We start from the raw sequence: 55,923 nt of genomic DNA on the forward strand, positions 1-55,923 counted from the left end.
CCGAGTCCTCTCCCGACTCAGATAGCGTATCCAACGAACTCACTCAGCATCTCATGAACGACAGAACGAGCGAAACAGACACGCGGGGTCGTCGCCTTCGAGCGATGCTGGCCGACAATTACGCGCTCGCGCTCACCGCGCTCTTGCTGGTCGCCGCCCTCGGCGGTGCAGTCACGTACACGACCTATCTCGACGGCGAGACGCGGACCGAGACGCGACAGGTGGCGTCCTGGCAGTCGAGCGGCGAGTTCGCGCACAGTGCGACCGTGGTCGACGACACGGAGGCGTTCGCGGCCGGCACCGTCCTCCGGAACCGCTCCGTGTACTACCAGCGGCTCACGCCGCGACTGAACGGGTCGTTCGTCTACACGTACGCCGCCAGCGACGGCGGGAACCTCGCGGTCGAGACGACGGTCACGCTCGTCATGCGCTCCGTCGAGGAGACCGGCGAGGGCAACGAAACCGTCTACTGGCGCGTCGAGCGCCCGCTGGCCGAAGTCAGCGCGTCGTCGCTCGGACCCGGCGAGCGAGCGGTCGCGCCGTTCTCGGTCAACGCCACCGCGGCGGCCGCGGAGGCCGCCCGCATCGACAGCGAAGTCGGCGGAACGCCCGGGCAGACCGAGGTCGCCGTCGTCGCCGAAGTCGAGCGTTCGGGGACCCGAAACGGCCGCCCGGTCGAAGCGAGCGACGCGTCCCGGCTGTCTATCGCCTCCGGCGACGGCGTCTATCGCGTCAGCGAGTCGGGAGCGATGACCGACTCCGGCGGGCAGACGGAGGAGACGGAGGTCCCCGTCGAGTACGGCCCGCTCCGAACCGCCGGCGGGCCGCTCCTGTTGCTCCTCGGCGGCGTCGGAACGCTCGGTCTCGTGGCCGCGCGTCGCTCCGGTCGACTGACCGTCACGGACGCCGAGCGCCGGTGGCTCGCGTACCGCTCGACCCGCCGAGAGTTCGACGACTGGATAACGACCGGGCGCGTGCCCAGCGAGGCGGAGGGACCGCCGGTCGTCGCCGTCGATTCGCTCTCGGGGCTGGTCGACGTGGCCATCGACACCGACGAGCGCGTCATCGAGGACCGTCGACGCGGGGCCTGTCTCGTCCTCGGCGACGGACAGTGGTATCGCTTCGACCGACCGACCGGCCGCCCCGCTGGGAGAGCGCGATAAAGCCGAGACCGAGTCGAGCGCGGCCGCCGACAAGCGATTGCTCGCAGAGGAACAGAACGGGTCCGACGTGGCCGGCGCGGCCGACGAAGACTGAGGTATCCCGCCCGCGAGCGGTCCGACCGTGGAGTATTTCCGCGCCGGAACCGCCAGACAAGTCATGGACGCTGCGCTTGGCCCGCCAGCGAAGATGGCCGAGCTGGAGGACGACCTGACGCCGATGATGGCGCAGTACTTCGAGCTCTGTGAGCGCTACGACGAGGCGCTCGTCCTCTTTCGAGTGGGCGACTTCTACGAGGCCTTCTGCGAGGCCGCCGAGCGGGTCGCCCGCCTCTGTGAGATCACGCTGACACAACGGGAGGACTCCACCGGGGAGTACCCGATGGCGGGCATCCCCATCGACAACGCCGAGTCGTACATCGAGACGCTGCTGGACGCCGGCTACCGGGTCGCCGTCGCCGACCAGGTCGAGGACCCCGACGAGGTCAGCGGCGTGGTCGAGCGGGCGGTCACCCGCGTCGTCACGCCCGGGACGCTCACCGAGGCGGAACTGCTCGGCGGCGCGGACAACAACTACGTCGCCGCGCTGACCGAGGGAGCGGACGACTACGGGCTCGCGCTCGTCGACGTCTCGACCGGCGACTGCTACGCGACGAGCGTCGGGAGCGAGACGGCCGTCGCCGACGAGCTGAGCCGGTTCGGTCCCGCCGAGGCCATCGTCGGCCCGGACGTGGACGTAGAGCGGGACGCGACGTTCGGGCCGGCGTGTCTCGTGACCGAGTACGACGCCGCGGCCTTCGAGCGCGAGCGAGCCGAGGAGCGCATCGAGCGCTACTTCGGGCCGCCAGAGCGGCTGCTGGCCGGCGACGCCGAGCGACGGGCCTGCGGCGCGCTGTTGGCCTACGCGGAGTACACCCGCGGCAGCGCGGGCGCGGTCGGTCCCGACGGCGAGCCGGTCGACCCCGACGTGGACCCCGAGGGGACGCTCGACTACCTCAACCACCTCACTCGCTACGACCCCCGCGAGTACATGCTGCTGGACGCGGTGGCCGTCGAGAGCCTCGAGCTGTTCGAGCGGCGCTCCGTGCAGGGCCACGCGAACCTGACGCTCGTCGACACGCTGGACGAGACCGCCTGCGCGCTCGGCCGCCGGAAGTTGACCGACTGGCTCCGCCGCCCGCTGCTGGACGAGGACCGCATCGACGCGCGCCACGAGGCCGTCGCGGAACTGTCGCGCGACCCCGCGACCCGCGAGCGGTTACACGACCTGTTGGCGGACGTGTACGACCTCGAACGCCTCATCTCGCGCGTCTCTCGCGGTCGCGCGAACGCGCGGGACCTGCGCTCGCTCGCGGCGACGCTGTCGGTGGTGCCCGACGTGCGCGAGGCGCTCTCGGGGGCCGACGCCCGCTTGCTCTCGGACCTCTACGCGACGATCGACCCGCTGGCCGAGACGCGCGAGGAGATAGAGGCCGCCATTCGCCCGGACCCGCCACAGGAGATCACGGAGGGCGGCGTCGTCCGCGAGGGGTACGACGAGGAACTCGACGACCTGCGTTCGACGGAGCGCTCGGGCAAGCAGTGGATAGACGACCTGGAAGCCGACGAGCGCGAGCGGACCGGCATCGACTCGCTGAAGGTCGGCCACAACTCGGTCCACGGCTACTACATCGAGGTGACGAACGCCAACCTCGACTCGGTGCCCGAGGACTACCAGCGCCGACAGACGCTGAAGAACTCAGAGCGGTTCTACACGCCCGAACTCAAGGAGCGCGAAGAGACGATTCTCCGGGCCGAGAGCGAGGCCGACGACCTGGAGTACGACCTCTTCTGCGCGGTTCGGGACGCCGTCGCCGACGAGGCCGAGCGGGTACAGGCGCTCGCGGACCGACTCGCGCGGCTGGACGTCCTCGTCTCCTTCGCCGAGGTCGCCGCGAGCCACGGCTACTGCCGACCGACCGTCGGCGGCGACGGCATCGAGATCGAGGCGGGGCGACACCCGGTCGTCGAACGCACCGAAGCCGCGTTCGTCCCCAACGACACGCGTCTCGGCAGCGGTCCGGTCGGCGCGGACGGCGCGGACGGCACGAAGGGAGAGACCGACGCCGAACGGGACCCCTTCTTCGCCGTCGTCACCGGACCGAACATGAGCGGCAAATCGACGTACATGCGACAGGTCGCGCTCGTCTGCCTGCTGGCACAGGCCGGCAGTTTCGTCCCCGCGGCGTCGGCCGACCTCCCGATACTGGACCGGGTGTTCACCCGCGTCGGGGCCAGCGACGACATCGCCGGCGGGCGCTCGACGTTCATGATCGAGATGACCGAACTCGCCACCATCCTCTCGGAGGCGACGGCCGACTCGCTGGTCCTGTTAGACGAGGTGGGACGCGGAACCTCGACGGCGGACGGCCTCGCTATCGCCCGCGCCGTCACCGAGTACCTCCACGACGAGGTGGGCGCGTACACGCTGTTCGCGACCCACCACCACGACCTCACGGCGGCCGCCGAGGAATTGGCCGGCGTCGCCAACCGCCACTTCCGGACGAGCCGTGACGAGGGGAGCGTCGTCTTCGACCACGAACTCGCGCCCGGCGCGGCCGCGGCCTCCTACGGCGTCGAAGTGGCCGACATGGCGGGCGTCCCCGACGACGTCGTCGCCCGCTCTCGGGAACTGCTCGCCGACGAGCGGCGGGACGGAGCCGCGGTGACGGGAGACGGTCGCGACGGCGGGGACGGCGGCGACAGCGACCGTTCCGCCGCCGAGGCCGGAACGACGCCGAAGGCGAACGGCCACGATTCGACGGCCGACGCGGTCGCCCCGGCGATGGCAGGGGGCGACGAAGCGGTGGTACGCGCGCTCAGAGAGACCGACGTCGCGACCATGACTCCGCTGGAGGCGCTGAACACGCTCGCGGCTCTCAGAGACCGGGCCGAGCGAGACGCCCCGGACGATCAGTAACTGGCAAGCAGTTGAAGACTATGTTTCACTAACCTGTAAGGTACAGGTATTTTTATCCTAGAGAGATGACATCCACTATGCGAACGTCAGCCCACACCCCGTCTACGGCCCCGCTGGTCTCGACCAGTTTCCAGGACCCGGAGGCCGTCGCCCCGGCCGTCGTCCAGGCGGTCTCGAACGTCAGCGAGGACCCGATCGAGTCGCTCCCGCCCCTCAACACGGCCGTGGACCCCGACGCGCTCGCCGCGCTCGTCGAGGGCGGCACGGTCGCGCACGTCGCGTTCAGTTACCACGGCCACGACGTGGTCGTCACCGCGGCCGGCGACATCGAGGTCTACTGATTCTCGGTATCGAGGGTATCGGACGGTCCCGCGGAGTTTAGCGGGCGGTCACGGCGGCGCGAGCGAGACGAACTCCAGTCCCTTCTCGGCGAGTAACTGCCGAGCGCGGTCGGTCACCGACGGCGCGACGAGGACGCCGCGGACCTCCGTCTCGGCGTGTAAGTCCCGTCTGAGCGCGTCGACGTACCGGTTCAGTTGGCCGACGGCGTCCGGGCCGACCCGCCGGCGCTTGAGTTCGACGACGACGGTTCGCCCGGCGGCGTCCTCGCCGTAGACGTCGACCGCGCCCGCGGGCGTCTCGCGCTCGGTGGCGAGCGGCGTGAACCCCGGTTCGACGAGGTCGGGCGTCTCCAGTATCCGCTCTTTCAGGTCGGCTTCGGTCCCCGTGACGGCCAGTTCCTCGGGATCGCTCACGTCGAAGGCCGCGGCGTGGGCCACCGTCTCGAAGGCGATCTCGAGCTCCTCGTCGGGCGTGGTCCGCTCCGAAAGGATCACCAGCGACGCCCCGGCGACGGTGACGGAGTGGTCACAGCCCGGCGGTTGCCAGTTCACCGGTTGCTGTCCCTCGTCGGTGTGGACCAGCGCGGTCCCGTCGGGCTTCAGCGTCACGTGGCGGTCGCCGAGACCGAGCGAGCTGGCCGCGCGGCCCTGGTACTCGACGGTACAGGCACCGAACAGCGTCACCATCGCGCCCCGATCGATCGCGCGCTCGACGAGGTCGCGCGCGGTGTCGGGGGCGGGGTGACTCAGCGTCTCGACGGCGCTCTCGGCGGTCACGACTCGCGGTTAGCGGTCGGTCCGTAAAAAGGACGCGTCGTCGGGCGGGAACGCCACGTCGGCCCGCAGACGGAGGGCGGCGAGCAGGCCGTCCCGGACGGTCCGGGCGTCGATACCGTCGCCGACCACTTCGCAGGCCCGGCCCTTCACCTCGACCCACCACTCGCGCAGCGCCGCCGGGTCGTCAGTTCGGGCGAGCGCGACGTCCTCGGGGTCGGTGAGCGTCGGATCCAGCCAACAGACGCAGTAGCGCCGGACCGTCCCGTCACAGACGAGCAACTGGTCGAACCCCGCGTCGAGTCGCGCACGGACGGCCGCCGCCGGCCATCCCGTCCCGAGCGGCTCGGACTGGGCGATCGGGTCGGCGTCGACGCCCCAGTGCGCGTACCGACAGTCGAATCGGCCGTCCGCACGCGCGACGGCGACGAGCGTCCGCCGCCCCATCAGCGATCGTCTCCCCGCTTTTCGCACATGCACGTCGCTGGCCGCGTCTCCCTACTTCAACGCTCGCTCGACGACGCCGGGACACGTCGGAGCCGACGACCCCGCCGAAGTATGCTACTCATGCACAACCCTCAAGTATCGCGTCGCCGTATCAGTACGTATGATGGGGAGCGAATGGCTGTACGGTGCCATCGCCCTGCTCGTCGGGCTTCACGTCCTGACGATGCTGTACGCCTACCGCCGGCAGAGCGACCCCGCCGGCGCCACCCAGGCGGACGCCGAGACGCGGCCAGCGGTCGGCAGCGACGAGGAAGAGGAGGCCGACGGGACCGTCAACTGCGCTCACTGCGGCACCGTCAACCAGCGGGGCTACCAGTTCTGTCGGGAGTGCGTCGCCGACCTCTCCGGTAGCGCGCCCCGACGCCAGTCGCCCGACCACACGCAACCGTACTGATCTCGCCCTCGGAGGGGTGTGTTTAGGTGCGTGGGAAGCGACGACTTCGACATGCGTTTCGGAGTGCTCTCGACGGCGAGGATCGGGCGCGAGTCGGTGATTCCAGCCATCCAGCGGAGCGACCACGAGGTCGCCGCGATCGGCTCTCGGGACGCCGATCGCGCCCGCGCCGTCGCCGACGAACTCGGTATCGAGTCGGCCTACGGCGACTACGAGACGATGCTCGCCGAGGCCGACGTCGACGCGGTGTACAACCCGCTCCCCAACGGCCTCCACGCGGAGTGGAGCCGGCGAGCCGCGGACGCCGGGCTGCACGTCCTCTGTGAGAAGCCGCTCGCCGTCGACGCCGCCGAGGCCGCCGACCTCTTTTCGTACTTCGAGGACCGCGACCGCACGCTGATGGAGGCGTTCATGTACCAGTTCCACCCGCGGACCGAGCGGGCGCGCGAGGTCGTCAGCGAGGAGCTCGGCGATATCACCTCGGTCGACGCCACGTTCACCTTCCGCCTCGACGACCCCGAGGACATCCGCATGAACCCCGACCTCGCGGGTGGCAGCCTGATGGACGTCGGCTGTTACGCGGTCAGCGCGGTTCGCGGGTTCCTGGGCGAACCCGACCGCGCGTACGGTCACGCTATCGACTCCCGGGGGACCGGCGTCGATACGACCTTCTCCGGCGTCCTCGAATACGACGACGGCCGGGCCGGGCGGATCGCCTGCGGTTTCGATACGCCGAACGCCGAGCGCTACCGCGTCGAGACCACGGACGGCTGGCTCGAAGCGCGCAACTGCTTCGGTCCCGGTCCCGACCGGTCGGTGTCGCTCACCTACGCCGTCGACGGGCGCGAGGCGACCGAGACGTTCGACGCCGTCGATCAGTACACCCTGCAGGCCGAGGCGTTCGCCGACGCCGTCGAGGCCGGCGAGACGCCCCGCGTCGACCGCGCGGAGTCGATGGGGAACATGCGCACGATCGACGCGCTGTATCGGAGCGCCGAAGAGGGAACGCCGGTGGCCGTCGCCGATCCGAACTGACTGGGCCAAACCGTTTTTGCCCACCGATGACTTCGGGGGAACGTGACGATTCCCACCACGACACTGCCGAGCGGCGACGAACTCCCGATGGTCGGCGTCGGGACCTGGCAACTGGACGACGACACCGTCGGCGACTCCGTGCGGGCGGGGTTAGACGCCGGCTACGGCCACGTCGACACCGCCGAGGGGTACCGCAACGAGGCCGCCATCGGCGACGCGCTCGCCGACTACGAGCGCGAGGACTACTTCCTCACCTCGAAGGTCCTGCCGAAACACCTCGACTACGAGTCGGTCATCGCCGCCTGTGAGGCGTCGCTCGACCGACTGGACACGGAGTATCTGGACCTGTATCTGGTCCACTGGCCCAACCCCGCCATCTCCATTCGAGAGACGATGAACGCGATGGCCCACCTGAAAGCGGAGGGGAAGGTCCGAAACGTCGGCGTCTCGAACTTCAGCGCCTACCAGCTCAGCGCCGCTCAACACGTCAGCGACGTGCCCATCGCGGTGAACCAGATCGAGTACCACCCGTGGAACACCCAGGACGACGTGGTCGAGCACTGCCGCGAGACCGATACCGTCGTCGAGGCCGCCGCGCCGCTCGGTCGGACCGAGGTGTTCGAGGACGAGACGATCCAGGCCGTCGCCGAGGAGTACGACCGCTCGGTGCCGCAGGTCATCCTGAAGTGGGCCGTCGAGAACGACGTCGTTCCCCTCCCGAAGTCCACCTCGCCGGACCACGTTCGGGCCAACCTCGAACTGTTCGACTGGGACCTCGCCGAGGAGGACCGACAGCGCATCGACGACATCGGCCGCCACCAGCCGGTGTACGACCACCCCGCCCGGGACTGGACGAGCGACACCTACGGCATCTCGCAGTAGGTCGTCTATGGGGCCGCCCGCGCCGACCCGACTCGACGCCGCGGCGGCCGCGAGCGTCGCGCTCTGTCTCCTCGTCGCGTACTATCTCGCGCCGGACCCGACGGTGCGGTACGCCGCGTGGCTGACGGTTTTCTGCGTCTGGATGGCGTGGTTCGTCGCCTTCGGCGCGCGGTGGCTGTACTCGGAGTGACCAACTCGTCGTTCAGCCCGCCTGAATCGAATGGTTTACTCGATTCCGTGTCAGAGAGATTTTATTAACTCCCGGCCCATATGCACAGTTGATGCCTCGCATCGAAGTCTCGGAAAACCTGTACCGCCAGCTCGAAGACGAGGCCAACGGAGAGGCCATCGACGACACCATCTGGAAAATGGTCGGTACGTACCGCCGCAAGCACAACCCCGAATCAGACCGACGATAGCACCACGCTGCCGACTGTTCTTTGCCGGCTAACTCGTGAGCGATAGCGCCGTCTGCCGGGCGAGTCGCTAACCGTCCGATCGACACCGTTCCGCCGTAGACGCGTCGCTCGCCGCGCGATAGCGACCGGCCGGAGTCACCGATAGCTCCTCTTCGAGACGATCGGGGCAGTCACTCTCGTTCTCGAACGCCAGTGCCGACAGCGCCATCTCGGGTTCCGTAACCGCGAGAATCGAGGCATTTCGCGGGTGGAAACGGCCGACTAACTCATCGGAAACGGCATCTCTGAGTTCGCTACCCCCACTTGGTAAGCACCTGCGCACTAGCTCGCTCTAACCGTCGTAAACCGGCTTTTGAACGATAGCTATCGGTGCCAAATTTCGGTCATACGAGCCATAACAAAGGTGTCAACTGGAGCAGAGACGAGCGATGGCTCCGACAGGCCAGTCGACTGCTGTCTCCCGGCGTGAGCGGAGCGGGAGTCGCGTCGCTCGGACCCGCTCGTGCGGGAGGGGGGTTCGGCGTGGCCGCCGTCGGTGCCAGTTGAGAACCATGCAAACAGTCACAGCGAATCAGATAGGGAGAGGATGAGGGGAGCGAACGAAGCGACGCGACTTTTCGCGGTCGTGTTTTCGGTTCTGATGATCACGTCGGCGATGGGAATCGGTGCGATGTTCAGCGTCGGGGTAGCGCAGGGGCAGACACATACACTCCACCAGGCGAACGCGGGCGGCTCGTTCACGGCGGACGGGAACACCTGGGATGCACTATCGACTTACCAGGTCGCTGGGGAAGACGAAACGTCCAGTCACGGCCAGCCGAGCACGATCGACAGCTCGGTGCCGTCCGGCACCCCCACGCAGATCTGGGAAACGGAACGATGGGACCCTAGCGGCGGTGAAGAGATGCAGTACGAGTTCGACGTCCCGCAGGGCCAGCAAGTGGAGGTCCGACTCTACTTCTACGACGGGTACTCCGGGACCAGCAGCGTCGGGGACCGCGTCTTCGACGTCTCGATAGAGGGCCAGACCGTCCTCGATAACTTCGACATCATCGAGACGTACGGCGACGACACCGGCGCGATGGAGTCGTTCACCGTCACCAGCGACGGAACCATCGACGTTGACTTCGGGCACGTCACGGAGAACCCGCAGGTCAACGCCATCGAGATCGTCGCGACCGAACCGGAGCCCGACACGCTCGGTGGCCCGTCCGAGGTCGACTTCGGACAGGTCGTCACCGGACAGACCGAGACCGAGACGGTCACCGTCACGAACCTCGGCGGCGACGGCGACCCGAGCATCGATATCTCGGGCGTCTCCGTCAGCGGCGACGCCGCCTTCTCGGCGGGGTCGGCGTCACAGACGACGCTCGCACCCGGCGAGTCCGCCGATATTCCGGTGACGTTCTCGCCGTCGGAGGTGGCTTCGAAGAGCGCGACGCTCGAAGTCAGTCACAGCGGGTCCAACTCCCCGCTGACGGTCAACCTGGCCGGCGAGGGCGCAAGCGCGGTCGACCCCGGCTTCTCGAAGAGCAAGCTACAGGGGTTCAGCGCGGGTAACCCGACGGCTATCGACTTCGGGCCCGACGGTCGCGCCTACGTCTCGACGCAGGGCGGGACCGTCTACGCGCTCACGGTCGAGCGCACGGGCGAGAACAGCTATCAGGTCGTCAACGAGGTCCAGATAGACGCAATCAAAGACATCCCGAACCACGACGACTTCGGAAACCTCGTATCCGGCGAGACCAACCGCCAGATTACCGGTATCACCGCCGGCGGGACCGCCGAGAACCCGGTCGTCTACGTCTCCTCGTCCGACCCCGAGATCGACGTCGGGCAGGACGACGACGACACGGACACTAACTCCGGTGCCATCTCCCGGCTGACGATCTCGCCCGGTAGCGACGGCACGCTAGAGGCGAGCGAGGTCAGCCACGACGTGATGGTCCTCGGCCTCCCGCGCTCGGAGGAGAACCACGCGACCAACGGTCTCGACCTCTCCGCCGACGGCGACACGCTGTACGTCGCACAGGGCGGGCACACGAACAAGGGCGCGCCGGGCGACAACTTCGGGCACACGTCCGAGTACGCGCTCTCGGCGGCAATCTTAGAGATCGACCTCGCCCAGATAGAGAGCAACTATCAGGCGAAGAACCTGCAGAACTACGACAGCAACTACCCTGACCTGTCGTTCTTCTACGGGATTCCGACCATCCAGAACGACGACGCGACGGACGGCGACGACCTGCCGTTCGGCGGCAACGATGGGATCAATCAGGCGAAGCTCGTCGAGGGCGGACCGGTGCAGATCTACTCGCCCGGGTATCGGAACCCGTACGACCTCGTCGTCACCGAGAGCGGCCAGGTCTACGCGGCCGACCACGGCCCGAACGGCGGCTGGGGCGGCCAACCCGCCGACGCGAGCGGCAACACCGTCGCCGACGCGGCGAGCGTCACGAACCACCCGAACGAGGACGGGAGCTTCAGCACGAACGACCAGCTCGTGAAGGTCGACGAGGGCGACTACGGCGGCCACGCCGCGCCCATCCGCGCGAACCCGACCGGCGCGGACATCTACGACGCGAACGGGAACATGATATTCGACATCAACGCGTCGAACTCCCCGGTCCCGTCCAGTATGGTGAACCCGGCGGAAGCGGATTACATCCCGCCGACCAGCGGCTCGCCCGACCCGGGCGCGCCCGCCGGCAGTGCGAACACGATGGAGTTCGAGAACAGTGACCCGGTCCTCTTCGGACCGACCGGCGCAACCACTGAGTACACCGCTTCGAACTTCGGCGGCGCCATGCAGGGCGACCTCGTGCAGATAGAGCTCGGTGGGGACATCGAGCGCGTCGAACTGAGCGACGACGGCGCGACGGTCACGAACGTCGAGACCATCGCTAACACCGGCGGCCCCCTCGGGGCCACCGCACAGGACGACGACGAGGTGTTCGCCGGGACGATCTGGACCGCCAACCACGGCGGCAACGACATCACCGTCCTCGAACCCGTCGACTACGAGGACGACGGCGGCGACGGCACCCAGTGTACCGGGGCGGACGACGCCTCGCTCGACGAGGACGGCGACGGCTACGACAACGCCGACGAGATAGACGCGGGCACCGACCCGTGTTCGTCGGCCTCGACGCCCGCCGACTTCGACGACGACGGCACGTCGAACCTCAACGACCCGGACGACGACAACGACGGCCTCAACGACACCGAGGACCCGTTCGCGGTCGACGCCAGCAACGGTATGGACACGACGCTGCCGGTTCAGCACGACCTCTCCGAACTCAGCCTCTTCGGCGAGAACGGACAGGGCTGGACCGGGCTGATGATGAACGGACAGAACTACCAGGACCTCTACGACCCGACGCAGATGACGGTCGGCGGCGCGGCCGAGGTCCTGACCGTCGAGCAGGTCCCGCAGGGGGACGCCTACTCGAACACGAACACCCAGCAGTACGGCTTCCAGTTCGGCGCGGACACGCCGGACGAGCCGTTCACCGTCGAGACGACGGTGAGTAGCTTCCCGGATAACCCGGAGAACTACCAGTCCGCCGGGCTGTTCATCGGTACCGGCGACCAGTCGAACTACACGAAACTGGTCGTCGCGGCCGACGGCGGCAACGGCGGCATCGAGTTCGCCAAGGAGGTCGACGACTCCTTCACCCACCCGAGCTCGCCGAACGTCGTCAGCGACAACGCGGTCACGACGTCACAGACGACGCTCCGCATGACGGTGGACCCGACGACCGACCCCGCGCCGGACAACGGCGTCGAGGAGGTCGCGGTCACCGCCGAGTACGAAGTCGCGGGTAACACGACCGAAGTCGGAACCGCCGCGGTCCCGGCCAGTTGGTTCGACACCTCGGACGGCGTCGCACCGGCGTTCGGCGTCATCTCGACGTCCAACGGCGCGAGCAACACGTTCTCGGCGACCTGGACGGACATCTCCGTCGAGTACGTCACCCCGCCCGCGAACCAGCCGCCGACGGCCGACGCGGGCGCTGATCAGACCGTCGACGAGAACACCGAGGTCACGCTGGACGCCTCCGGCTCCGACGACCCGAACGGCGACCAGCTCGGATACACGTGGACCCAGACGGCCGGTCCCGACGTCAGTCTGAGCGTCAACGACGGCGAGCAGACGACGTTCACCGCGCCGGAAGTCGATAGCGAAACGACGCTGACCTTCGAGGTCAACGTCTCCGACGGCGAGGCCACGGACGCCGACACGGTGAACGTCACCGTCCAGGACACCGACACCGCGCCCGCCGAGGGCGAGGTCGTCTACCGCGTCAACGCCGGCGGTCAGGAGGTTGCAGCCTCCGACGGCGGTCCCGCGTGGAGCGCCGATACCGGTAGCAGTCCGTCACAGTACGTCAACGCCGACGGCGACAACGGCCTCAACACGTACAGCACGGGCGACACTGTCACGCTCGACGGCTCGGTGCCGTCGAGCACGCCCGCGTCGGTGTTCCAGACGGAGCGCTACGACGTGAACACCACCGGCTCGGCCGCCGACGACACCGAGATGCAGTGGTCGTTCGACGCGGAGCAGGGCGCGACCTACGAGGTTCGCCTCTACTTCGCCGAGATCTTCCTCGACTCCTCGAACGTCGACAGTCAGGGTCCCCGGACCTTCGACGTCGTCGTCGAGGACCAGACGGAACTGGACGACTACAACATCTATCAGCAGTACGGTCACGACGTCGGCGTGATGGAGGCCTCCGAGGTGACGCCCTCGGACGGCACCATCGACGTCGAGTTCCTGCACGAGCAGGAGAACCCGAAAATCTCGGCCATCGAAGTCGTCAAAGTCAGCGACGGCGGCGGTAGCGGCGACATGACCGTCGCAGAGGCGGTCGCAAGCTACGACGACGACGGCGACGACACGCAGATAGAGAACGAGGAGATTCAACAGGCCGTCAACTGGTGGACCACCGGTAGCGAGGTGCCGAACACCGGCGGCGAGACCATCAGCAACTCGCAGATGCAACAGCTCGTGAACCTGTGGGTGACCGGCGCGACCGTCGGCGACGGCTCCGGCGATGGTGACGGCGACACCGCCACCGGGTCGGCGCTGGTCGAAGTGACGCCCGACACCGGACTAGAGACCAGCACCTACGGCAGCGGCTCCTATCAGGTCACCAATACCGGCGAGAAGAACATCTCGTCGGTGTCGTTCGACCTCGATACGGCGACGCTCCCGGACATGGTGTTCGACCCGCAGGGGACTGCGGGTGACCCGACCGGTGAAGGGTTCAACATCGCCAGCGACGGCGGGACCGGCATCACGACCGCCGAAACCACCGACGGCGACTACAGCGCGTTCTCGGAGCCCCACAACGGCCAGAACGCCGACGACGGCTACGACGTGATGACCGTCGAGTTCGACGACTTCCAGAGCGGCGAGACGGCCACGTTCTGGGCCGACAACGACCCGACCAGCATCAAGGGCGCGACGGTCGGCTCGCAGGAGGCCGGTCCGGTCTCCGGACTGGAGCTCGCCCGTTCGACGGTGACGGTCACCTACGAGGACGGGACGACCCAGACCACCCAGCTGATGGGTGACGGGAGCGCCGGCGGCGCGACCGCCGTCGTCAACGACAGCGAAGCCCCCGCGCCGACCATCGGCGCACAGGACGTCTCGCTCGACGACAGCGCGCTCGACGACTACCACAGCGCGGCGACGGTCTCCTCGGCCGACCAGACGGTGACGGTCACCGGCGAGCCGGGAGAGACGGTCACGCTCGTGCGCGTCGAGGGCGAACTGACGCTGACGAACGTCCCGGACGCCGACGGTGACGGCGAACCGGGCTACGACATCGAAGCCTACGAGGCCAACGACGCCGAAGCCGTCGAGTACTACTCGGTCACGCTCGACGGCAACGGCGAGGCCACGGTCCCGGTCACGCTGACCAACACGACCGGCGACTCGGATACGGGTAACGCCGGCTACAACTACTTCGTGGCCGCACACGGCGAGGCCAGCGGCGACATGGGTCTCGCCTCGAACGTCGTGGTCCTGAAGTACGAGGAGAGCGCCGACGACGGCTCGGGCGGGTCCAGCGGGGCCGCCTCGGCCGACTTCGCCGTCAACGCGAACGGCGGCGTCGACGCCAGCACCTACAACGGCGGCTCCTTCGAGATCGCGAACACCGGCGACCAGCAGATAACGTCGGTCACCTACGACCTGAGTTCGGCGGCGTTCCCCGACGTGGTCTTCGACCCGCAGGGAACCGCCGGCGACTCGGGTGCGAAGGGCTTCACGCCCGACAGCGGTGAAAGCGCCGTCTCGCCGTCCGGGTCGTTCGCGGCACCGCACAACGGCCAGAACGGTGACGACGGCTACGACGAACTGACCGTCGACTTCGGCGACTTCGAGAGCGGCGAGTCCTTCGCCTTCTCGACGGACATCGACCCGACGAGCATCAAGGACGCTTCGGGAACCGGCGCGGCCGGTTCCGTCTCCGGACTGGAACTCTCGGGTGCGACGGTGACCGTCGAGTACGCCGACGGCACCACCCAGACGACGAACCTGTTCGGCGACGGTAGTGCCGGCGGCTCGCAGGCCGCCGCGAAAGCGGACGTCCCGACCGCGCCGACGACCGGCGCGGAGGGCGTCTCGCTGGATTCGGACGCGCTCGACAGCCAGCACAGCGCGGCGACGGTCTCCTCGGCCAGCCAGACCGTGACGGTCTCCGGCCCCGCCGATGCGACCGTCCAGCTGCTCCACGTCGAGGGCCAACTCGAACTCGCTAACCAGGCCGACGGCTACGATCTCGAAGCCTACGAGGCCAACACCGCCGAGAACGTCGACTACCAGACCGTCCAACTGGACGGCAACGGTCAGGCGACGGTCGACGTCACGCTCACCAACACGTCCGGTAGCGGCGTCGAGGGCGGCTTCAACTACTTCGTCGCCGCCGTCGAGGACGGCAGCGGCGATACCGGCGCGACGTCGAACGTCGTCGTCATGAAGTACGCCGAGGGGAGCGACTCGTCGGGCACGCAGGTGCTCCACCGCGTGAACGCCGGTGAGAGTACGACGATCGGTGCGACCGACGACGGTCCCGACTGGACCGGCGTCGCGGACACCAGTTCGCAGTACCTCGCTTCGGCAGCGTCGTCCAACGGCGGCACCTACTGCGGCGGTGCCAACGTCACCGCCGACGGAACTGTTCCCGCCTCGACGCCCGACGGCGTCTGGGACTGCGAGCGCTACGGCAACATGACCTGGGAGTTCGACACCGACCCCGGACAGGACGTCGAGGTTCGACTCTACCTCGCTAACTCCTTCGATGGTACGAGCGAGCCCGGTCAACGCCAATTCAACGTTTCCATCGAGGACCAGCAGGTCCTGACGCAGTACGACCCCGTGGCCGACGTCGGCCACGCTAACGGGACGATGAAGAGCTTCAACGTCACCGAGAACGGCGACGGCACGGTTACCGTCACCTTCGAACAAGGTGCTGTAGAGAATCCGGAGGTCCGAGCCATTGAGATCGTCGAAGGGGGGAGCGCGTAACGAGACGCGACTGAAGACGATGCTCGGAACTCCCCTCTCCGCGCCGGATGTCCGGCGCACAAGCGTTCGCCCTCGCCCCTCGCCGTTCGGGGGTAACTGCCAGAAACATCGAACGGCGGCGGGTGTGCGGCGACGCCCTACGCATCAGCGGCTACGCCAGCCGCGGACAGCGAGTGGGGCTTCCGAGCACGACGAGCCGCGTAGCAACGAACGACGACATCAGCGACAATACAGCAACTCATGAGCACGACGATACAGACTCGATTCAAGCGGGCGACAGCGGCGTTCCTCGCGCTCGCGGTCATCCTCTCGGTCCTCGGACCAGTGGGGACGGCCGCGGCTGCGCCGAGCGTCTCTGTCTCCCAATCGGCGGATAGCACGACAGTCAACCCCGGCGGTACCGTGACGTTTACGACCGATCTCACAGTCGAAGAGCTCAACGCTCCGCAACTGAACGTCACCACACCTGACGGATGGACGATAACGAATCAGGAGGCCGAGGGCGGGCCCGCCTACGACGGTGACGGGACCTGGCAGTGGTTCTCGGGCGGCAGCGCCGGCGCTAACGTCTCCTACACCGTCACGTACACAGTGCAGGTGCCCGGGGACGCCAGTCCCGGTGAGTACACTATCGACGCGGAGGGGTCGGCTGTGACTCCCGAAACTGATTCGACCCGCTTCGCCGACACCGACTCGACGACTATCACGGTCGAGGAAGAACAGACCAATACCCCGCCGACCGCAGACGCGGGCGGCGACCAGACGGTCGACGAGGGTGACGACGTGACCCTCGACGCCTCCGGCTCTGACGACCCGGACGGTGACTCGCTGAGCTACACGTGGACCCAGACCGCTGGACCGTCGGTGAGCGTCTCGGACACCGTCTCGCCGACGTTCACCGCGCCGAGCGTCGACAGCACGACCACGCTCACCTTCGAAGTCGAAGTCGCCGACGGTAACGGCGGCACCGACACCGACACGGTGAGCGTCACGGTCGACCCGGTCAACGAAGACCCCAGCGCATCCATCAGCGGACCGACGAGCGCTCAGGTCGGCGAAGAGCTGACCTTCGACGCCGTCGCGTCGGACGACGGCTCCATCGCCTCCTACGAGTGGGACTTCGACGACGGTGAGACGGCGAGCGGCCAGTCCGTCACCCACGCGTTCGATTCGGAAGGCGACTACACGGTCGAACTGACCGTCACCGACGACGAGGGCGCGACCACTACGGCAACCCAGACGGTTTCGGTCAGCGCCGCGCCCGCGCCGGCGAACTTCCAGATTACGAACCTGGACGCGCCCGCGTCCGCGACGCAGGGAGACACCGTCACCGTCGAGGCGACGGTCGAGAACACCGGCGACGAGGAAGCGACCCAGACCGTCGAGTTCACGTTCGACGGCTCGGTCATCGACAGTCAGGACGTGACGCTCGCGAGCGGCGCGAGCGAGGACGTCCAGTTCACGCTCGACACGACTGGCGTCGCTGCCGGTACGTACACGCACGGCGTGTCCACCGACGACGACACCGCGAGCGCGCAGATAACCGTCGAAGCCGCGTCCGAGCCCTCACCCGGAGCGGTCGACGTGAGCCTCGTGCCCGCCGACCAGACCGCCACGACCGGCGACGAAGTGACCTACGACGTGGTCGTCAGCGGCACCGACGACGTCGGAGCCTTCGAGGGTAACGTCACGGTCTCCGATACGTCGAACGCGATAATCACCGACGTCTCGACGCCCGCTACGGGCGACAACCAGAATGTCGACTTCACCGAGCAGACCGCTGAAATCGGAATGTACGGTCTGCCCCAGGACGCAGACGACCCGGTGACTGTCGCGACGATCACCCTCTCCGCGGAGAGTGTCGGCGAGACCGACATCTCGCTGTCGGACAACAAGGTCTACAATCAGCAGGGCACCGGCTACACCATCGACAGCACCAACGACGCGACGCTGTCCGTGAGCGTCGGAGCGGTCGTCGGTGACACGCCGCCCGCGAACATGGACGACGACGCAGTCCTCGAAGACATCAACGGCAGCGGCGAGTTCAACATCGTGGACGTGCAGGCGCTGTTCTCCGCCTACACCCAGGACAAAGACGTCGTCCTCGACAACGTCGAGCAGTTCGACTTCAACGGCGACGGCGAGATAAGCATCGGTGACGTGCAGGCCGCCTTCTACGAGGTTACCACGTCGCAGTAACCGACCGCGGAACCGTCACGACATCGCTTTTTTCCGACCGCTCGACGCCGGACACAGTCACTGATACAAGTGGTATCGCCCGTCTACCGATGTCACGAGTCGGTCGAGACGCGGTCGCTCGCCGGTTAAACGGTCCCTACGGAAACGACCCGAGACACTTCCGGAGCCACCCGGACCGTTCAGTCAGTCTATATCTTTAAGGGAACCTCACCGGGTCAGGAGTGGGAAGCAAGGATGACCGGAAACCGACAGCACGCCGTCGTCGCGGCCGCGCTCCTGCTAACGCTGCTCGTCAGCGTCGCCGCGCCAGTGAGCGCCGCCGGAACGACGGACGTGTTCGTGACACCGACCGAATCGGAGATCGAACAGGACGAGACGACGACCGTCGACGTCGTCGTCGGGAGCGCCGACCGCGGGGTGGGCGCAGCCGAGCTACGAGTGGCGGTCGCGGACCCGAGCGTGGCGTCGATAGATAACGTCACGATCGGCGGCGCACCGAGCCTGACGAACGTGACCTACGCCGACGACCGTTCGTGGGCCAGCGTCGAGTACGCCACGGCGAATACGACCGACAGCGGCGAGGTAGCGATCCTGACCGTCACCGTCGAGGGCCGCACCGCCGGCTCGACCGAGCTCTCGGTCCTGCCGCAGACCGACAACGACGCCGTTCTCGCCTTCGACGAGCGCGGCGACGGGTACGCCGTCTCGGAGATTCGAGACGGGACGCTGACCGTGACCGAAGCCCGTAGCGGCGGCGGGGGCGGCGGAGGCGGGAGCGGCGGAGGCGGTGGCGACTCGGGGTCGTCCGGCGGCTCGAACGGCGGAGATTCCGCCGACAGCGAGACCCCGGAACCGACCGCTGAGCCGACGCCCGAGCCGACGGCGACCGAGACGCCTCGATCGACTACCGACGGGGAGTCGACCACGAGCGAACCGACTGAGCCGACCACTGCGCCGGCGACGGACACCGAGACACCAGAGTCCGAGTCGACGGCGGAGACGCCCGTCGACACGGCGACGCCGGCCGACGTGGATAGCGGCCTGCCGATCACGGGAATCGCCGCAGGGGGCGGACTCGTCGCACTGCTCGCCGTGGCCGCCCTCGCTCGGCGGCTCTGAGGGCCGTCGCCGCTCGGTTCACGGGTACTTCCACCGGAGATAGCGAACATCGATGGCAAGAGAGCCCAGTATCGACGAGGCCGACGACGTGGAGCGTCCGTTACGGTTCGAAGACGAACTGTCGTCGGTATCGCATATCGCCACTTTCACGTCGCTTCGACCAGTCCGATGAGGAGATGGTATGAGTGGCGACTTTCTGGATTCGGTTCGGAGCTATCTGCGGTTCGACGTCCAGACGCACGTAGATTACAGGACCAGTCTGGGATTCGTCGGGCTAATACTCAAGTACCTGGCCGCCGCACCGCTGTTCCCCACGGCCGTCGCTCTATATTACGGGGAGAGTCCGGTACCGTTTCTGGTGACCAGTGGTGTGATGTTCGGACTTGGGGTCGCGCTCGGACGACTCCGGACCGGTCCCGAACTCGGCAATCGCGAGGCGTTCCTCCTGGTCGGCCTCACGTGGCTCGTCGTCCCGCTGGTCGGGATGTTACCGTATCTCATCGCGGGGAACGGGACAGTTGCCCACCCGGTGAACGCGCTGTTCGAGAGCATGAGCGGGTTCACGACCACCGGATCGACCGTGCTGAGCCAGATATCGTTCGAGCGCCACCCGCGGTCGATACTGATGTGGCGGCAGCTCACCCAGTGGATCGGCGGGATGGGAATTCTCGTTCTCATGATCGCCATCCTCCCCGAGCTCTCGGTCGGCGGCGCGCAGATAATGAGCGAGGAAGCCCCCGGGGTCTCGATCGACAAGCTCACCCCGCGTATTCAGAACACCGCCCGAACGCTCTGGAAAATTTACATCGGGTTCACGGTCGCCGCGGCCGGGGCACTCTACGCGCTGAACTTCCTCGGTCTCGCGGACATGAGCTTCTACAACGCGGTCGCCCACGCGCTCACTACGCTACCGACCGGCGGCTTCTCGCCGGAGGCTCGGAGCATCGAACCGTTCTCGCCGGCCGTCCAGTGGACCATCATCGCGTTCATGATCGTCGCCGGGACGAACTTCGCGCTCTTCTGGTACGCGTTCTCGGGGCGACCGGAGAAGCTACTCCGGAACGTGGAGTTCCGGTCGTATCTCTCCGCTATGGTCGTCGTCAGCGGCGTACTCGCGGTACTGTTGTTCACCGGTCTCGGTCTCGCGGAAGTGCCGGACGCGATTCCACCGCTGCCGGGCGACGTTGAGAGGTCGGTCCGACAGGCGGTTTTCCAAGTCGTCTCCATCGTTACGACGACCGGATACGCCAGCATGGACTTCAACACGTGGGATCAGTCGACACAGCTCATCCTACTCACGGCGATGTTTCTCGGCGGTTCCGCGGGATCCGCCGCCGGCTCTGTCAAGATAATCCGGTGGTACACGATCCGAAAGACGATGGCGCGCGAACTGTTCACGTCCGTCCACCCGGAAGCGGTCCGACCAGTCACGTTCTCCGAAGAGATGGTCGACGAGGAGACGGTGCGGAGCGTCCTCGTGTTCACGATACTGTTCCTCACCATTTTCGCGTTCTCGTCGATACTCATCTATCTGGACAGTCTCCGGATCGGTCTCGACATCTCCGCTATCGAGGCGGTGAGCGCGTCGATCGCGACGCTCGGGAACGTCGGACCGGGCGTCGGAGTCGTGGGGCCGATGAACAACTTCTTGCGGTTCTCAGCGGCTACGAAACTCTACATGATCTTCCTCATGTGGCTCGGCCGTCTCGAAATTCTATCGGTGCTGGTCCTGTTCACGCCGTCCTACTGGCGGCGGTGAGACGAGCGACTGTCTCGGGCCGTCTACCGGTCCGGAGCCGGTCCGGTGAGCGACCTAATCACAGACTTGGTATCCCCTGGGCCCGTAGACGTACCTCGTGTACGACTCCGAGGGATACAGATGCGGGTAATCATCATCGGTGCGGGCGAGGTCGGTTCGAACATAGCCGCCAGCTTCGCGTCGGAGCATCACGTAACCGTCGTCGACGTCGACCCGGAAACGGTCGAGGACCTCACGTACTCTCACGACGTCTTGGCGATAGAGGGCGACGGGACCGACTGCGACGTACTCATAGAGGCCGGTATCGAGGACGCGGACCTCCTAATCGCGAGCACTGACGACGACGAGACGAACCTCGCGACGTGTGCGACCGCTAAGACGGCCGGAGACACCTTCACCATAGCGCGCGTGAGAAACGTCAACTACCTCGATACGTGGAACCGCTCGTCGCGGGCGTTCGACGTCGACCACATGGTCTCTCCGGACGTCCTCACCGCCGAGAACATCGCCGACATCGTCGGCTTACCTTCGACGCTGACCGTCGATCCGTTCGCCGGCGGCGAAGCCGAGATGGGGGAGTTCGAACTGCCCGAGGGCGGGGAGCTCGTTTCTCAGACCGTCGAGGAGGCTGACCGCATCGATGGCGTCACCATCGCTGCCCTCGTCCGGGACGGGGACGTGACGATCCCGTCCGACCGGACTACCTTCGAGGTCGGTGACAAAGTCGTCGTCATCGGGCGTCCGGACGCCATCGAGGAGTTCTCGGAGGCGGTCACGCCGCCCGAAGCGTCGTCCGAAGTCGAGGACGTCGTGATCGTCGGCGGGAGTCGCGTCGGCTATCACACGGCGCGGCTCCTCGAAGAGCGAGGGCTCGGGCCGCGGCTGATCGAACGGGACGCCGACCGCGCGCGCGAGCTAGCGGGGAGGCTAGAGAAGACAGTCGTGATGAACCACGACGGTACGGACCTCGATTTCCTGCTGAGCGAGAGCGTAGACGAGGCCGACACAGTCGTTACGGCGCTCCCGGGCGACGAGACGAACCTGATGATGGCACAGCTCGCGAAGGGTATCGGCGTCGGACGGACGGTCACCGTCATCGAGAACGGGGAGTACGCCGATATCTTCGAGCGGGTCGGTATCGACGTCGACGTCGCAGCCAACCCCCGAAAGGCCACCGCCGAGGAGATCGTCCGGTTCACGCAGGGGAGCCAGACCCGGGGACGGATAGAGAACCTATCGCTGGTCGAGGACCAACAGGCGGAAGTCCTCGAAGTCGAGGTCGACGCGGACAGCGCCCTCGGGGGCCGCTCTGTCGGCGACGTGGCCGCCGAACTCCCCGAAGCCGTCGTATTCGGTGCGATCACCCGCGACGGCGAGTTCGTCGCGCCCCGAGGCGAGACGGTCGTCGAACCGGGCGACCACGTCGTCCTCTTCGTCGCGGCCGACGTGCTCTCCGAGGTCAGTGAGGCCATCTGAGCGCGCCACGTACGCGTACTGAACCCGGGAGCGTGCCCCAGCGAGTTCGTCGCGTCGTCGGTCGCCCGGAGCGCATACCGCGGACTGCACGAGACGAGATCGGCACCTCTCGAACGTCCGCGGCGGCGCTTCGCCCGCTACGGTTCGAAGACGATCTGCTGGAGGTCGTCCCCGAAGTCCGTCAGCGCGCTCCGTTCGCCGTCGATCAGCCCGCGGAGCGTGACGAGAACCGCGTCGTCCTCGCTCTGGAAGTCGAAGGCGAGGCGGTCGAACGCGGCGTCCTCGCCCAGGCACGAATCGAACAGCGGCGCGCCGCCGTCCGAGCGCCCCTCGAGCGAGACGTCGGTGCCTTCGGTCCCCGCTCGGTCGTCGAAGACGAGGCGCTGTGCGTGCTGGCTCTCGGCCACGAGCTGGAACACCGAGCCGGCATCGATGCCGTCGAGTCGGCACTCGACGACGACCCCCACTTCGTCGCCGGTCCCCGACTCGGGGTCGAGGGCGACCCGCTCGACAGGGGGGAGATCGTCGTTGTCGACTAACTCGCCGATACCCAGCTCCTCGATCGCGAACTCGAGCGTGACGTCGATCTTTTCGGCGGTCTCCGATGCCTCGGTGTCGCGAGCGAGAGCGTGTAGTTCACTACTCATAGGTTGAACCCGCCCCTCGAGATCACTGCTTCGAGTAGGCTACACGGGGGTACGAGTTCCCTACTTTTGAACCCGAACCGCGTTTGCAGAGCGTGCAAACCCGACGCGAGCGGAAGTATGAAACGGTTGGCACTGCCTAGGAGCCCGAAAGAGGATGGACCTGAGAACGCAGGACCTCATCGACGCGGTCTCGACCGAGGAGGCCCGAGAGATCCTCCAGCTCGCCAGCCGAGAGCCGATGTCGGTCCAGAACCTCCAGGAGGAGATCGACGTCTCCGCGGCCACTATCTACCGTCACACCGACGATCTCGTCGAGGCGAACTACCTGAAAGAGGAGACGGAGATCACCGACAACGGGGACCAGTACAGCACGTTCCGGACGAAGGTGAACGCGGTCACCTTCACCGTCGAGCGAGACCAGTTCCGCGTCGACGTGCAGGTCAGAGACGACATCGTCGACCGGTTCAGTCGCGTGTGGCGCTCGCTGGGGGAACGCCGATGACCGCGGTGGCCGGTGCAGTCCGAACGACTCTCCTGCAGACTCAGGGAACGCCGGAGCAGTTGCTGTTCGGAGTTTCGAGTTTCGTGGTGTTCCTGTTGCTGCTGATGCTAGCGGCTATCTCGTACAAGGCCTACCAGCGCGAAGACGTCACCTCGTTCCTCATCGCGTCGATCGGGTTCGTCAGCCTCGCGATCGGTTCGGTCACCGAAGCGACGTACGAGTTCGGGCTGAACGACGGCTATCAGACGATCGGCCGCGACCTCTACCTCCTCAGGACCGGCGAGGCGGTGTTCCTGGCGCTCGGTGTGCTGTTGCTCCTCCTCTCGCTGCGACGGGCGTAGCCCGTCCTCGATCGCGACCGCCTCGCGCTGCAAGGCCGTCGCTGACCGGCATCTGACAGCGGCTGTCCGGTGAGTATCGCACGTCGAAAAATAACTGGTCGAACGGGGGCTGCTTATTTCGAACTGCGCAGCCGAACTTCGTCGTCGTTGATGCTGTCGACGTGCTCGTTGCGGACCTCGTTCGAGTCGTCGTCGCCCCAGCCGAGCATGTCCTTGATCTTGTCCGTGAGACCGCCGTCGTCGTCGCGGTCGACCGTCGCCCGGTCGTCGTCGACGTTGCGGATGGAGCCGATGCGGTTGCCGTTTGCGGTGACGACGTCTTTGTCGCGGTCGTCGTCAGTGAAGTTTCGTGCCATCGCATTCGGAGTACGCGGGGCGCGGCGGGACCGTTACTGCTTGTTCCTGCGTGGTGGTTATACCCGAAGCGGAGAGACAGCCGCGCGGTTGGACTGAAACGCGCATCTCGGAACGCTTCGCCGGTTCAGAACGGACGAACTCCGCCCGAGGGATCCGCTCTGGCCCCGGCATTCGATGACGACGACGAGCTGTCGAATTCGATATCGTTCGGAACACGGTGAAACGGCGATACGGCTGCGAGACCGGCGGCGCTTTCGCGTGCGCGCCGTGGACTGAAGCCGTTCCAACCCTCTCCACCCCATTGGATGCAGATGCGACTGTCGTCAACGGAGCAGACGACTACGAGCGACCGGTAATGGGCTTGCGCGGCGATCGACGGCGGTGACGACCAGCCGTCCCGATCTCGTAGGGACGGAATTCCTCGGCGGTCGTGAACCGCGATGCGGGCGTAGCGACCGGTCGTCGGCGGCGGATTCCCGACGCGGAGGGGTCGTCTGCAGGTACAGGCAGCGGACGGATTGGGCGTCGGTCCGTCGTTTCAGTCGCAATGGGAATCCAATCAGAGAGCGAGTCCGAGACGACGGAAGTAGACGCGACGAGTAAGGTCGACGACGTCGCCGAATCGACGCCGCTGTCGATGGGCGATCCGGTAGCCACGCTCGCGGCGGGGTCGGTCCTCTACTCGTGGTACAAGTTCTACGGCGAAGGGAACAAGGAAGGCGGCATCTTCGTCGGCCTGTGGGCACCGACGCTGCTGGCGGCGGCCAGCTACCTCCAGCAGAAGGACGTCATCCAGGCGATCAAGCGCGGCGTCGCCTCGTTCTGAGGCGGCGGGTCGCGCCGGCGGATCGGAGCCCGGTTCCGAACGGGGTAGTGCATTCCGGGCGATACCTTTTGCCGCTGCTCGCGTTACGTGAACGTAGTCAGCACTGACCATGACTTCTGGTGACAACAGTGGTTCGGACGACGGGGACCGCGATAGTACCGACGCGGACGACGGTATTCACATCGAATTCGGCCTCTCGTTGAGCGACCTCGTCGACGGCCTTCTCGACGGCGACCGCGCGAGCGACGACCGAGGTAGCCTCGGGCACCGTCCCGAGCGGGCCGGAACCGAGCAGTCCTCGTCGGGTTCGGACGAGGTCGACGGACGGGACCGCGACGAGTCGACGGTCGATAGCCACGTCCGGACGTACCGCGAGGGCGACCGGGTGACGGTCGTCGCCGACCTGCCGGACACCGACTTCGACGACGTCTCGGCCGCGGTCGGCGAGCGCACGAACGACCTCGTGATTCTCGTCGACGAGGCCGTCGTCGACCGGGTGTCGCTCCCGTGGGAGGTCTTCGAGGTGGACGCCGCGACGTTCAACAACGGCGTGCTGGAGATCCGCGTTCGGGCAGTCGGCGACGCCGCCTCGTGAGGCGGACGAGCCGATCGCGCCGCCTCGAACGCTGGGACCGGTAGCGCCCGCTACAACAGGGACCGCAGCAGGCGCAGCGGGAACGTGACGATGGCGATTAGTAAGCTGATGATCCGCTGAAGTATCGCGCGAATGCTACCGAGCATGCTCCGCGTTATCGTTCGTCATCGACATAGCGTTTCGGCACGCATATGCCGGCAGCGTCGGGAAACTGGACGCCGCGGGCGACGACCCCGAAGCGCCCACTCCTCACTCTTCTTCGTCGTCCGCGGACGAGGGCTGCAGCGTCGAGAGCCGTCGCGGTTGGCGCATATCCGGTCGGTTCGCCGAGGGGATCGAGGAGAAAGTGTTCCGGCGATGGCCGGGGTCGGCCACGGTGTCTGTGGCGTCGTCCTCGGCCGTCGACGTCTCGTCTGGGGCGTCGTCCTCGGCCGTCGACGTCTCGGACGTCTCGTCCGCCTCGTCTGACTCGTCGGGTTCCGTTACCTGGTCTCGCAGCGACGACTGGGCCGCTTCTATCTCCTCGCGGAAATCGTCGAGCGAGGAGGTTAGCTCTAAATCGAGTTCCTCACCGAACTGCGCCATCAGGGCCGTCGACTCGTCGCTGTCCGCGTCCGAACTGTCGTCCGGTTCGGCCGAACTCTCCGTCACCGGTTCGCTCTCCGCCTCCGGCTCTCCGTCGGTCTCGGCTCGCTCCTCGTCTTCGGCCGCTTCGTCGGCGTGCTCGTCCGTTTCGTCTCCTGTCCCCGACTCCTCTTCGGCCTCGTCTGCGGCCGTGGTCGCCGCGTCCCCCGGCGCGGTCAGTTCCCGGAGCTCTTCGAGCGGCTCCGCCGCCGCGTCGTCCTCCGTCTCGGACAGTTCCGAGAGCAAGAAGAGCGTGCGCAACTCGGCGACCGATTCGGGGTCGCTCTCTGAGAGCGCCTTCGGTATCGTCTCCGGGCCGCTGCCTTCCGGCAGGTCTGTGCCCGTCGCTTCCAGCAGCGTTTCGGTGGTGGCGCTCTCGATCAGTTCGTCGGCCTCGGCGGCCACGTCTCGGAGCGACGACGACGGCTCCTCGCTCGACTCGTCGTCGAGTTCCTCGCGAGCCGCTCGGAGCAGTTGCTCGACCCGGTCTTCCGTCGGTCGCTCGTCCGTGTCCTCTGTCATTGTTCGCCCATCCGTTCGGTTTCTCGCCGCGGTCGCGTCCTCACTCGTCCGATTCGTCGGTCGAGTCCTCGCCGTCGCCGGAGCCCTCTTCGGCCGTGAACTCCTCGACGATGCGCTCTCGCATCGTCTCCGTGTCGAGGTTCGCCTTCACGCCGACCTTCTTCGCGATGGACTGCAGCTCGTCGTAGGACATCAGATCGAGGATCTCCCGGAGCGTCTCCTCGCGGAGGTTGTCGAGTTCCTCGGGGGAGGTGACGCCCGCCCCGTCTTCGCCGTCCGCTTCCGATTCGCCTTCCTCGGCTTCGTCGGCCGCTTCCGTCCCATCCGCCTCCGACTCGGCTTCCGCCGCCGAATCGTCGTCTGCGCTCGACTCGTCCTCGCCCGTTCCTTCCTCGTCCGTCGCTTCCTCGCCGGTCTCCTCGGGAAGCGAGCGTGCGGTCTCTCGGATCTCTGCCAGCGCCGAGTCGGCGTCGGCGTCCGTGAGCAGCTCGGAGAACACCGCGACGAGGAACTCGCGGACCTCCTCGAGGACGTCGTCGGACGAGTTCCCCTCTTGCAGCCCGGCGGCGACGAGCTCGCCGACCGAGCGACCGAGGACGGCTCCGATCTCGCCGCCGATGCGAGCGCCGACCGCGCGCCCCGGCGACGTGTCTCCCTCTCCGTCCCCGCTTAGCTCGTCCGGCACCCATTCGAGGGAGTCGGTTAGCACGGCTACCGATTCTGAGACGGCGTCGGCCGCTCTGGACGTATCACTCATGGTTACCGTCGGTTCGGTCGTTCATTCCTCGCCATCGTCCGAGTCGGTCTCGTCGTCGCTCTCTTCGGCGCTCTCCTCGTCTCCCGCGGTCTCTTCGTCTTCCGCTGTCTCCTCGCCGTCGTCCGACCCTTCGAGCAGCTGCCCGATCAACATCGCGCCGAGGTAGCCGCCGAGGAGCTCACCGAGCTTGCGGCCGGCCAGTTCGCCCAGCCTGCGACCGACCGCTTCCGTTATGTCGCCGTCCTCCTGCTCGATCCCCTCCAGTTTCGTCCCTTCGAACAGCTCCTCGTAGTCGAGGCTCGACAGTATCTCCCTCGTATCGACGGCCGACGCGAGTGCGTCGTCGCTCATGAGTCGTCGCTCCCCTCCGTCTCGTCACCGCTCGACGAGTCCGAACTGGACGACTGGGTCAGCTGCGTGACCAGCTCGCTGATGAACTGACTGACGAACTTCTCGACGGGGATGTCGTCTATCACCGACTGGGCCGACCCCTTGACGTACTCGCCCATGCCGCCGCCGTCGGAGTCTTCGTCGTCACCGCCACCGAGCAGTCCGCCGCCGAGGCCGCCCAGCAGGCTCCCGAGACCCGGTCCGTCGAGCAGTCCCGAAACTGCCGAGAGCAGGTTGCCGAGCAGGTTCCCGTCGCCCTTGCTCGCGGTCACGTCGAGTTCGACCTCGTCCAGGTCGACCTCCAGCCCGAGGAGATCGACGAAGAGTCCCTCGAGGTCGAGATAGAGGACGCCCGTGTCGCCGTCGCCCTCCTCGGCGCCCTGCTCGCCCCCCTGATCCTGCTCGCTCTCTTCGTTCTCACTCTCTTGACTCTGTTCGCTCTCCTGGTCTTCGGTCCCTTGGTTCTCGCTCTCCTCGGTGTCGTCGGCCTCCGTCTCCGCTTCGTCGGCGTCCGACTCGCCGTTCTCTTCGTCTTCGCCGCCGTCCGTCATCAGCCGTCGCGTCGTCTCGGGGTCCGTGGACACGTCCTCGATAGAGTCTGCCATGTACTCGAAAGACAGTCGTAACGCGGAAGTGACGACTGCTTGCAAGAGCAGACTCCCGTCTGTGATCGGGGTGCAGACGGCGTTCCGCCCGCCGAGAAGAACCGGTCGTGCTCGACCGGACTTGCGAGGGCTGGCCAGCCCCTTACCCGCCCTCCGCCCCGTCTCTCTCCTGATGAGCGAATCCGAGAACCAGCAGCTGGACGGAGCGCAGGTCGCCATTCTCGTCGCGGAGGGTACCGAGTCGGTCGAATTCGACGAGCCGAAGGAAGCCCTCGCAGACGCGGGAGCGGACGTCGACGTGATCGGCCCCGAGACGGGCGAGGTGCAGACCGTCGAGAACGACCTGAACGAGGCGGAGACCGTCGAGGTCGAGCGCGCGATCGACGACGTCTCGACCGACGAGTACGACGGCGTGGTCGTTCCCGGTGGCACCGTCGGCGCGGACACGCTGCGGTTCGACGACGACGTCGTCTCGTTCGTCGCGGCGCAAGTAGAGTCGGGGACGCCCGTCGGCTCGATCTGCCACGGTCCGTGGGTACTGGTCGAGGCGGACGTCGTCGACGGTCGGACGCTGACGTCCTATCCGAGCCTCCAGACCGACGTCCGCAACGCCGGCGGCGAGTGGACCGACGAGGAGGTCGTGACCGACGAGTCGCTGATCACGAGTCGGAAACCCGACGACCTCGACGCGTTCTGCAAGGCCGTCGTCGACGCGGTCGAGTCGACCGCCGCGTGATCGCGGTCCGAACTACACCGGTTTCTCACCGACGACGAAGGTCCACCACTTGACGAACTGCGTGCGCCGATAGGCCTCGTAGAGATGCTTCGAGGGGCCGGATTCGGCGATGCTCGCGACCATGAGCGGCGAGCCGAGCGTCCGTTTCTCTACGACGTCGAACGCCCGCGCCACGAGTTCGTAGACGTCCGCCTCCGAGAGGTGACCGTAGATGTCGGTGTCCTCTTCGAGGAGGCCGAGTCGGAAGGCGATGCCCTTCGTCAGTCGTCGGTACAGTCCCGGGGTCCCCTCCAGAAGGACGACTCTACCGCCGGGTTCCAGGACGCGTGCGGCCTCGCTGAGAATCTCCTGTCGGTCTTCCGGCGGGACGTGGTGGAGAAACCGCCGGCCGACGACGGTCCCGAACGACGCGTCCTCGAACGGTAGCGAGCGCGCGTCGCCGGCGACCGCCGGGTTGGGCACGCGCTGGGCGTTCGACGGCCACCCCTCCAGGCCGACGTCCGCCGCCGGGTGCATGTGCTGTCCGAACGCGAGTTCGAGCGTCCGGCCCGGCGAGAGGTTCTCCGAGATGAGCGCGTCGTGGTGCCGGTAAATACGGGCCAGCAGCGGATGGCGGCGAATCTCCCGGGGTTGCTCTACGATGGCATCGTCTTGGACGTCCCAGGTGGCCTCTGACATAGTCGATCCTCGGTGTCCCCGCTACCCGTGTACCGCATTTGTTTATAGAGGTGCTAAGCGGCCGAAATTGTGTCTTTCGCGGACATACTTCTCTTCCGGTGTTCACCGCATAGTCGACAGATAGGTACGTTGTCGGGCGGCGGAACTGTCGCCGTGATGCGGGGGCTCTCGGACGGCTCGCGCTCCCCGACCTCTCCGCTCTCCCGCCGGTGGCCTGCGCGACTATAGAAAGGCCGGTTCGACCGTGATTCGGCGCGTTACTTGTCGGAGTCGTCGTCGCTCTCGACGTCGATTCGGAGGGGTCCCTGGTCGTCGTCTTCGCTCTCACCCAGGAACTTAGAGCGCACGTCGTCGGCGAAGGACTGTACCTGATTGCGCAGCGTCTTGACCTCCTCTTCGAACTCGTCGACCTCTCGCTCGACGTAGTGGACGTGACGGGTGGGGATTCGGCGGACGATGTCCCAGTCCCCGTCCTCGTCGTCGCCCATCTTGACTATCCAGTGGTCCTGGAAGTACGCGAGATGCTCGTTCTGGACCGTCCGCTCGACGGTGCCGTCCTCAGGTGTCTCGTAGACGATCGTCGCCTCGCCGAGGTCTTCCTCTGCCATAGCGGCCACGACGAGCGGGTGCGTGTTAGGTACTGTGCCTGCTCACGCGACGCCGGAATAAACTTTCAACCGGTGTATGTTTCTTCTTTCGATGCCCCCTTTCGGGTCTCCGGTGTACGGCTCGTGATGTCCGAGACTAACCGCGTCTATCGGCTGGCGAAGCGCCCCGAGGGGACACCGGACCGCGACACCTTCGAACTGTCCGAGGAGTCGGTGCCCGACCCCGGGCCTGGCGAGGCGCTCGTGCGCACGCTGTATCTCTCCGTGGACCCATACATGCGCGACCGGATGCGCGAGGGCGAGTCCTACGCCGAACCGTGGGGCGTCGGCGACCCGCTGCAGGGCGGCGTCGTCGGCGAGGTCGTCGAATCGAACGGCGCGGGCTTCGAGTCCGGCGACGTCGTCACCGGGAACCTCCAGTGGGCCGACTACGCCACCGCACTCGGCCCGGAACTGACGCCGGTCGACCCCGACGTCGCGCCCGTCTCGACGGCGCTCGGCGTCCTCGGCATGCCGGGGCTGACCGCCTACTTCGGCACTCGAGAGGTCGCCCAGCCGTCGGCCGGCGACACGTTCGTCGTCACCGGTGCGGCCGGTGCCGTCGGCTCCGTCGCCGGGCAGCTGGCGAAGCTACAGGGCGCTCGCGTGGTCGGTTTCACCGGCTCCGAGGAAAAGGTCGAATTCATCGAAGACGAGCTGGGCTTCGACGCCGCGATCAACTACAAGGACACCGACGACTACCGCGCGGCCCTCCAAGAGGCCGCGCCCGACGGTGTCGACGCCTACTTCGACAACGTCGGCGGCGAGATCACGGACGCCGTCTTCACGCAGTTGAACGTCGACGCGCGCGTGGCCGTCTGCGGACAGATCTCGCAGTACAACGACGAGGAGACGCCGGTCGGGCCGCGAAAGCTCGGTCAACTCATCCAGTCGCGGGCCACCGTCCGGGGATTCCTGATCGGCGACTTCGAGCCGCGCTTCGAACAGGCGACCGAGCGGCTGGGCCAGTGGGTCGCGACCGGCGACGTCGAGTACCGCGAGACGGTCACCGAGGGGTTAGAGAACGCCCCGGACGCCTTCCTCGGACTGTTCGAGGGCGAGAACATCGGCAAACAGCTCGTACAGGTCGGCGAGCGCGAGGATCAGTAGTTCCGGACGGCGGCGACGATGCCGGCGGTCTGGCCGACGTTCGTCAGCGTCAGTCCGACGAGTACTAGCACCCAAGCGGGGAGCGCGATGCCCGCGAGATAGACGACCACGCCCGCGGCGCTCGCCGCGGCCCCGCCGGTATAGGCCCACGGAGTCCGGTCGACGCGTCGACCGGTGTAGGCGAGGCCGACCGCGGGGACGACCATCCAACCGACGACGGTGGCGGTCAAGAGCGCTTCGACGTCGCCGAGCAGTCCGGCGATACCCGCCAGCGTGATGGGCAGTCCGACGACCAGCACGCGTCGCCACACCAGCAGCACGCCGTCGGCCATCTCCCGCCACGAGAGGGCGGCGAACGCGGCGAGTATCGTCGCCATGACGACGTGCGCGATGAGCACCGTCCGAGCGGCCAGCAGACCGAGGTGGGCGGCAGTCGCGAACGTCCACGCCAACGGGACGAGGACGACCGGGCCGTTCTCTCTGAGTCTCCGGAGCATGTTCCACGGTCGGAAGCGACCGACAAGAACCGCTCGAATCCGGTAATCGGCCGCCGCTGTCGATCTCTCGCCGTTCTGTGGGGTTCTGGCCGTATCGGAACTGTTATCCGTGGTCCCGGCGTCTCTGGAGATGCAATGGCGAAAGGAACGGTTGATTTCTTCAACGACACTGGCGGTTACGGTTTCATCGACACTGAGGACGCGGACGAGGACGTTTTCTTCCACATGGAAGACGTCGGCGGTCCTGACCTCGAAGAGGGGCAGGAAGTCGAGTTCGACATCGAGCAGGCGGACAAGGGTCCGCGCGCGACTAACGTTACACGGCTCTAACAATGGCGAAAGGTAAAGTCGACTTCTTCAACGACACTGGCGGGTACGGTTTCATCGAAACAGAGGACGCGGACGAGGACGTGTTCTTCCACATGGAAGACGTCGGCGGTCCTGACCTCGAAGAGGGGCAGGAAGTCGAGTTCGACATCGAGCAGGCGGACAAGGGTCCGCGCGCGACGAACCTCGAACGGCTGTAAGACGGACTTTTGGTCTACAGTCTCGCAATTATTCACACCGACGAGCGACTGCTGTCGGCTGGCGCGTAATCGCCGTCAACTGGCCTCATTCAACCGACAGCGGCGTCGCTGCCCGGTAGACGAGCTCCATCGGGAGCCCCGCCGCATCCGTCGGCGGCTCGGACGGGAGCGTCCGAAGGTCGCCGTCGCCGGGGCGCGCGGTGTAGGCGAGCGCCACGGCGTCTAAGACGTCGGCGACGGTCACGTCGTGGCCGGCGGTGGCCTCGGCCACTCGCTGGACCAGCGGTGCCGCGTCGCGGTCGTAGCCGACGAGCGTGCGCATCCGCTCCGCGTAGCCGCCGGCCGTCTCGCGGGAGTGCGCGAGCGGCTCTCCGGCGAACGCGCGAAAGCAAAGCTCCGGGTGGGACTCGCGGACGACGGCGGCGGCCTCGGGGATCTCCCGGAGGAGTTCGTCGCACATCGCGATCCCTTCGCGGCGTGCGAACGCCGCCTCCGAGAGTTCCGCTCCGCTCTTCCGTTCGTGGACTCGGTTCGCCGTGGAGTAACGGTGTTTTCGCGTGGCTTCTCGAACCGGCGGGTCGAAGACCGCGACGCTTCGAGGCCCAAGCGCCGCGCGCGCGAGTTCGTCACAGCGCCGAACGGGGTCGCCCGACTCGACGAGGCCGATGGGGACGTCCACCAGTATCCGCGCGGCGGTCTCCTCGTACCTCGACCAGCACTCACCGATACTCTCGAAGATCTCGGTGCGGTCGTAGCCGTCCGGTCCGAACGCGACCGCGAGGCACGACCCGTCACCGCAGACGACGCCCACGTACAGGTCTCCGGCCATCACTCTAGTTCGGGGGCCGGAGCGCAAAAGTCTGACCCGCGCTTACTATCCGAGTCGTCGCGCCTTCCGGATATCTCTCGCACCGCCACCAACCATTTCTCCCCGTCGGCCGACGGGACGGACATGGACGGCGTCGTACTGGCGGCCGGGCAGGGGACCCGGATGCGGCCGCTCACGGAGCGGCGACCGAAGGGGCTGGTCGAGGTCGCCGGAAAGCCGCTCCTCTCCTACGCTTTCGACGCGCTGCTGTCGGTCGGCTGTGACCGACTGGTCGTCGTGGTCGGCTATCGCGGCGACGATATCGTTGCTCACTACGGCGAGTCGTATCGGGAGCGGCCGCTCGTCTACGTCGAACAGGCCGAGCGGCTCGGAACGGCCCACGCGCTCCGACAGACGCTTCCCGTCGACGGATCGCCCATCGTCGTGATGAACGGCGACAACGTCTGTCGGGCGAACCTCGACGCCGTCGTCCGGCGACACCGCGAGACCGAGGCCGCCGCGACGCTGCTGGTCGAACCCGTCGCGCGCGAGCGGGCCCGGACGACCGGCGTCGTCGAGAGGGACGCCGACGGCCGCGTCACCGGCCTCGTCGAGAAACCCGAGGAGCCGCCGTCGACGGTCGTCACGCGCGGGTTCTACGTCTTCGACGTCGCGATCGACTCGGCGGTTCGACTCGTCACGCCGTCGGGCCGCGGCGAGTACGAACTCGCCGACGCCGCCGACCTCCTCGTCCGCGCGGGCCACCGCGTCGAGGCGGTCGAACTCGACGGCTGGTGTCACAACGTGAACGAGCCCGCCGACCGCGAGCGCGTCGCCGACCGACTGCGGTAGCTATCGAGCGGAGAAAACGGAGGAGGCGGAGAAGCTGCGGCCGCGTTACCCTTCCATCCCGCTGAAGGACAGGCCGCCCTCGATGTACCGCTGTGCGAAGAGGTACACCAACATGATGGGCAGCGCGAAGGTGAGCGCGAACGCGGAGAAGCGCGCCCACGGGATGGAGTACTCGCCGACCAGCGAGTACAGGCCGACCGGGAGGGTGTAGTTCTCCGTGCCCAGGAGCGTCTGCGCGACGACGAACTCGGTCCACCCGGTGAGGAAGATGAAGATGAACACCGTCGCCAGTCCGGCGGCGGACATCGGGAGGATGACCTCCGTGACGACCCGCCACGGCGGCGCGCCGTCGACGACGGCGGCCTCCTCGTAGGAGACCGGGATGCCGTCCATGTAGGTCTTCAACAGCCACGTGTTGAACGGCACGGCCGTCGCGGCGTAGTACACCGACAGCGCGAGTTTGCTGTCGTTGATACCGAACTGGACGTAGAGGGCGTACATCCCGATGAGCAGGGCGACGCCGAGCCCGCCGCCGACCTGCGTCATCAGCACGTAGACGAACAGAATCTTCCGGCGCAGGAGGAACTCCTGGCGCGACAGCGCGTACGACGCCGGGATGATGAGCGCCATCGAGATGAGCACCGTCGGGATGGCGACGGTGATACTGTTCCAGAGGAACTTCTTGAACGCGGACGGTCTGTCGACGCCGTAAGCGGAGGCGTCGAGCAGCGTTATCTCCGGCGTGTTGAACACCAGCGAGAGGTCCGTCAGCGGGATGCCGACGCCGATGACGTAACCGGGGATGATGAGGTCGCCGACCACCCAGACGAACGGCTTGAGCGTCGGGTTCGCCGGGAACAGGCGGAAGCTCTCGGAGGTGTACAGCGACGAGCCGCTCCCGGAGAGCGCAGCCATCAGGATCCAGTAGATGGGGAACAGGAGTGCGAGCACCATCAGCGTCGCAAGTACCGTCGAGGCGGCGACTTTCACGACTTCGGAGGCCGGGACCTCTCCGCGCTGGACCGCCTCGTAGGTGTACTTCCAGTCCCGAACCGTGTCGATCGGGGTGGTGGCGACGTTCTTCGCGTCGGTCTTGAGCTTTCGACCGATGCCCGAGAGGATGCCCATCAGTCACTCACCCCGTCGGCGAGCCGCCCCTTCTTCACGTTGAGCCACATGAACGCGCCGATGAAGATCAGCGCGATGATGCTGATGGTGGCACCGCGACCGTACTCCTGGAACTGCAGCGCTTCGCGGTAGCCGTAGACGACCAGCAGCTCGTTCGCCCGCGCGGGGCCCCCTTCGTTGAACACGAAGGGGATGAGAAACTGCTGGAACGACGCCGCAGACGTCAGGATGGTCGCAAACAGTACCGGTCGCTTGATCGAGGGGAGCGTGATGTGGAAGAACCGGGAGACGAATCCGGCACCGTCGACGACGGCGGCCTCGTGCAGTTCTTCCGAGACGTCCTGTAACGCACTCACGGTGATGATGACCATGAACGGGTACGCGAGCCACGCCTCCGTGATGTTGTACGCCATGAACGCCGTCCATCGACCCGAGAGCCACGCGACCGGCTGCATGCCGAGTCCGGTGAGGAACTGGTTCATCAGCCCGAACTGCGCGGAGCTGAAGATACCGCGCCACACCGTGATGATGAAGATGGGCGGGAGCCCCATCGGGAAGATGATGAACGACCGCAGGAATCGCTTTCCGCGGACGAGGTCGCTGGTGACGACCAGCGCGATGGAGATGCTGACGACGACCTTCAGCGTGACGCTCGTCGCGACGAACAGCCACGTCACGCCGAAGGAGTTCCAGAACTCGGGGTCGGTCAGCACGTTGGCGTAGTTCCGGAGGCCGACGAACGACGCGTCGCCGAACGTCAGCACGGCGATGACGCCTTCACCGGCGAAGAGATTCGCCGGCTCGGCGTTAGTGAAAGAGATTCCGATGAGATACACGACCGGAAACAGCATGAACGCCGAGAAGATGAACAGACCCGGCAGGACCAGCAGCAGCGACGCGTCCCCGCGGCTCAGGAACGGCACCTTCTCGACGCGGTTTGCGACTCGTGTTGCCGTACTCATATCGGATACAGTTACCAGTTGCTGCGGATGTCCTTCGCGGCGGTGGTGAGCGCCTGCTCAGGGGTGGCGTCGCCGTTGAACGCCTTGACGAGCGCGCTGTCGACCGGGCCCCACACGTCGTCCATCTTCGGATGGGCGGGCATCGGCGTCCCCATGTCGACGGAACTGGAGAAGGCCTGGACGGTGGCGGGCAGGTCGTCCCCCTGGGCGACGCTCTTGAGAACCGGGATGGAACCCTGGCTCTCTGCGAGGGAGCGGATGTGATCCTCGTTCGTCGTGTACCACTCGGCGAACGTCCGCGCGGCGGCCGCGGACGGACCGCCGCTCTCCATGGCTTTGGCGAAGTACCAGAGCTGGATACCGGTGTAGGGGTTCGGCGTCCCCTCGCTCATCTCGGGGAACGGTATCACCTCGTAGTTGATGTCGTTCCCGTTGAGCGCTGCGAGCGACCACGGGCCGTTGATAGTGATCGCGGCGTTCCCCTCGTTGAACGCGGCCGCCTGTGGCGAGTACTTCGGATCCTTCGGCATGTACGGTTTGAAGTTCTCGACGATGAACTCGAGCCCGCGGACGAACTCGTCCTCCGCGATACCCAACTGCGGATCGCTGTCGGCCTCGAAGAAGTAGCCGCCGAAGGCCTGTAACCACCCGCTGGTGAAGTACGAGTTGATGGGGTAGCTGAGCCCGTACTGACCGTTATCGGGATCGTGATGCTTCTCGATCGTGCTGATCATCTCGTCGACGCTGCTCGGGACGGAGTCGACGATGTCCGTGTTGACGATGGGAGTGACGGTTTCGGCACCGTACGGGAGACCGATGACCTTCCCGTCGTACTTGGCCGCCTGTCGAGCCGTTTCGGTATAGACGCTCATGTCGACCGAGAGCTGGTCGCCCTGACCGACGATGAAGCTCTGCTCGTAGGTGTTGCCCGCCCAGTCGTGTGCCCAGTCGAAGATCTGCGGGCCTTCGCCGGCCGGGATCGCGCTCGACGTCTTCTGCTGGAGGTCGGAGATATCCGCCCCCTCGATAGTATGACGGTTCTGCTCGTTGAACTCCTTGATTATGTCTTGACGCGTCGCCAGTTCGCTCTCCGAGAGCGAGTACCACGCGGTCGCGGTCCCGGCGGGACCCTGACTCTCCGTGCCGCTACCGCCGTCGGAACTGTTACCTCCGGAACCGCCGTCGCCACCGTCACCGCCGCCGCCGTCGCCGCCGTCTTCTTGTACGCTACAGCCAGCGATCGCCGTTGCAGCTCCGATACCACCGAGTTGCTTGATCAACGTTCTGCGGTCCATTGTCATGGATGGATAATGGATGAAATAGTCTTTCACAACTTAAATCATTCGGATACTCACAAATATTCATCACATATATCCCGACTGCTACGGCTCACGACGGCCGGGAGTACCTCCGCGAACAGGAGCCAGGGACGAGGGAGTCTTAGCTCTCACAACGTGAACCATCCTCCATGTACAAAAGTGCTACGAAATTATACTTCGTCTCTATCTGGATGTGCTGAATCTACGGTACACTATTCGAACACGGATCGAAAACAAGGGGAACAGTGAAATAGCGCGCTGGTAACGCTTGGGCTATGCATCACCCCGGCCCACCGCGCTTCTGCACCGTCGACGAGTCGGTCGAACTGGCACCACGGCGACCGGATCCAGACGCCGACTTCCGATGGCGGCTCGCGGACGCGCCGTCGTCGAGTTCGGTCTCGCTGGGCGACGGACCCGTCGTCCACCTCGAACCGGACGTCCCCGGCACTTACCGCGCGGAGCTCTCCGCACCGGACGGGACGCACACGCAGACGGTACGCGCGTTCCCGGCCTCGACCACACAGACAGTCCGATTCAGCGTCACCGAGGACGACGTCGTCGAGGGCAATCCCGCCGACGTCGCCGACGCCGAGAACTGCGTCGTCTTCGGGAAGTTCAACGACTTCACGATGGGCAGTCACTGGGCGACCGAAACAGCGGGCGAGTGGGTTCTGGAGGCGGAACTCCCGCCGGGGGCACACGAGGCGATCTTCGCGTTCGACGGGGAGTTCGACCCGTACGCGACCGACGAAGTCACTATCGAAGGCGCGGGTCGCCCGCGCATCGAACTCGATAGCCGCCGCGAGGGCGGAGAACTGGTCGTCACCGCCGACGCGCGCGCCGCGCCCGACGGGAGCGACCCCGACGTGGAGTTTCACTTCGACGACCGGGATTCGCTCGGCGAAGCGACGGTCGATATCGACGGCGACGAACTCCGGGTCGCGACCGACTCGTTACCGGTCCTCTCCCGCGTCCACGCCGTCGCCGTCGCCGAACAGCACAGCATCGCCGACACGCTCGAGATCCGTTGCGGCGCGTCCGGGGACCTCACTATCTCCCGCCCCGCGGACGCCCCCGAGTGGGCCGACGACGCCACCATCTACGAGATCTTCGTCCGCGAGTTCGTCGGCGACATCGCCGAGACGTCCTTCGAGGAGATCGAGCGCCGGGTTCCGTACGTCGAGTCGCTGGGCGTCGACGTGGTCTGGTTCACGCCCGTCGTTCAGAGCCCCACCCGACACGGCTATCACATCACGGACCTCTTCGACACCGCCACCGACCTCGGCACGCGCGAGGAGTTCCGGTCGCTGGTCGACCGGTTCCACGAGGCCGGTATCCGCGTCGTCTTCGACCTCGTCGTCAACCACACCTCGCGGGACCACCCGCACTTCCAGTTTCACCGCGCCGGCGTCCCCGAGTACGCCGATTACTACGAGCGGGTCCCCGCCGAGGCGGACGTGACGGACGTGGACTGGGCCGGCGACGACGCGCCGGGACTCTACTTCAACTGGACGCGAATCCCCAACGTCAACTACGACTCGCTCTCCGTCCGCCGGTGGATGCTCGACGTGGTCGAGGAGTGGGCCGACGAAGTCGACGGCTTCCGGTGTGACGTAGCGTGGGGCGTCCCGCACGGCTTCTGGAAGGAGGTCCGCGAGCGGGTGAAGGCCCACGACTCCGAGTTCCTCCTGCTCGACGAGACGGTGCCACACCGCGACGCCGCCTTCCGGGAGAACGAGTTCGACGTCCACTACGACCCGGACTTCTACTTCGCCCTGCGGGACGTCGGCCGCGGCAAGGAACCGGCGACGGCGCTGTTCGACGCCCTGGCGGAGTCCCAGCGGTGGGGCTACCCCGACCGCGCGGTTCACATGCGCTACGTCGAGAACCACGACGAGGACCGCTACCGCGACGAGTGCGGGTCGGAACCGCTCCGGGCCGCCGTCGGCGCGACGTTCACCGTCCCCGGCGCGCCCATGATCTACTACGGACAGGAGCGCGGCGTCGAGGACCAGCGCGGGACGATGCGCTGGCACGACGGCGACAGCGACCTCACGGAGTTCCACCGCCGACTGGTGACCGTTCGGGACGAACACCCCGCGCTACGCGCACCCGGCGTCGACCCGGTCGAGTGGACTGTCGTCGACGGCGACGAGGGCGGCGTCGTCGCCTACGAGCGCGCCGACGGCGACGAGACGCTCGCGGTCGTCCTGAACTTCGCCGCCGAGGACGCGACGGTGACCCTCGACCGCGAGGTGACCGGCCGCGACCTCCTCTCGGAGACCGACGTGACGGCCGACGACGGCCTTCGCGTCGCCGACGTGGTCGTGACGCGCGTCGCCGAATGACAAATTCGCCTTCGTCCCTTCGGCCGTCCGACAAGCGTGAACGGTTATCGTTCCGCAGCCCGTTCCGGAAACTCCTACGAAATTTCCCCTCACAGATTCACTTTTTTGGGGAACATTTATCATGCGGGACACGTACACGGGTACTAATGGCGAGTCTCGAACTGAAGACACTGAGAAAGGAATTCGACGGTGGGTCCATCGTCGCGGTCGACGACCTGGAACTGTTCATCGAGGACGGGGAGTTCGTGACGGTCGTCGGACCGTCCGGCTGCGGGAAGTCGACGACGCTGCGGATGATCGCCGGGCTGGAACGACCGTCCAGCGGCCGCATCCACATCGGCGGCAACGACATCACCGACGTCCACGCGCGCCACCGCGACGTGGCGATGGTGTTCCAGAACTACGCGCTGTACCCGCACAAGACCATCCAGCAGAACATGGCCTTCGGCCTGCGGATGAGCACGGACATGTCCGCCGAGGAGCGCGAACAGCGCGTCTACGAGGCCGCCGAGATGATGGGCATCGAGGACCTGCTCGACGACACGCCCGAGGAACTCTCCGGCGGGCAGAAACAGCGCGTCGCGCTCGGTCGCGCGATCGTGCGCGAACCCGACGTGTTCCTCTTCGACGAGCCGCTGTCGAACCTGGACGCGAAACTGCGGACGACGATGCGAACCGAGATCCAGCGCCTCCAGGAGGAACTGGGCATCACGTCGGTGTACGTCACGCACGACCAGGAGGAGGCGATGACGATGGGCGACCGCATCGTCATCCTCAACGACGGGAAGCTCCAGCAGACGGGCAAACCCACCGACGTGTACCAGAACCCCGCCAACCAGTTCGTGGCCGGGTTCGTCGGGTCGCCGTCGATGAACTTCATCGACGTCGGGGCCGAGCCCCTCGCTGACGGCGTCCGCTTGACCGGCTCGGACGGCGCGTTCTCCTACGACCTCACGTCGGGTCGAGCCGACGCGTTCGGCGACATCGCCGGCGGCTCGTACGTCCTCGGCATCCGCCCGGAACACGTCGTCGTCGGCGAGGACGGCGGACAGGACGCCGTCCCGGCGACGGTGGACGTGGTCGAACCCGTCGGGAGCGACAACTACCTGTATCTGGACCTCGGCTCGGAGTCCCGGAGCTTCGACACCGAGGACGCACCGGACTTCATCGCCCGCGTCCCGGCCGACATCGAGCCGGAAGTCGGCGACCTGATCCACATCTCCTTCGAGGAGTCCTCGGTCCACCTCTTCGACACCCGGACGGGCGAGGCGGTCACGGCCACCGAAGAACCGGCCGTCACCGCCCCGTAGCAGCGGCACACAGCGCAACCCGTTTTCCGGAGCCGGGCCGGTGAGTGGCGGCCTCGCGGTGGAAAAACTGCGCGCGCTTCTCTACGCCTCACTTTTCGCCGTTTCGATTTCGAGGTTCTGAGCGCGCGCTCAGAACCCCGCTACTCCGCGGCTTCCGGTGCGCTGACTCCCCGTTCGCCGGCCTCCTCCAGGTGGGCGATGGTCGCCAGTCGCAGCGCGTGGGGCCACCCGAGCGGCGTCGCGGAATCGGGCGTGCCGTCGTCGAACAACTGCTCGGGGAGATAGCCGTTCGCTCGGACGAGCGACCCGCCGGGGAGGATCTCGCGCAGGAGGTCCCGCGACCGGCGGTACGCGCCGGCGGCTCGGTCGTCGTCGACGGCGTCGAGGAGGCTGCCGAGTTCGGCGGCCGCGTTGGCCCCCCACGCCGTCGAGACGGTCCAGACCTTCTCGTCGGCCTGTCCGTGACAGCGCCAGTCGTCGCCCTCGAAGCGGACGAGGCCGCGGATGGCGTCGGTCTCGCGTTCGAGACCGTCGAGCGTCGCCTCGACGTGGGTCACGAGGCGGTCAAGCGTCGCCGCCGAGAGGTCGGCGACGGCGGCGTACTCCCGGAACGCACCGGGCAGGGCGAGCGACCCGGAGTCGAGGCGCTCGTCGAGTTCGCCCTCGTGTTCTCGCAGCGCGTAGAACTCCCCCGTCCAGAGGCTGTCGAGGCCGCCGAGGACGGCGTCGGCCTGCGCCCGAGCGTGGTCTCGAAGCTCCGCCGAGACCGGGGCTCGCGCGACGGCGGCGTAGGCGTGGAGGAAGGTGGCGGCGGTGTGGACGAACCGGCCCTGCATGTTCTCCCAGGCGTTCTGACAGGCGATAGGGAGGCCGTCGGCCTCCAGCGTGTCGTCGAGGCTGTCGACGGCGTCCTCGATGGTCCGTTCGAGTCCCTCGGGGTCGTCGGGGTCGCCGGTCCGCAGGAACGTCGCGAGGAAGCCGACGATGCTGCCCGTCTGGTCGGCCTGATAGTCGGTATCTGCCCCCGTTTCGAGGCGGGCGTTGGCCCACCCGGGCGCGAGCGTCTCGTCGCCGGGCCAGACGCGGTGAGGCCAGCTCCCGTCGTCGAGTTGGCTCCGACGGTAGAAGTCCGCCGACCGCTGGTGCCAGTGGTCGATGTCGACGTCCAGCGTCCGCGCGCTGTCGAGGAGGAACCGCGATATCTCGCTGTCGTCGCGGAACCAGGTATAGCCGTACCCCCCGGAGGTGACGTAGAAGGGGTCGAAGTCCGGCCCGGCGATGCGGGCTCCGTTCTCGGCCGACAACAGGGAGACGACCCGCAAGTCGGAGACGACGGTCTCGCGTCTAGGCGTCGAGTCGGGAAGCGACCAGTCGCGCGCCGCGTCGCTCTCGGTCCGAAGCGAGCCGGCGTCGGCGTACTCGCCGGCCGCCCGTTCGACGGTCGAGAGCGCCGACTCGCGGTCGGTTTCCCCTCGCTCGGCCAGGAGCGTCACGAGGGTGACGGTGCCGTCCTCGAACGGTGCGGTGAGGAGGACGCCACTGGTCATCACCGCGTCCTCGTACCGTTCCTCGTCGGTTCGGCGCGGGAACTCGACGGGCTCGTCGTCGACCAGTTCGTCGAACCGCTCGGGGATCTGTCCGTGAACCTCCTCGAACCCCGTCGAGATCCCGACGTAGTCGTGCTCGCGGCGGTGGTACGCCTCGACGGCGTCCCCGTGGAACAGGAGGCTGGTCTGGCCCTCGCGGCCGTCGGGCGCGAACCGCACGTACGCCCGCAAGTCGGGGTTCTCGGGCGCGTCGCCGACGAGTTCGAACTGGGTGACGTGCGCGCGGCCGAGAGTCAGGTCTCGCTGGTGGACTTCCCATCCGTCGCGGTCGTGGACTGTCTCGACGACCCCCGCGTCGTCGTATCGCTGGTCGGCGTCGGCGTCGAACCACTCGCCGGCGACGCCGAAGCGAGAGCTGTCGATCCCCGAGAGACCGCTGAGCGGATAGGAGTAGTCGCGAAGCGCCCCGTCGTCGTCGACGTGCACGAGGCGGTCACCGCGTCCGGAGAAGGTGCCAGTCGTAGAGCGGAGTTCGCCCGGGAACTTCCGGTCGTGGTCCCGGTTGCGCTTGTAATCGTTCAACGATGTCCGAAGCGTCATTGCCACTACCCAACACGTCCCTCGTTATAAAATCTGCTGTAATACTTTTTCGTTCTTGCAGACGGCCGACGGCGTCGAGGTCGACCGCTCGACGGCGCTCAGACCGACCGGACGACGGCCGCCGTTCCGACGGCCGAGAGGTCGCCGGTCGCCGCGACGACGGTGACGCGAGCCGCGTCGTCGAGGGCGACGGTCACGTCCACGTCGCCGCCATCTACGTGGACCGTTTCGGCGCGCGTCTTCGCCACGAGGTCATCGCCGTCCGTGTGACCGGTGATCCGGGCGGTGTCGCCGTCGCGCTCGACGCTCACGTCGAGTTCCGGACCGTCGGCCAGCGGACTGCCGCCGTAGCGCTCTTCGACGACGGCGGGGGTCTCGACGGGTTCGCCCGCGTCGACGCTCCACGCCAGCCTGACGAACTGCGCGTTGGTCCACGAGAGCGGCGTCGCGCTGGACGTGCCCTCGCCGAACGCCCAGTCGAAGTCGTTCTCGCCGTCCTCGTCCCAGACCTGTTCGGGGAGCATCCGCCCGTCGTTGGCGAAGGCCGCGAGCGTCGCGAGGAGGGCCTCGGGTTCGAAGTCCGGGTCGTCGAGCAGCAGTTCGTACTCGCCGCGTTCGCCGGTGAAGAAGGGCCAGATGCGCCCCTTCCCGGTCATGTCGGGTTGCCACGGCGCGCCCGGCTGGACGCGCTTCTCGCCGTAGCCGTCGCCGGTGTAGCGGTACCACCCCGGCCCGTGGGGCGTCTCGACCATGATGTCGTCGTCGTACTCCGCGACGGAGTTGCGGATCGTCGGGTCGTCGGCCGGGAGGATACCCAATCGGACGGGTTCGAGGAACCCGCCGTCCATGATGTTCCGCTCGTCGAGCATCCCGCCGCCGTTGTTGTGGGTACGCAACTCGCCGTCGTCCGGGTTGCCCTCGTCGGTAATACGGACGTAGTACGGCGTGTTCGTGTGTTTCTCGGTACCGGTCGTCGTCGCGTGCCACTCCTCGAGATTCCGGACCCAGTGGTCGGCGACGCCCAGATAGGCGACGGCGTCGGCGTCCTCGCCGGCGTCGATGGCGAGGTCGGCGGCACAGACCAGGCCGGCGATCTCGGCGGCCGTCGTCGAGGGGGAGTAACCGGGTTCCTCCTCCCAGCGCTCCTGCTGTGAGTGCGGGCCGTTCCCGACCAGATAGTCCGAGGAGAGACGGACGTTCTCGTAGCCGTAGGTCGCCTCCTCGAAGTCGTAGCCGTGGCGCTCTTTCAGTTGCTGGGCCATCACCTGCGGGAAGGCGATCTCGTCCATCTGTTCGCCGCCCCAGCGGGTGCGGCCGTCGAGGAACGTGTTCTGCGGGAGGAAGCCGTCGGACTCCTGCTGGTAGGCGTAGACGTACTCCGTCGCGTCGATGGCGCTCTGCGCGTCGCCGATGGCGTCGAAGGCGGTGTAGGCCTGATAGAGGTCCCGGGGCCAGACGTAGTTGTAGCCGTAGTCCCGCGGGTCGTTAGCGTCGACGGCGTCGCCCCACGGGACCGACGGGCTGGCGATGCCCGCGCCGGGGAACGCCTTGGAGTCGGCGGCTTTCATCACCATCACGGCGGTCTTGTACTGGGCCAACAGGTCGTCGTCGCCGGCGACGCTGTCGGGCACCGGCACGTCGTCGAGGTACCGCTCCCACGAGTCGGCGTAGGCCGCGCGGACGTCCTCGAAGGGGTCGTCGAGGGCGGCTTCGGCAGTAACGAGGGCGGCCTCGTCGTCTCTCTCCTCGGCGAAGCCCAGCGCCAGCGTCGTCTCGTGACTCGACAGCGTACCGGCCAAGACGACGTTGCCGCGGGCCTCGTCGTGGCGCTCGTCCGTCGCACCGGTCTCTAAGAGCGCCGCCTCGACGCTGCCCTCGCGGACGTCCACGGTGGTCCAGTCGAACCCGTCGGCGCTCGCGACGCCAAGTCCCACGTCGATCGGGTCGCCCTGTTCGGTCAGGAACGCCGGTTCGGCGTCCTCGGGCGCGTCGTGGGCCGCGAGCAGTGCGTCCTCGCGTGCGCGAGCGACGTCGTGGTCGGCGTGACAGGACAGCGCCGGGTCGACGACGACGTGGAGGTCGTAGCCGTCGCCCTCGAAGTCCACGTCGAGGAGGAGAGCGTCCTCGTCGGGGTGGGGGACGTGCTCGACGGTCAGCGACCAATCGCGGTCGTCGGTCGGCCGGGCGGTCTGGCGGAAGAGGAGCGCGTCCTCGCTGACGGCCTCGGTCGAGCGCTCGACGGCCGTCGGCAGGTCGCGTCGCTCCCGGAAGGTTCGGGCGGCGTAGCCCCCGCCGTCGGTGACGAGGAAGTCCAGTTCGCGGACGTTCATCACGTCGATTCGGGGAAACCGAACCTCGGTGACCGCGCCTTCGGTCAGGGTATACCAGACGCGTGACGGGTCCGCGTCGTCGTGGTCGGCGACGGTGCCGAACCCGTACTTCTCGCCGACGGTCCACGTCGCATCGGCGGTCGCTGTCGGAATCGCTTCTCGTGTCATACGGGAGCCTATACGACCAGTACCTTAATGGTTTCTCAAGGCGTAATGAACTATTACAACGGATTTGCCGCTATGGGAGGCAACGCGTCTCTCGATACCGAACGAAATTACTTGCCACACCGGTGATGATGGGATAACATGGACGATTCGACGCTCGCGGACCGACTCACGCAGCTGGGACTCTCGGAGAAGGAGGTGGACACGTATCTCTCGATCCTTCGGAACGGCGAGGCGAAAGCCAGCGAGATCGCCGACAACACCGGCGTCTCCAAGCGATACGTCTACAGCATCAGCGAATCGCTCGAAGACCGCGGCTTCGTCGAGGTCAACGACCACGTCGTCCCGACGACGATCCGGGCGCGCCCGCCGTCGGAGGTCGTCGAATCGCTGACGAACCAGCTCTCGGAGATGGAATCGGCGCTCGACTCCCGCTACTCCGACACCGAACGGCGCGCTCAGCAGTTCGACGTCATCAAGTCCCGCGTGACCGTCGTCAAACGGCTCACGGAGTACATCTCGAACGCCGCCGACGAAGTGATGCTGTCGGTCCCACAGCAGTATCTCCCGGAGATCGCCGACGAACTCGAAGCGGCCGTCGACCGGGGCGTGCTGGCACTGCTGGTCGTCAGCAACGCGACCGACATCGAGAACGAGGACGTGGCCGGGATGGCCTCGGTCGCTCGATCGTGGCAACAGGAGATGCCGATCGTCCTCACCGTCGACGGGCAGTTCGGGCTGGTCGCCCCCGCCGATATGATCATACGGTCGAACTCCGACCAGCGGGCGATCGCGTTCGTACAGGAGCAGCTCGTGCCGGTCCTCTCAGGTTCTTTCCTCGGCAACTACTGGCCGATGGCGACCGAGCTGTACGTCGCCGAACCGCGCGAACTACCCGCGACCTACCGACGGTTCCGCCAACCGGTGTTACAGGCGACGCTTCGGTTGCGCGCCGGCGACCCGGTCCACGTCACCGCGTCGGTCCACCCGGTACAAGCCGACACCGACGTAGAGACGCTCAAGGGGACCGTCGTCGACACGCGACAGGGCCTCGTCGAACCCCAGACCAACGCCTACCCAATCGAGCACACGCTCGTCGTCGATACGGGCGAGGAGACGGTCACGATCGGCGGACCGGGGTCGTTCATCGAGGACTACGAGGCCGAGGAGATCATCCTCTCTGAGCCCTAACGGCGGCTCGGTTCGGGCCGTCGGTAGATGAGGTCGCCGTCGCCCCTGTCTGTCTCTCCGCGCATCGCTCGTGGTCTCTCGGTGTCAGACAACAGGGCCCTCCTCTACTCACCGTTCGACCGGGGCCCACAGGACCCCTCTCAATGTGTCGCAAGGAGGTCATCCGGCGGCCCGCCCGCCAACTCGTCCCGGTCGTGTGCCGCCTCGAAGTCGAGGTCGGGGCCGACGGCGACGATGCGCTTGGGGTTCACGTCGGGATGGGTCGTGTAGTAGTGTTCCTTGATGTGGTCCATGTTCACGGTCTCAGCGACGCCGCTCGTCTGATAGAGGTCCCGCAGATACGGCCAGAGGTTGTCGTACTCCCGGATGAACCGGCGGTTGCACATGAAGTGGGTGTGATACACCTGGTCGAAGCGAACCAGCGTCGTGAACATACAGATGTCCGCCTCGGTCAGGCGGTCACCGGCGAGATAACGCTGATCCGCCAGCACGTCGTCCCAGTGGTCGAGCGCGTCGAACAGGTCGGCGACCGCGCCGTCGTAGGCCTTCTGCGTGTCCGCGAAGCCGGCGCGGTAGACGCCGTTGTTGATCGGGTCGTAGATGTCGTCGATGACGCGGTCGACTTCGTCTCGATACCCTTCCGGGTAGAGGTCCGCGTCGTTCTCGGCCACCGAGTCGAACTCGGTATCGAGCATCCGCAGGATCTCCTCGGACTCGTTGTTGACGATGGTCTCCTCCTGTTTGTCCCAGAGGACCGGCACCGTCACGCGACAGGTCACGTCGTCGTCGGCTCTCACGTACAGCTCCCGGAGGTAGTCCGATCCGTACAGCGAGTCCTCGGTACACCCATCCTTCTCGGGCGTGAACTGCCAACCGTCCTCGTCGCGGTAGGGGTCCACGACGTCGACGCTGATGGCGCCCTCGAGTCCCTTCAGTCTGCGCACGAGTAGCGTTCGGTGTGCCCACGGGCAGGCGTAGGAGACGTAGAGGTGGTACCGCCCGGCTTCGGGCTGGAACCGCGCGTCGGGGTCGTCCTCGATCCGGTCCCGGAACGTCGTCTCCTGCCGGTCGAACTCGCCGTCCTCGTTCGTACTCTCGTAGGCGTCGGTCTGCCACTCGCCGTCGACGAGCATGTTCATGGTATCTTCCGATAGCCGCTCGACCCGCATAAACACCCCAGCGAGGTAACATCCGTGTCACCGCGTCGTCGCGCCGGCGGCGTCCCGGCTGTGAGACTGTTCGCCACACCTCGGCCGGCCTTCGAAGCTCTTATGCCGTCGCTCGGCTTCGTATTCGCCAAGAGTACCTATGTCGGACAAACCTGCCTCGATGTACCGGGACATCGACAAGCCCGCGTACACCCGACGCGAGTACATCACGGGCATCCCCGGTTCGAAGATCGCACAGCACGAGATGGGCCAGAAGCAGACCGACACGGACGACTACCCCGTCCAGATCAGCCTCATCGTCGAGGAGTCGGTCCAGCTCCGTCACGGCTCGCTCGAAGCCTCGCGCCTGTCGGCCAACCGCCACCTCATCAAGGAGCTCGGCGAGGACGGCGACTACAAGATGACGCTGCGGAAGTTCCCCCACCAGGTCCTGCGCGAGAACAAGCAGGCGACCGGTGCCGGGGCCGACCGTGTCTCAGACGGGATGCGACAGGCCTTCGGGAAGATCGTCGGCACCGCCGCCCGCATGCAGGCCGGCGAGCAGCTGTTCACCGCCTACTGCCGCGTCGAGGACGCCGAACACGTCAAGGAGGCGTTCCGCCGCGCCTACAACAAGATCACGCCGTCCTGTCGCATCAAGGTCGAGCGCGGCGCGGAAGAGCTGGTTTCGTAAAACCACTTTTTACTGCACGAGGTTTCCTCGGTCGCCTGCGGCGACCTGCGGGAACCCCGTTTGCAAAAACTTGGGGAAAAACGGCCGGAATCTCGGCCTTCGGCCTCGATTCCGGTGAAACCGCTCGCCGACGGCGAGCGGTATGCTTCGCCCATCAGCCTGCCCTTCCCCGGAGCGCGCGATGAAACGCGCGCTCGGCAACCGCAGTCGGTGAAATACAACACTCGCCGAAATATTATTGAATTAACACGACCTACTCTCGAGTATGGCGTTCCGATTGCTACTGCTCGTCATCGGGCTGGTGGAACTGCTCGCGCCGAAGAAGATGGTCGACTTCTGGATGGGGCTGGCGTCGAAAGACGACGACGTGGAACTGCGGCCGTGGGTGTACTCGGTCGCGCGGCTGGAGGGCGCGGTCATCGTCCTGTGGGTACTGAAACGCCGACGTGGCCGCGGCAAAGCGGAGTAGCGGCCGTCTTCGGCGGCCGGGAGTATTTGTAGCGACCGCACGAAGGAGGGGTGATGCTGGACCTCGCCGTCACGACGCGGGAAGAGACGTTCGAGCGGATGCGAGAGCCGTTGGCGGCCCGCGACGTCGCCGTCGGCCACGTCGACGTCAGCGAGCGGTCGCTGTCGCTCGTTGACTCCCCGTTCGCGGCCTACGACGTGGGATTCGTCTACCCCTCGCGCATCATGGAGGGGGCCGTCGCCGACGCGATGCTCGGCGTGCCGTGGGTCAACGACCGCGAGGCGATACTGCGCTCGCGCAACAAAGCGGACGTGCTGACCCGACTCGGTCGGGCCGACGTTCCCGTTCCGGAGACGGTGCTCGTCTCGAACCCCGCCGACGAGGCCGCCCTCGTCGCCGCCTTCGAACGGTTCGACCCGCCGGTGGTCGTCAAGCCCAACTCGACGACCCGCGGCGTCGGCGTCACGACGGCGCACGACCTCGATTCCTTCCTCGGTATCGCGGACTACCTCGACCTGGTCCACGACTACCGGGCGACCGGCGACCAGTCGTTCCTGGTCCAGGAGTATCTCCCCGACGCGCGTGACTACCGGGCGATGATCGTCGACGGCGAGTACGTCGGGGCCGTCGAGCGACGACTCTCCACCGACGCCCGCGCGGGCGGGCGCTGGAAACACAACGTCCACCGCGGGGCCGACGCCGAGGGAGTCGCACTTCCCGACTCACTGCGCGAGTTGAGCGAACGCGCCGCCGACGTGCTCGACATCGCGTATCTCGGGGTAGATCTACTCGTGACCGACGGCCGCGCCGTCGTCAACGAGACGAACGCCCGGCCGACCATCGACAGCGCGACGAAGTACGAGGAGGGATTCTGGGACCGGCTGGCGGGGCTGATTCGAGAGACGGCGGAACAGTAGCAGAATTCGGTCAGGATCTCGGTAGAGCCGCCTTACAGTTCGATGTCGGCCGAGTCCTCTTCGCGGTCGAAGGTGACTTCGAGGATGCCGTTGTTGTAGGTGGCCGACGCGGAGTGTTCGTCGACCGCGCTGGGGAGAGTGAGTCGCTCGTGGTACTCCCGCTGGTGGCTGTCGGCGTCGATGGTGAGGACGTTGCCGTCGCACTTGAGGTCGATCGCCTCCTTCTCGATGCCGGGGATGTCGGCGACGACGCGGATCTCGTCGTCGGTCTCGTGGACGTCGATGTGTAAGTCGCTCCCCCCGCCTGCACCGTCTCGGTCGATGTGAACGTCCCCTTCGGCACCCATCATCTCGTCCATCATCCGCTCTATCTCGCGGAAGAACTCGTCGAAGGGGTCGTCGTCGTCCCGTCTCATTACTATCGGGTCATTCGGTCGTATCTCTCAAAAGCCTTCTGTCGAGCTCAACTGATCTATCCCGACCGGGCACGCGGTGGCGTGTCTATCATAGACATTCGTTCGAAACGTAACGAACACAAACAAACATATCCCGGAACAATTCCGAAAACCCTTTACTCTGAACAGGCGCTTTACTAGCCGGTATGAGTGACCCAGTCCGCGTCGGCCTCAACGGCTTCGGCCGTATCGGCCGTAACGTATTCCGTGCTTCGCTGGAGAACGACGACGTCGAGATCGTCGGCGTCAACGACGTCATGGACGACGACGAGATCGGCTACTTCGCCCAGTACGACACCGTCATGGGCAACCTCCCGGGTGCGAACGTCGAGGACGGCGTCCTCAGCGTCGAGGGCACCGACTTCGAGGCGGGCGTCTTCCACGAGACCGACCCGACGGAGCTCCCGTGGGAGGACTTAGACGTCGACGTCGCGTTCGAGGCGACGGGCATCTTCCGGACGAAAGAGGACGCGAGCCAGCACCTCGAAGCGGGCGCCGACAAGGTGCTCATCTCCGCGCCGCCGAAGGGCGACGAGCACGTCAAGCAGATCGTCTACGGCGTCAACCACGACGAGTACGACGGCGAGGACGTCGTCTCGAACGCCTCCTGTACGACGAACTCCATCACGCCGGTCGCGAAGGTGCTCGACGACGAGTTCGGCATCGAGTCGGGCCAGCTGACGACCGTCCACGCCTACACCGGGTCCCAGAACCTCATGGACGGTCCCAACAGCAAGCCCCGCCGCCGCCGCGCCGCGGCCGAGAACATCATCCCGACCTCGACCGGTGCCGCGCAGGCGACCACGGAGGTCCTGCCCGACCTCGAGGGCAAGCTCGACGGGATGGCCATCCGCGTCCCGGTCCCGAACGGCTCCATCACGGAGTTCGTCGTGGACCTGAACGAGGAGGTCACCGAGAGCGACGTCAACGCCGCCTTCGAGGAGGCCGCCGAGGGCGAGCTCGAGGGCGTTCTGGGCGTCACGACCGAGGACGTCGTCTCCTCGGACATCCTCGGGGACCCCTACTCCTCGCAGGTCGACCTCCAGTCGACGAACGTCGTCAACGGGATGACGAAGATCCTGACGTGGTACGACAACGAGTACGGCTTCTCGAACCGGATGCTCGACGTGGCGCAGTACATCACCGAGCAGTAGACTGGTCGCTCCGCTTCGTTTTCGCCTCACTCTCTCCCGACGTTACGGCTCCCGGAACCGCGGCTGTCGGCGGCGGCTCGATCGTCGCTCGGCGGACTCGGAAACGCCTAAGCACGGGGCGGGTGTGGGTTCGCGTGATGACTTTCCAGACGCTCGACGACCTCGAGGACGGACAGCGCGTCCTCGTGCGACTCGACCTCAACTCACCCGTCGAGGACGGCGAGGTACAGGACAACCGGCGCTTCGACCGCCACGCCGAGACCATCAGCGAACTCGTCGACCGAGAGTTCGAAGTCGCGGTGATGGCCCATCAGGGCCGACCCGGCCGCGACGACTTCGTCTCGCTCTCCCAGCACGCCGACATCCTCGAATCGCACATCGACAGCCCGGTCGACTTCGTCGCGGACACCTTCGGCGAGGACGCGCTCTCCGCCATCGGCGAACTCGACGGCGGCGACGTCCTCGTCTTGGAGAACACGCGGATGTGCGACGAGGAACTGCCCGAGGAAGAGCCCGAGGTGAAAGCCGAGACCGAGTTCGTCCGGACGCTCAAAGACGAGTTCGACGCCTACGTCAACGACGCCTACTCGGCGGCCCACCGCTCGCACGCCTCGCTCGTCGGGTTCCCGCTCGTGATGGACGCCTACGCGGGCCGGGTCATGGAGACCGAGTACGAGGCCAACACCGCCATCGCCGAGAAGGAGTTCGACGGGCAGGTGACGATGGTCGTCGGCGGGACGAAGGCCACCGACGTCATCGACGTGATGACCCATCTGGACGAGAAGGTCGACGACTTCCTGCTGGGCGGCATCGCCGGGGAGCTGTTCCTGCGGGCGGCGGGCCACCCCGTCGGCTACGACATCGACGACGCGAACCTCTACGACGAGCAGTGGGAACAGAACAGCGAGAAGATCGAGTCGATGCTCGAAGACCACCGCGACCAGATCACGCTCGCGGTCGACCTGGCCTACGAGGACGACGACGGGGGCCGCGCCGAGCAGTCGGTCGACGACATCGACGAGAAGACGGTCTCCTATCTCGACGTCGGCAGCGAGACGGTCATGGAGTACTCGCCGATAATTCGGGAGTCGGAGGCCGTCTTCGTGAAGGGCGCGCTCGGCATGTTCGAGGACGAGCGCTTCTCCGTGGGGACGGCGGGCGTCCTCGAAGCCATCGCGGAGACCGACTGCTTCTCGGTGGTCGGCGGCGGCGACACCTCTCGCGCCATCGAGATGTACGGGATGGAAGAGGACGAGTTCGGGCACGTCTCCATCGCCGGCGGCGCGTACATCCGCGCGCTCACCGGCGCGGAACTCGTCGGCGTCGAAGTGCTACAGCGCTAGTCGCGGTCCGTCTCGGCGTGGCGAGCGTTCCAGCCGTCTTCGGGGTCGTAGTCGGCGACTGGCCGCTTCTCGCGGGGACGCGTCCGCGCGTGTCTGGTCGTCCAGTCACCGTCGTCGCGCTTCGGGGAAGCCATCTCTGGCATACCACACGGTAGGGCCGTCAACAATAAATTCCTTATGACTAGGGTTGTAAATATGTTACTCGGTTTCGAGTAAGTGTCCGCGACGGTCGCCCGGTTCAGCCCGGCGCGATGCGAGGCGAAGCGCTTTCCACGCCAGTCGCCGACGAACCGGTATGTTCACCGGTATCGTCGAGGCGACGGGCGAAGTACGGAAAGTCGTAGACGACGAGGACGGTCGACGGGTCCGCATCGGCGCACCGTTCGAGGACCTCGAAGCCGGCCAGTCGATAAGCGTCAGCGGCGCGTGTCTCACCGTCGAGGCGTTCGCCGACGGGGAGTGGTTCGAGGTGTTCCTCGCTCGCGAGACGCTCGACCGAACCTTCTTCGACCGTCTGGCCGAGGGGACGACCGTCAACCTCGAACGGGCGATGCCTGCCGACGGCCGCTTCGACGGTCACATCGTCCAGGGACACGTCGACGCGACGGCCGAAGTCGTCGGTATCGAACGGGAAGGAGGCGACTGGACGTTCTCCTTCTCGCTACCCGACGCACAGCGCGACTACCTCGTCGAGAAGGGGTCGATCACGGTCGACGGCATCAGCCTCACCGTCGCCGCTCGCGACGACGACCGCTTCGACGTCGCCATCATCCCGACGACCTACGAGGAGACGACGCTCTCGGAGAAGTCCGTCGGCGACCCGGTCCACCTCGAAGTCGACGTGGTAGCGAAGTACGTCGAACAACTCCACTAGGGTTCGAACTCGGCCTGCTCGATCTCGTCGGGGGAGCTGTCGGTCACCTGATGCGCCTGCTCGTAGGCTCGCCGGTAGGCGTTGAGCTTTCGCAGCAGGAGTAGACCGAACAGCGCGTCGTAGACGATGACGAACCCGAAGAAGGCGGTGAACTGACTGACACCGTAAAACTCGGAGAGAACCACCGTCACGGGGCCCGACAACGTGTTGTACGTGGCGTGGATGACCGTCGCGATGAGCAGCCCCTTCAGGATGATGGGGCCGGCGTCGTCGGGGTTGAACTTCGCCAACCCGAGGTAGTAGCCCGCGAACGCCGAGTAGATGACGTGACCCGGCCCGGCCAGCGCCCGCACGGCCGCGATGTCGCTGCCGGCGTTTATCGCCTGTATCGTCCCGTCGACGGTCTCGGTGTTCTGGACGATGTACAGCGCGTTCTCGATGGTGGCGAAGCCCAGCCCGGCGGCGGCCCCGTACACCGCGCCGTCGATGACCGCGTCGAAGCGGTCGTCGCGGTAGGGGTAGAGTCGCACCGCGAGCAGTTTCACGCTCTCCTCGACGGGACCGACGACGAGGTAGAAGAAGAAGAACAGCCCGGCTGGTTCGAAGATCCCGAATCCGGAGCCGATCGACTGCACCGGGTCGCCGAGTGTCACGTTCAACAGCCCGGCGAAGCCGGCGAACAGCACGCCCAGTAGGAAGGTCCCCACCAACAGCGTCAGCGGTTCGGAGGAGGTCACGTCGGCGCGCCAGATGTAGAGGGCCAACAGCAGCGCGGGAACCGCGGAGAGCGCCGCGAGACCGGCGAACAGCGGCTGGACGCCGAGCGCGCCGAGGCTGCCGAAGGCGACCTGCAGGACCAGAATGACGAGGGCGATGAGGATGACCATCCCGCGTAGCGCCCAGAGACCCGTGTGATAGAGCCAGTGGGCGAAGCGGTCAAGCCGGGACCGCACCTCCCAGTCGGCGATCTCGTAGAGGTCCGTCGACCGGTCCGCGTTCGATGCGACCGGGTCCCGTCGCTTTCCCATACTCCGTTCTGGGCCGCCCAGCACCTAACGGTTTGGCTCGCGGTATCGCCCCGGAACGGTGTGCGTACCGAGGCGAGAGTGTTTTGACGGTTCCCGGCGTACCGGCGACCATGACTCTACGGGCAGGCGTCCTCGCCGTGCAGGGCGACGTCTCCGAACACGTCGACGCGATCGAACGGGCGGCGACGGCCCACGGCGAGACGGCCGAAGTCGTCGAGATACGCGAAGCGGGGCTCGTCCCGGACTGCGACGCGCTCCTCATGCCCGGCGGCGAGTCGACCACCATCTCACGGCTCGTCCACCGGGAGGGCATCGACCGCGAGATAGCGGCCCACGTCGAGGCCGGGAAACCG

At 66.6% G+C, this 55,923-nt stretch carries 54 protein-coding genes (2 of these 54 running past the window's edge); 33 read left to right on the forward strand and 21 right to left on the reverse strand.

From position 1 onward, the window contains the following. The 4 genes from EGH23_RS10495 to EGH23_RS10510 form a co-directional block, all read left to right on the forward strand. A protein-coding gene (locus tag EGH23_RS10495; protein ID WP_220579964.1) for a S26 family signal peptidase crosses the window boundary here: on the forward strand, positions 1–25 show its end. Its footprint begins 1,079 nt before the window's first position; 25 of the gene's 1,104 nt are visible here — the last part of the coding sequence; its start codon lies beyond the left edge, outside the window; the stop codon is at positions 23–25. 28 nt (positions 26–53) lie between these two features. Further along, positions 54–1,163, forward strand: a complete 1,110-nt coding sequence (locus tag EGH23_RS10500) for a DUF5305 domain-containing protein (protein ID WP_220579965.1) — start codon at positions 54–56, stop codon at positions 1,161–1,163. A gap of 157 nt (positions 1,164–1,320) precedes the next feature. Continuing rightward, a complete protein-coding gene (mutS, locus tag EGH23_RS10505) occupies positions 1,321–4,119 on the forward strand; it encodes a DNA mismatch repair protein MutS (protein ID WP_220579966.1) in 2,799 nt (932 codons plus the stop codon). Positions 4,120–4,196: 77 nt separating this feature from the next. Then, positions 4,197–4,460 carry a HalOD1 output domain-containing protein gene (locus EGH23_RS10510; protein WP_220579967.1) on the forward strand — a complete coding sequence of 88 codons (264 nt, stop codon included), beginning with the start codon at positions 4,197–4,199 and terminating at the stop codon, positions 4,458–4,460. Positions 4,461–4,508: 48 nt separating this feature from the next. Here EGH23_RS10510 and nucS read toward each other — a convergent pair whose 3' ends face one another. Together nucS and EGH23_RS10520 are read right to left on the reverse strand one after the other, a co-directional pair. Then, a complete protein-coding gene (gene nucS, locus EGH23_RS10515) occupies positions 4,509–5,237 on the reverse strand; it encodes an endonuclease NucS (protein ID WP_220579968.1) in 729 nt (242 codons plus the stop codon). Between the two features lie 9 nt (positions 5,238–5,246). Further along, positions 5,247–5,681, reverse strand: coding sequence for a DUF6735 family protein (locus EGH23_RS10520; RefSeq protein WP_220579969.1), 435 nt, complete (start codon positions 5,679–5,681; stop codon positions 5,247–5,249). 160 nt (positions 5,682–5,841) lie between these two features. On the opposite strand from EGH23_RS10520, the gene EGH23_RS10525 reads away from it, so the two are divergent. From EGH23_RS10525 to trkA, 10 genes are all read left to right on the forward strand, one after another. Next, positions 5,842–6,135, forward strand: coding sequence for a DUF7577 domain-containing protein (locus EGH23_RS10525; protein ID WP_220579970.1), 294 nt, complete (start codon positions 5,842–5,844; stop codon positions 6,133–6,135). A gap of 51 nt (positions 6,136–6,186) precedes the next feature. Then, the gene (locus EGH23_RS10530; RefSeq protein WP_220580302.1) at positions 6,187–7,170 is read left to right on the forward strand and encodes a Gfo/Idh/MocA family protein; all 984 of its coding nucleotides are present in this window, start codon (positions 6,187–6,189) and stop codon (positions 7,168–7,170) included. A gap of 87 nt (positions 7,171–7,257) precedes the next feature. Next, on the forward strand, positions 7,258–8,052 hold the full coding sequence (locus EGH23_RS10535; RefSeq protein WP_220580303.1) for an aldo/keto reductase: 795 nt from the start codon (positions 7,258–7,260) through the stop codon (positions 8,050–8,052). 7 nt (positions 8,053–8,059) lie between these two features. Next, positions 8,060–8,242, forward strand: a complete 183-nt coding sequence (locus EGH23_RS10540; protein ID WP_220579971.1) for a hypothetical protein — start codon at positions 8,060–8,062, stop codon at positions 8,240–8,242. A 91-nt stretch (positions 8,243–8,333) separates the two neighbouring features. Further along, the gene (locus tag EGH23_RS10545; protein ID WP_164509626.1) at positions 8,334–8,471 is read left to right on the forward strand and encodes a hypothetical protein; all 138 of its coding nucleotides are present in this window, start codon (positions 8,334–8,336) and stop codon (positions 8,469–8,471) included. 625 nt (positions 8,472–9,096) lie between these two features. Further along, on the forward strand, positions 9,097–16,011 hold the full coding sequence (locus EGH23_RS10550) for a malectin domain-containing carbohydrate-binding protein (protein ID WP_220579972.1): 6,915 nt from the start codon (positions 9,097–9,099) through the stop codon (positions 16,009–16,011). A 240-nt stretch (positions 16,012–16,251) separates the two neighbouring features. Then, positions 16,252–18,210 (forward strand): PKD domain-containing protein, encoded by a 1,959-nt coding sequence (locus EGH23_RS10555; protein ID WP_220579973.1) that lies wholly within the window; start codon positions 16,252–16,254, stop codon positions 18,208–18,210. A 234-nt stretch (positions 18,211–18,444) separates the two neighbouring features. Beyond that, positions 18,445–19,329 (forward strand): hypothetical protein, encoded by an 885-nt coding sequence (locus EGH23_RS10560; protein WP_220579974.1) that lies wholly within the window; start codon positions 18,445–18,447, stop codon positions 19,327–19,329. A 181-nt stretch (positions 19,330–19,510) separates the two neighbouring features. Further along, positions 19,511–21,088, forward strand: coding sequence for a TrkH family potassium uptake protein (locus EGH23_RS10565; RefSeq protein ID WP_220579975.1), 1,578 nt, complete (start codon positions 19,511–19,513; stop codon positions 21,086–21,088). A 120-nt stretch (positions 21,089–21,208) separates the two neighbouring features. After that, entirely contained in the window at positions 21,209–22,564 is a 1,356-nt protein-coding gene (trkA, locus tag EGH23_RS10570) for a Trk system potassium transporter TrkA (protein WP_220579976.1), read from the forward strand. 137 nt (positions 22,565–22,701) lie between these two features. Here trkA and EGH23_RS10575 read toward each other — a convergent pair whose 3' ends face one another. Continuing rightward, positions 22,702–23,211, reverse strand: coding sequence for a hypothetical protein (locus EGH23_RS10575; protein ID WP_220579977.1), 510 nt, complete (start codon positions 23,209–23,211; stop codon positions 22,702–22,704). A gap of 154 nt (positions 23,212–23,365) precedes the next feature. On the opposite strand from EGH23_RS10575, the gene EGH23_RS10580 reads away from it, so the two are divergent. Further along, the gene (locus tag EGH23_RS10580) at positions 23,366–23,713 is read left to right on the forward strand and encodes an ArsR/SmtB family transcription factor (protein WP_220579978.1); all 348 of its coding nucleotides are present in this window, start codon (positions 23,366–23,368) and stop codon (positions 23,711–23,713) included. Then, positions 23,710–24,054 (forward strand): hypothetical protein, encoded by a 345-nt coding sequence (locus EGH23_RS10585; RefSeq protein WP_220579979.1) that lies wholly within the window; start codon positions 23,710–23,712, stop codon positions 24,052–24,054. Before EGH23_RS10580 ends, EGH23_RS10585 begins: the two co-directional genes overlap by 4 nt. Before the next feature lie 113 nt (positions 24,055–24,167). Here the strand turns inward: EGH23_RS10585 and EGH23_RS10590 are convergent, their stop codons facing one another. Next, the gene (locus EGH23_RS10590) at positions 24,168–24,410 is read right to left on the reverse strand and encodes a hypothetical protein (RefSeq protein ID WP_220579980.1); all 243 of its coding nucleotides are present in this window, start codon (positions 24,408–24,410) and stop codon (positions 24,168–24,170) included. Between the two features lie 548 nt (positions 24,411–24,958). Here EGH23_RS10590 and EGH23_RS10595 point away from each other — a divergent pair. Both EGH23_RS10595 and gvpH read left to right on the forward strand, forming a co-directional pair. Continuing rightward, positions 24,959–25,237 (forward strand): hypothetical protein, encoded by a 279-nt coding sequence (locus EGH23_RS10595; protein ID WP_236044763.1) that lies wholly within the window; start codon positions 24,959–24,961, stop codon positions 25,235–25,237. A gap of 109 nt (positions 25,238–25,346) precedes the next feature. Next, positions 25,347–25,832 carry a gas vesicle protein GvpH gene (gene gvpH / locus EGH23_RS10600; RefSeq protein WP_220579981.1) on the forward strand — a complete coding sequence of 162 codons (486 nt, stop codon included), beginning with the start codon at positions 25,347–25,349 and terminating at the stop codon, positions 25,830–25,832. Positions 25,833–26,081: 249 nt separating this feature from the next. Here the strand turns inward: gvpH and EGH23_RS10605 are convergent, their stop codons facing one another. Genes EGH23_RS10605 through EGH23_RS10620 form a run of 4 tightly spaced genes read right to left on the reverse strand, consistent with a single transcriptional unit; the run spans position 26,082 to position 28,730 of the window. After that, positions 26,082–26,978, reverse strand: coding sequence for a hypothetical protein (locus EGH23_RS10605; RefSeq protein ID WP_220579982.1), 897 nt, complete (start codon positions 26,976–26,978; stop codon positions 26,082–26,084). Positions 26,979–27,018: 40 nt separating this feature from the next. Then, positions 27,019–27,735, reverse strand: coding sequence for a hypothetical protein (locus tag EGH23_RS10610; RefSeq protein WP_220579983.1), 717 nt, complete (start codon positions 27,733–27,735; stop codon positions 27,019–27,021). A 21-nt stretch (positions 27,736–27,756) separates the two neighbouring features. Beyond that, positions 27,757–28,086, reverse strand: a complete 330-nt coding sequence (locus EGH23_RS10615; protein WP_220579984.1) for a hypothetical protein — start codon at positions 28,084–28,086, stop codon at positions 27,757–27,759. After that, complete coding sequence (locus EGH23_RS10620; RefSeq protein ID WP_220579985.1) at positions 28,083–28,730, reverse strand: hypothetical protein; 648 nt, start codon at positions 28,728–28,730, stop codon at positions 28,083–28,085. The genes EGH23_RS10615 and EGH23_RS10620 overlap by 4 nt, the downstream gene beginning before the upstream one ends. A 172-nt stretch (positions 28,731–28,902) precedes the next feature. Between EGH23_RS10620 and EGH23_RS10625 the strand changes: the two genes are divergently transcribed. Beyond that, on the forward strand, positions 28,903–29,466 hold the full coding sequence (locus EGH23_RS10625) for a type 1 glutamine amidotransferase domain-containing protein (RefSeq protein ID WP_220579986.1): 564 nt from the start codon (positions 28,903–28,905) through the stop codon (positions 29,464–29,466). A 12-nt stretch (positions 29,467–29,478) separates the two neighbouring features. Here EGH23_RS10625 and EGH23_RS10630 read toward each other — a convergent pair whose 3' ends face one another. Then, positions 29,479–30,144 (reverse strand): class I SAM-dependent methyltransferase, encoded by a 666-nt coding sequence (locus EGH23_RS10630; protein WP_220579987.1) that lies wholly within the window; start codon positions 30,142–30,144, stop codon positions 29,479–29,481. Between the two features lie 257 nt (positions 30,145–30,401). Continuing rightward, entirely contained in the window at positions 30,402–30,752 is a 351-nt protein-coding gene (locus EGH23_RS10635) for a hypothetical protein (protein ID WP_220579988.1), read from the reverse strand. A gap of 126 nt (positions 30,753–30,878) precedes the next feature. On the opposite strand from EGH23_RS10635, the gene EGH23_RS10640 reads away from it, so the two are divergent. Continuing rightward, positions 30,879–31,901, forward strand: coding sequence for an NADP-dependent oxidoreductase (locus EGH23_RS10640; protein ID WP_220579989.1), 1,023 nt, complete (start codon positions 30,879–30,881; stop codon positions 31,899–31,901). Here the strand turns inward: EGH23_RS10640 and EGH23_RS10645 are convergent. After that, positions 31,895–32,398 carry a hypothetical protein gene (locus tag EGH23_RS10645; protein ID WP_220579990.1) on the reverse strand — a complete coding sequence of 168 codons (504 nt, stop codon included), beginning with the start codon at positions 32,396–32,398 and terminating at the stop codon, positions 31,895–31,897. The two genes, EGH23_RS10640 and EGH23_RS10645, sit on opposite strands and share 7 nt — an antisense overlap. A 135-nt stretch (positions 32,399–32,533) precedes the next feature. On the opposite strand from EGH23_RS10645, the gene EGH23_RS10650 reads away from it, so the two are divergent. Beyond that, on the forward strand, positions 32,534–32,728 hold the full coding sequence (locus EGH23_RS10650) for a cold-shock protein (protein WP_135305301.1): 195 nt from the start codon (positions 32,534–32,536) through the stop codon (positions 32,726–32,728). A gap of 2 nt (positions 32,729–32,730) precedes the next feature. Beyond that, positions 32,731–32,925, forward strand: a complete 195-nt coding sequence (locus tag EGH23_RS10655) for a cold-shock protein (protein ID WP_135305302.1) — start codon at positions 32,731–32,733, stop codon at positions 32,923–32,925. Between the two features lie 85 nt (positions 32,926–33,010). On the opposite strand, the gene EGH23_RS10660 is transcribed toward EGH23_RS10655, so the two are convergent. Next, positions 33,011–33,754, reverse strand: coding sequence for a DUF429 domain-containing protein (locus EGH23_RS10660; RefSeq protein WP_220579991.1), 744 nt, complete (start codon positions 33,752–33,754; stop codon positions 33,011–33,013). Between the two features lie 123 nt (positions 33,755–33,877). Between EGH23_RS10660 and EGH23_RS10665 the strand changes: the two genes are divergently transcribed. Beyond that, on the forward strand, positions 33,878–34,585 hold the full coding sequence (locus EGH23_RS10665) for a nucleotidyltransferase family protein (RefSeq protein ID WP_220579992.1): 708 nt from the start codon (positions 33,878–33,880) through the stop codon (positions 34,583–34,585). A 45-nt stretch (positions 34,586–34,630) separates the two neighbouring features. On the opposite strand, the gene EGH23_RS10670 is transcribed toward EGH23_RS10665, so the two are convergent. From EGH23_RS10670 to EGH23_RS10680, 3 genes are read right to left on the reverse strand one after another with little or no spacing between them, the layout of a single operon-like run. Next, entirely contained in the window at positions 34,631–35,713 is a 1,083-nt protein-coding gene (locus EGH23_RS10670) for a sugar ABC transporter permease (RefSeq protein WP_220579993.1), read from the reverse strand. Continuing rightward, a complete protein-coding gene (locus EGH23_RS10675) occupies positions 35,713–36,675 on the reverse strand; it encodes a carbohydrate ABC transporter permease (protein WP_220579994.1) in 963 nt (320 codons plus the stop codon). The genes EGH23_RS10670 and EGH23_RS10675 overlap by 1 nt, the downstream gene beginning before the upstream one ends. 11 nt (positions 36,676–36,686) lie before the next feature. Further along, on the reverse strand, positions 36,687–37,976 hold the full coding sequence (locus EGH23_RS10680) for an extracellular solute-binding protein (protein ID WP_220579995.1): 1,290 nt from the start codon (positions 37,974–37,976) through the stop codon (positions 36,687–36,689). Positions 37,977–38,269: 293 nt separating this feature from the next. Between EGH23_RS10680 and EGH23_RS10685 the strand changes: the two genes are divergently transcribed. Continuing rightward, positions 38,270–40,345 (forward strand): alpha-amylase family glycosyl hydrolase, encoded by a 2,076-nt coding sequence (locus EGH23_RS10685; RefSeq protein WP_220579996.1) that lies wholly within the window; start codon positions 38,270–38,272, stop codon positions 40,343–40,345. A gap of 146 nt (positions 40,346–40,491) precedes the next feature. Further along, a complete protein-coding gene (locus EGH23_RS10690) occupies positions 40,492–41,655 on the forward strand; it encodes an ABC transporter ATP-binding protein (RefSeq protein ID WP_220579997.1) in 1,164 nt (387 codons plus the stop codon). Positions 41,656–41,795: 140 nt separating this feature from the next. On the opposite strand, the gene EGH23_RS10695 is transcribed toward EGH23_RS10690, so the two are convergent. Further along, complete coding sequence (locus EGH23_RS10695) at positions 41,796–43,802, reverse strand: DUF7997 domain-containing protein (protein WP_220579998.1); 2,007 nt, start codon at positions 43,800–43,802, stop codon at positions 41,796–41,798. A gap of 98 nt (positions 43,803–43,900) precedes the next feature. After that, the gene (locus tag EGH23_RS10700) at positions 43,901–46,300 is read right to left on the reverse strand and encodes a glycoside hydrolase family 15 protein (protein ID WP_220579999.1); all 2,400 of its coding nucleotides are present in this window, start codon (positions 46,298–46,300) and stop codon (positions 43,901–43,903) included. Between the two features lie 138 nt (positions 46,301–46,438). Between EGH23_RS10700 and EGH23_RS10705 the strand changes: the two genes are divergently transcribed. Continuing rightward, a complete protein-coding gene (locus EGH23_RS10705; RefSeq protein WP_220580000.1) occupies positions 46,439–47,488 on the forward strand; it encodes a TrmB family transcriptional regulator in 1,050 nt (349 codons plus the stop codon). 140 nt (positions 47,489–47,628) lie between these two features. On the opposite strand, the gene EGH23_RS10710 is transcribed toward EGH23_RS10705, so the two are convergent. Then, on the reverse strand, positions 47,629–48,627 hold the full coding sequence (locus EGH23_RS10710; protein ID WP_220580001.1) for a glutathione S-transferase family protein: 999 nt from the start codon (positions 48,625–48,627) through the stop codon (positions 47,629–47,631). Positions 48,628–48,796: 169 nt separating this feature from the next. On the opposite strand from EGH23_RS10710, the gene EGH23_RS10715 reads away from it, so the two are divergent. The 3 genes from EGH23_RS10715 (at position 48,797) to EGH23_RS10725 (ending at position 50,716) form a co-directional block, all read left to right on the forward strand. Then, the gene (locus tag EGH23_RS10715) at positions 48,797–49,330 is read left to right on the forward strand and encodes a 50S ribosomal protein L16 (protein WP_220580002.1); all 534 of its coding nucleotides are present in this window, start codon (positions 48,797–48,799) and stop codon (positions 49,328–49,330) included. A 265-nt stretch (positions 49,331–49,595) separates the two neighbouring features. Next, complete coding sequence (locus EGH23_RS10720) at positions 49,596–49,799, forward strand: hypothetical protein (RefSeq protein ID WP_220580003.1); 204 nt, start codon at positions 49,596–49,598, stop codon at positions 49,797–49,799. Between the two features lie 53 nt (positions 49,800–49,852). Next, positions 49,853–50,716, forward strand: a complete 864-nt coding sequence (locus EGH23_RS10725; protein ID WP_220580004.1) for an ATP-grasp domain-containing protein — start codon at positions 49,853–49,855, stop codon at positions 50,714–50,716. A gap of 32 nt (positions 50,717–50,748) precedes the next feature. On the opposite strand, the gene EGH23_RS10730 is transcribed toward EGH23_RS10725, so the two are convergent. Then, positions 50,749–51,132: an Hsp20/alpha crystallin family protein gene (locus EGH23_RS10730; RefSeq protein WP_220580005.1), complete on the reverse strand. Its 384-nt coding sequence runs from the start codon at positions 51,130–51,132 to the stop codon at positions 50,749–50,751. 185 nt (positions 51,133–51,317) lie between these two features. Here EGH23_RS10730 and gap point away from each other — a divergent pair, with 185 nt between their 5' ends. Together gap and EGH23_RS10740 are read left to right on the forward strand one after the other, a co-directional pair. Next, positions 51,318–52,325, forward strand: a complete 1,008-nt coding sequence (gene gap, locus EGH23_RS10735) for a type I glyceraldehyde-3-phosphate dehydrogenase (protein WP_220580006.1) — start codon at positions 51,318–51,320, stop codon at positions 52,323–52,325. 137 nt (positions 52,326–52,462) lie between these two features. Next, positions 52,463–53,668 (forward strand): phosphoglycerate kinase, encoded by a 1,206-nt coding sequence (locus EGH23_RS10740; protein ID WP_220580007.1) that lies wholly within the window; start codon positions 52,463–52,465, stop codon positions 53,666–53,668. On the opposite strand, the gene EGH23_RS10745 is transcribed toward EGH23_RS10740, so the two are convergent. Continuing rightward, positions 53,665–53,811: a hypothetical protein gene (locus EGH23_RS10745; RefSeq protein ID WP_220580008.1), complete on the reverse strand. Its 147-nt coding sequence runs from the start codon at positions 53,809–53,811 to the stop codon at positions 53,665–53,667. The genes EGH23_RS10740 and EGH23_RS10745 overlap by 4 nt on opposite strands. Before the next feature lie 152 nt (positions 53,812–53,963). On the opposite strand from EGH23_RS10745, the gene EGH23_RS10750 reads away from it, so the two are divergent. Next, positions 53,964–54,542 carry a riboflavin synthase gene (locus EGH23_RS10750; RefSeq protein WP_220580009.1) on the forward strand — a complete coding sequence of 193 codons (579 nt, stop codon included), beginning with the start codon at positions 53,964–53,966 and terminating at the stop codon, positions 54,540–54,542. On the opposite strand, the gene EGH23_RS10755 is transcribed toward EGH23_RS10750, so the two are convergent. Further along, a complete protein-coding gene (locus tag EGH23_RS10755; protein WP_220580010.1) occupies positions 54,539–55,570 on the reverse strand; it encodes a PrsW family intramembrane metalloprotease in 1,032 nt (343 codons plus the stop codon). The two genes, EGH23_RS10750 and EGH23_RS10755, sit on opposite strands and share 4 nt — an antisense overlap. Positions 55,571–55,680: 110 nt before the next feature. Here EGH23_RS10755 and pdxT point away from each other — a divergent pair, with 110 nt between their 5' ends. Beyond that, positions 55,681–55,923, forward strand: the 5' end (the start) of a protein-coding gene (pdxT, locus tag EGH23_RS10760) for a pyridoxal 5'-phosphate synthase glutaminase subunit PdxT (RefSeq protein ID WP_220580011.1). Its footprint extends 351 nt past the window's final position; only the first 243 of its 594 coding nucleotides appear in the window; its start codon is at positions 55,681–55,683; its stop codon lies beyond the right edge, outside the window.

Source organism: Haloarcula nitratireducens (assembly GCF_019599505.1).

Bases quoted from the DNA above. Each gene is read 5' to 3' on its own strand.
- gap (WP_220580006.1), top strand. From the start codon at position 51,318: ATGAGTGACCCAGTCCGCGTCGGCCTCAACGGCTTCGGCCGTATCGGC.
- EGH23_RS10560 (WP_220579974.1), top strand. From the start codon at position 18,445: ATGACCGGAAACCGACAGCACGCCGTCGTCGCGGCCGCGCTCCTGCTA.
- EGH23_RS10750 (WP_220580009.1), top strand. From the start codon at position 53,964: ATGTTCACCGGTATCGTCGAGGCGACGGGCGAAGTACGGAAAGTCGTA.
- EGH23_RS10725 (WP_220580004.1), top strand. From the start codon at position 49,853: ATGCTGGACCTCGCCGTCACGACGCGGGAAGAGACGTTCGAGCGGATG.
- EGH23_RS10500 (WP_220579965.1), top strand. From the start codon at position 54: ATGAACGACAGAACGAGCGAAACAGACACGCGGGGTCGTCGCCTTCGA.
- mutS (WP_220579966.1), top strand. From the start codon at position 1,321: ATGGACGCTGCGCTTGGCCCGCCAGCGAAGATGGCCGAGCTGGAGGAC.
- trkA (WP_220579976.1), top strand. From the start codon at position 21,209: ATGCGGGTAATCATCATCGGTGCGGGCGAGGTCGGTTCGAACATAGCC.
- EGH23_RS10610 (WP_220579983.1), bottom strand. From the start codon at position 27,735: ATGAGTGATACGTCCAGAGCGGCCGACGCCGTCTCAGAATCGGTAGCC.
- EGH23_RS10535 (WP_220580303.1), top strand. From the start codon at position 7,258: ATGGTCGGCGTCGGGACCTGGCAACTGGACGACGACACCGTCGGCGAC.
- EGH23_RS10705 (WP_220580000.1), top strand. From the start codon at position 46,439: ATGGACGATTCGACGCTCGCGGACCGACTCACGCAGCTGGGACTCTCG.
- EGH23_RS10510 (WP_220579967.1), top strand. From the start codon at position 4,197: ATGCGAACGTCAGCCCACACCCCGTCTACGGCCCCGCTGGTCTCGACC.
- EGH23_RS10645 (WP_220579990.1), bottom strand. From the start codon at position 32,398: ATGCTCCGGAGACTCAGAGAGAACGGCCCGGTCGTCCTCGTCCCGTTG.
- EGH23_RS10545 (WP_164509626.1), top strand. From the start codon at position 8,334: ATGCCTCGCATCGAAGTCTCGGAAAACCTGTACCGCCAGCTCGAAGAC.
- EGH23_RS10685 (WP_220579996.1), top strand. From the start codon at position 38,270: ATGCATCACCCCGGCCCACCGCGCTTCTGCACCGTCGACGAGTCGGTC.
- EGH23_RS10655 (WP_135305302.1), top strand. From the start codon at position 32,731: ATGGCGAAAGGTAAAGTCGACTTCTTCAACGACACTGGCGGGTACGGT.
- EGH23_RS10710 (WP_220580001.1), bottom strand. From the start codon at position 48,627: ATGAACATGCTCGTCGACGGCGAGTGGCAGACCGACGCCTACGAGAGT.
- EGH23_RS10715 (WP_220580002.1), top strand. From the start codon at position 48,797: ATGTCGGACAAACCTGCCTCGATGTACCGGGACATCGACAAGCCCGCG.
- EGH23_RS10555 (WP_220579973.1), top strand. From the start codon at position 16,252: ATGAGCACGACGATACAGACTCGATTCAAGCGGGCGACAGCGGCGTTC.
- EGH23_RS10525 (WP_220579970.1), top strand. From the start codon at position 5,842: ATGATGGGGAGCGAATGGCTGTACGGTGCCATCGCCCTGCTCGTCGGG.
- EGH23_RS10660 (WP_220579991.1), bottom strand. From the start codon at position 33,754: ATGGCCGGAGACCTGTACGTGGGCGTCGTCTGCGGTGACGGGTCGTGC.
- EGH23_RS10680 (WP_220579995.1), bottom strand. From the start codon at position 37,976: ATGACAATGGACCGCAGAACGTTGATCAAGCAACTCGGTGGTATCGGA.
- EGH23_RS10540 (WP_220579971.1), top strand. From the start codon at position 8,060: ATGGGGCCGCCCGCGCCGACCCGACTCGACGCCGCGGCGGCCGCGAGC.
- EGH23_RS10755 (WP_220580010.1), bottom strand. From the start codon at position 55,570: ATGGGAAAGCGACGGGACCCGGTCGCATCGAACGCGGACCGGTCGACG.
- EGH23_RS10740 (WP_220580007.1), top strand. From the start codon at position 52,463: ATGACTTTCCAGACGCTCGACGACCTCGAGGACGGACAGCGCGTCCTC.
- EGH23_RS10720 (WP_220580003.1), top strand. From the start codon at position 49,596: ATGGCGTTCCGATTGCTACTGCTCGTCATCGGGCTGGTGGAACTGCTC.
- EGH23_RS10665 (WP_220579992.1), top strand. From the start codon at position 33,878: ATGGACGGCGTCGTACTGGCGGCCGGGCAGGGGACCCGGATGCGGCCG.
- EGH23_RS10700 (WP_220579999.1), bottom strand. From the start codon at position 46,300: ATGACACGAGAAGCGATTCCGACAGCGACCGCCGATGCGACGTGGACC.
- gvpH (WP_220579981.1), top strand. From the start codon at position 25,347: ATGACTTCTGGTGACAACAGTGGTTCGGACGACGGGGACCGCGATAGT.
- EGH23_RS10615 (WP_220579984.1), bottom strand. From the start codon at position 28,086: ATGAGCGACGACGCACTCGCGTCGGCCGTCGATACGAGGGAGATACTG.
- EGH23_RS10585 (WP_220579979.1), top strand. From the start codon at position 23,710: ATGACCGCGGTGGCCGGTGCAGTCCGAACGACTCTCCTGCAGACTCAG.
- EGH23_RS10695 (WP_220579998.1), bottom strand. From the start codon at position 43,802: ATGACGCTTCGGACATCGTTGAACGATTACAAGCGCAACCGGGACCAC.
- EGH23_RS10635 (WP_220579988.1), bottom strand. From the start codon at position 30,752: ATGGCAGAGGAAGACCTCGGCGAGGCGACGATCGTCTACGAGACACCT.
- EGH23_RS10690 (WP_220579997.1), top strand. From the start codon at position 40,492: ATGGCGAGTCTCGAACTGAAGACACTGAGAAAGGAATTCGACGGTGGG.
- EGH23_RS10565 (WP_220579975.1), top strand. From the start codon at position 19,511: ATGAGTGGCGACTTTCTGGATTCGGTTCGGAGCTATCTGCGGTTCGAC.
- EGH23_RS10625 (WP_220579986.1), top strand. From the start codon at position 28,903: ATGAGCGAATCCGAGAACCAGCAGCTGGACGGAGCGCAGGTCGCCATT.
- EGH23_RS10670 (WP_220579993.1), bottom strand. From the start codon at position 35,713: ATGGGCATCCTCTCGGGCATCGGTCGAAAGCTCAAGACCGACGCGAAG.
- EGH23_RS10575 (WP_220579977.1), bottom strand. From the start codon at position 23,211: ATGAGTAGTGAACTACACGCTCTCGCTCGCGACACCGAGGCATCGGAG.
- EGH23_RS10745 (WP_220580008.1), bottom strand. From the start codon at position 53,811: ATGCCAGAGATGGCTTCCCCGAAGCGCGACGACGGTGACTGGACGACC.
- EGH23_RS10675 (WP_220579994.1), bottom strand. From the start codon at position 36,675: ATGAGTACGGCAACACGAGTCGCAAACCGCGTCGAGAAGGTGCCGTTC.
- EGH23_RS10730 (WP_220580005.1), bottom strand. From the start codon at position 51,132: ATGAGACGGGACGACGACGACCCCTTCGACGAGTTCTTCCGCGAGATA.
- EGH23_RS10605 (WP_220579982.1), bottom strand. From the start codon at position 26,978: ATGACAGAGGACACGGACGAGCGACCGACGGAAGACCGGGTCGAGCAA.
- EGH23_RS10580 (WP_220579978.1), top strand. From the start codon at position 23,366: ATGGACCTGAGAACGCAGGACCTCATCGACGCGGTCTCGACCGAGGAG.
- EGH23_RS10590 (WP_220579980.1), bottom strand. From the start codon at position 24,410: ATGGCACGAAACTTCACTGACGACGACCGCGACAAAGACGTCGTCACC.
- EGH23_RS10595 (WP_236044763.1), top strand. From the start codon at position 24,959: ATGGGAATCCAATCAGAGAGCGAGTCCGAGACGACGGAAGTAGACGCG.
- EGH23_RS10630 (WP_220579987.1), bottom strand. From the start codon at position 30,144: ATGTCAGAGGCCACCTGGGACGTCCAAGACGATGCCATCGTAGAGCAA.
- EGH23_RS10640 (WP_220579989.1), top strand. From the start codon at position 30,879: ATGTCCGAGACTAACCGCGTCTATCGGCTGGCGAAGCGCCCCGAGGGG.
- EGH23_RS10620 (WP_220579985.1), bottom strand. From the start codon at position 28,730: ATGGCAGACTCTATCGAGGACGTGTCCACGGACCCCGAGACGACGCGA.
- EGH23_RS10530 (WP_220580302.1), top strand. From the start codon at position 6,187: ATGCGTTTCGGAGTGCTCTCGACGGCGAGGATCGGGCGCGAGTCGGTG.
- EGH23_RS10520 (WP_220579969.1), bottom strand. From the start codon at position 5,681: ATGGGGCGGCGGACGCTCGTCGCCGTCGCGCGTGCGGACGGCCGATTC.
- EGH23_RS10650 (WP_135305301.1), top strand. From the start codon at position 32,534: ATGGCGAAAGGAACGGTTGATTTCTTCAACGACACTGGCGGTTACGGT.